The 56130-nt window shown below is 67.9% G+C and carries 52 protein-coding genes (1 of these 52 only partly in view); 12 read left to right on the top strand and 40 right to left on the bottom strand.

Annotation, left to right across the window (positions count from 1 at the left end; all coding sequences use genetic code 11):
- Positions 1–158: the start of a VTT domain-containing protein gene (locus AT699_RS00260; protein ID WP_024067335.1), read on the bottom strand. It extends 757 nt beyond the left edge of the window; the window shows 158 of its 915 coding nt (coding positions 1–158); its start codon is at positions 156–158; the stop codon falls past the left edge of the window.
- 451 nt (positions 159–609) lie between these two features.
- On the opposite strand from AT699_RS00260, the gene AT699_RS00255 reads away from it, so the two are divergent.
- From AT699_RS00255 to AT699_RS00235, 5 genes are read left to right on the top strand one after another with little or no spacing between them, the layout of a single operon-like run.
- A complete protein-coding gene (locus AT699_RS00255; protein ID WP_024067333.1) occupies positions 610–1641 on the top strand; it encodes a BMP family protein in 1032 nt (343 codons plus the stop codon).
- Positions 1638–3167: an ABC transporter ATP-binding protein gene (locus AT699_RS00250; RefSeq protein ID WP_024067332.1), complete on the top strand. Its 1530-nt coding sequence runs from the start codon at positions 1638–1640 to the stop codon at positions 3165–3167. The genes AT699_RS00255 and AT699_RS00250 overlap by 4 nt, the downstream gene beginning before the upstream one ends.
- 31 nt (positions 3168–3198) lie before the next feature.
- Complete coding sequence (locus AT699_RS00245) at positions 3199–4272, top strand: ABC transporter permease (protein ID WP_006389488.1); 1074 nt, start codon at positions 3199–3201, stop codon at positions 4270–4272.
- Positions 4273–4282: 10 nt separating this feature from the next.
- Positions 4283–5233, top strand: coding sequence for an ABC transporter permease (locus tag AT699_RS00240; RefSeq protein WP_006389489.1), 951 nt, complete (start codon positions 4283–4285; stop codon positions 5231–5233).
- A 16-nt stretch (positions 5234–5249) separates the two neighbouring features.
- On the top strand, positions 5250–6530 hold the full coding sequence (locus AT699_RS00235) for an amidohydrolase family protein (RefSeq protein ID WP_024067330.1): 1281 nt from the start codon (positions 5250–5252) through the stop codon (positions 6528–6530).
- A gap of 14 nt (positions 6531–6544) precedes the next feature.
- Here the strand turns inward: AT699_RS00235 and AT699_RS00230 are convergent, their stop codons facing one another.
- The 9 genes from AT699_RS00230 to AT699_RS00190 are packed head-to-tail and all read right to left on the bottom strand — an operon-like array spanning position 6545 to position 14800.
- Positions 6545–6931, bottom strand: a complete 387-nt coding sequence (locus tag AT699_RS00230) for a RidA family protein (protein ID WP_024067329.1) — start codon at positions 6929–6931, stop codon at positions 6545–6547.
- Entirely contained in the window at positions 6928–8091 is a 1164-nt protein-coding gene (locus AT699_RS00225) for an NAD(P)/FAD-dependent oxidoreductase (RefSeq protein WP_024067328.1), read from the bottom strand. The genes AT699_RS00230 and AT699_RS00225 overlap by 4 nt, the downstream gene beginning before the upstream one ends.
- A gap of 9 nt (positions 8092–8100) precedes the next feature.
- Positions 8101–9546 carry an FAD/NAD(P)-dependent oxidoreductase gene (locus AT699_RS00220; RefSeq protein WP_024067327.1) on the bottom strand — a complete coding sequence of 482 codons (1446 nt, stop codon included), beginning with the start codon at positions 9544–9546 and terminating at the stop codon, positions 8101–8103.
- Positions 9543–9851, bottom strand: coding sequence for a (2Fe-2S)-binding protein (locus tag AT699_RS00215; RefSeq protein ID WP_006389495.1), 309 nt, complete (start codon positions 9849–9851; stop codon positions 9543–9545). The genes AT699_RS00220 and AT699_RS00215 overlap by 4 nt, the downstream gene beginning before the upstream one ends.
- Positions 9835–10992, bottom strand: coding sequence for an NAD(P)/FAD-dependent oxidoreductase (locus tag AT699_RS00210; protein ID WP_006389496.1), 1158 nt, complete (start codon positions 10990–10992; stop codon positions 9835–9837). The genes AT699_RS00215 and AT699_RS00210 overlap by 17 nt, the downstream gene beginning before the upstream one ends.
- A complete protein-coding gene (locus tag AT699_RS00205; RefSeq protein WP_024067326.1) occupies positions 10992–11792 on the bottom strand; it encodes an ABC transporter permease in 801 nt (266 codons plus the stop codon). The genes AT699_RS00210 and AT699_RS00205 overlap by 1 nt, the downstream gene beginning before the upstream one ends.
- A 1-nt stretch (position 11793) precedes the next feature.
- The gene (locus tag AT699_RS00200) at positions 11794–12660 is read right to left on the bottom strand and encodes an ABC transporter permease (protein ID WP_006389498.1); all 867 of its coding nucleotides are present in this window, start codon (positions 12658–12660) and stop codon (positions 11794–11796) included.
- Complete coding sequence (locus AT699_RS00195) at positions 12657–13712, bottom strand: ABC transporter ATP-binding protein (protein WP_006389499.1); 1056 nt, start codon at positions 13710–13712, stop codon at positions 12657–12659. The genes AT699_RS00200 and AT699_RS00195 overlap by 4 nt, the downstream gene beginning before the upstream one ends.
- A gap of 56 nt (positions 13713–13768) precedes the next feature.
- A complete protein-coding gene (locus AT699_RS00190; RefSeq protein WP_024067325.1) occupies positions 13769–14800 on the bottom strand; it encodes an ABC transporter substrate-binding protein in 1032 nt (343 codons plus the stop codon).
- A 231-nt stretch (positions 14801–15031) separates the two neighbouring features.
- Here AT699_RS00190 and AT699_RS00185 point away from each other — a divergent pair, with 231 nt between their 5' ends.
- Positions 15032–15829, top strand: coding sequence for a GntR family transcriptional regulator (locus tag AT699_RS00185; RefSeq protein WP_024067324.1), 798 nt, complete (start codon positions 15032–15034; stop codon positions 15827–15829).
- Here the strand turns inward: AT699_RS00185 and AT699_RS00180 are convergent.
- From AT699_RS00180 to AT699_RS00170, 3 genes are read right to left on the bottom strand one after another with little or no spacing between them, the layout of a single operon-like run.
- Positions 15816–17546, bottom strand: a complete 1731-nt coding sequence (locus AT699_RS00180) for a hydantoinase B/oxoprolinase family protein (RefSeq protein ID WP_024067323.1) — start codon at positions 17544–17546, stop codon at positions 15816–15818. The genes AT699_RS00185 and AT699_RS00180 overlap by 14 nt on opposite strands.
- Positions 17539–19596 (bottom strand): hydantoinase/oxoprolinase family protein, encoded by a 2058-nt coding sequence (locus AT699_RS00175; RefSeq protein ID WP_024067322.1) that lies wholly within the window; start codon positions 19594–19596, stop codon positions 17539–17541. Before AT699_RS00175 ends, AT699_RS00180 begins: the two co-directional genes overlap by 8 nt.
- A gap of 40 nt (positions 19597–19636) precedes the next feature.
- The gene (locus AT699_RS00170; protein WP_058207200.1) at positions 19637–20617 is read right to left on the bottom strand and encodes a Bug family tripartite tricarboxylate transporter substrate binding protein; all 981 of its coding nucleotides are present in this window, start codon (positions 20615–20617) and stop codon (positions 19637–19639) included.
- A gap of 169 nt (positions 20618–20786) precedes the next feature.
- Between AT699_RS00170 and AT699_RS00165 the strand changes: the two genes are divergently transcribed.
- A complete protein-coding gene (locus AT699_RS00165; protein ID WP_024067320.1) occupies positions 20787–21683 on the top strand; it encodes a LysR family transcriptional regulator in 897 nt (298 codons plus the stop codon).
- Between the two features lie 73 nt (positions 21684–21756).
- On the opposite strand, the gene AT699_RS00160 is transcribed toward AT699_RS00165, so the two are convergent.
- From AT699_RS00160 to AT699_RS00120, 9 genes are all read right to left on the bottom strand, one after another.
- Positions 21757–22590, bottom strand: a complete 834-nt coding sequence (locus AT699_RS00160; protein ID WP_006389506.1) for an AraC family transcriptional regulator — start codon at positions 22588–22590, stop codon at positions 21757–21759.
- Between the two features lie 375 nt (positions 22591–22965).
- Positions 22966–23904 (bottom strand): 2-hydroxyacid dehydrogenase, encoded by a 939-nt coding sequence (locus tag AT699_RS00155; protein ID WP_024067319.1) that lies wholly within the window; start codon positions 23902–23904, stop codon positions 22966–22968.
- Between the two features lie 90 nt (positions 23905–23994).
- Positions 23995–25062, bottom strand: coding sequence for an ABC transporter substrate-binding protein (locus AT699_RS00150; RefSeq protein WP_024067318.1), 1068 nt, complete (start codon positions 25060–25062; stop codon positions 23995–23997).
- The gene (locus AT699_RS00145) at positions 25059–26231 is read right to left on the bottom strand and encodes an NAD(P)/FAD-dependent oxidoreductase (RefSeq protein ID WP_024067317.1); all 1173 of its coding nucleotides are present in this window, start codon (positions 26229–26231) and stop codon (positions 25059–25061) included. Before AT699_RS00145 ends, AT699_RS00150 begins: the two co-directional genes overlap by 4 nt.
- The gene (locus AT699_RS00140) at positions 26228–27607 is read right to left on the bottom strand and encodes an FAD/NAD(P)-dependent oxidoreductase (protein ID WP_024067316.1); all 1380 of its coding nucleotides are present in this window, start codon (positions 27605–27607) and stop codon (positions 26228–26230) included. Before AT699_RS00140 ends, AT699_RS00145 begins: the two co-directional genes overlap by 4 nt.
- Positions 27604–27933 (bottom strand): (2Fe-2S)-binding protein, encoded by a 330-nt coding sequence (locus AT699_RS00135; protein WP_020925754.1) that lies wholly within the window; start codon positions 27931–27933, stop codon positions 27604–27606. Before AT699_RS00135 ends, AT699_RS00140 begins: the two co-directional genes overlap by 4 nt.
- Positions 27934–27970: 37 nt before the next feature.
- Positions 27971–28765: an ABC transporter permease gene (locus tag AT699_RS00130; RefSeq protein WP_024067315.1), complete on the bottom strand. Its 795-nt coding sequence runs from the start codon at positions 28763–28765 to the stop codon at positions 27971–27973.
- 15 nt (positions 28766–28780) lie between these two features.
- Complete coding sequence (locus AT699_RS00125) at positions 28781–29668, bottom strand: ABC transporter permease (RefSeq protein WP_006389514.1); 888 nt, start codon at positions 29666–29668, stop codon at positions 28781–28783.
- A gap of 1 nt (position 29669) precedes the next feature.
- Positions 29670–30740: an ABC transporter ATP-binding protein gene (locus tag AT699_RS00120; protein ID WP_024067314.1), complete on the bottom strand. Its 1071-nt coding sequence runs from the start codon at positions 30738–30740 to the stop codon at positions 29670–29672.
- A 197-nt stretch (positions 30741–30937) separates the two neighbouring features.
- Here AT699_RS00120 and AT699_RS00115 point away from each other — a divergent pair, with 197 nt between their 5' ends.
- Positions 30938–31780 carry an IclR family transcriptional regulator gene (locus tag AT699_RS00115; RefSeq protein ID WP_020925758.1) on the top strand — a complete coding sequence of 281 codons (843 nt, stop codon included), beginning with the start codon at positions 30938–30940 and terminating at the stop codon, positions 31778–31780.
- A gap of 458 nt (positions 31781–32238) precedes the next feature.
- Here the strand turns inward: AT699_RS00115 and AT699_RS00110 are convergent, their stop codons facing one another.
- A complete protein-coding gene (locus AT699_RS00110) occupies positions 32239–33402 on the bottom strand; it encodes an alpha-hydroxy acid oxidase (RefSeq protein WP_006389517.1) in 1164 nt (387 codons plus the stop codon).
- A gap of 209 nt (positions 33403–33611) precedes the next feature.
- Positions 33612–34508, bottom strand: a complete 897-nt coding sequence (locus AT699_RS00105; RefSeq protein ID WP_024067313.1) for a phytanoyl-CoA dioxygenase family protein — start codon at positions 34506–34508, stop codon at positions 33612–33614.
- Positions 34509–34669: 161 nt separating this feature from the next.
- Here AT699_RS00105 and AT699_RS00100 point away from each other — a divergent pair, with 161 nt between their 5' ends.
- A complete protein-coding gene (locus AT699_RS00100; protein WP_006389519.1) occupies positions 34670–34954 on the top strand; it encodes an acylphosphatase in 285 nt (94 codons plus the stop codon).
- Between the two features lie 96 nt (positions 34955–35050).
- Here the strand turns inward: AT699_RS00100 and AT699_RS00095 are convergent, their stop codons facing one another.
- The 6 genes from AT699_RS00095 to AT699_RS00070 form a co-directional block, all read right to left on the bottom strand.
- Positions 35051–35956, bottom strand: coding sequence for an EamA family transporter (locus AT699_RS00095; protein WP_006389520.1), 906 nt, complete (start codon positions 35954–35956; stop codon positions 35051–35053).
- Between the two features lie 40 nt (positions 35957–35996).
- Entirely contained in the window at positions 35997–37055 is a 1059-nt protein-coding gene (locus AT699_RS00090; RefSeq protein WP_006389521.1) for a threonine aldolase family protein, read from the bottom strand.
- A 5-nt stretch (positions 37056–37060) separates the two neighbouring features.
- A complete protein-coding gene (locus AT699_RS00085) occupies positions 37061–37795 on the bottom strand; it encodes an amino acid ABC transporter ATP-binding protein (protein ID WP_006389522.1) in 735 nt (244 codons plus the stop codon).
- Between the two features lie 51 nt (positions 37796–37846).
- Positions 37847–38536, bottom strand: coding sequence for an amino acid ABC transporter permease (locus tag AT699_RS00080; RefSeq protein WP_006389523.1), 690 nt, complete (start codon positions 38534–38536; stop codon positions 37847–37849).
- Positions 38537–38544: 8 nt separating this feature from the next.
- The gene (locus AT699_RS00075) at positions 38545–39297 is read right to left on the bottom strand and encodes an amino acid ABC transporter permease (RefSeq protein WP_024067312.1); all 753 of its coding nucleotides are present in this window, start codon (positions 39295–39297) and stop codon (positions 38545–38547) included.
- A gap of 104 nt (positions 39298–39401) precedes the next feature.
- Positions 39402–40310, bottom strand: a complete 909-nt coding sequence (locus tag AT699_RS00070; RefSeq protein ID WP_006389525.1) for an amino acid ABC transporter substrate-binding protein — start codon at positions 40308–40310, stop codon at positions 39402–39404.
- Positions 40311–40481: 171 nt separating this feature from the next.
- Between AT699_RS00070 and AT699_RS00065 the strand changes: the two genes are divergently transcribed.
- Positions 40482–41414 (top strand): LysR substrate-binding domain-containing protein, encoded by a 933-nt coding sequence (locus tag AT699_RS00065; protein WP_006389526.1) that lies wholly within the window; start codon positions 40482–40484, stop codon positions 41412–41414.
- A 74-nt stretch (positions 41415–41488) separates the two neighbouring features.
- On the opposite strand, the gene AT699_RS00060 is transcribed toward AT699_RS00065, so the two are convergent.
- The 6 genes from AT699_RS00060 to AT699_RS00035 all read right to left on the bottom strand — a co-directional run bounded on the left by AT699_RS00060 (position 41489) and on the right by AT699_RS00035 (position 47400).
- On the bottom strand, positions 41489–41944 hold the full coding sequence (locus tag AT699_RS00060; protein ID WP_006389527.1) for a DoxX family protein: 456 nt from the start codon (positions 41942–41944) through the stop codon (positions 41489–41491).
- A gap of 11 nt (positions 41945–41955) precedes the next feature.
- Entirely contained in the window at positions 41956–43848 is a 1893-nt protein-coding gene (locus AT699_RS00055) for an amidohydrolase (protein ID WP_024067311.1), read from the bottom strand.
- 129 nt (positions 43849–43977) lie between these two features.
- Positions 43978–44238: a XapX domain-containing protein gene (locus AT699_RS00050; protein WP_006389529.1), complete on the bottom strand. Its 261-nt coding sequence runs from the start codon at positions 44236–44238 to the stop codon at positions 43978–43980.
- 23 nt (positions 44239–44261) lie between these two features.
- On the bottom strand, positions 44262–44966 hold the full coding sequence (locus AT699_RS00045; protein WP_024067310.1) for a pirin family protein: 705 nt from the start codon (positions 44964–44966) through the stop codon (positions 44262–44264).
- Between the two features lie 39 nt (positions 44967–45005).
- A complete protein-coding gene (locus AT699_RS00040) occupies positions 45006–46598 on the bottom strand; it encodes an MFS transporter (protein ID WP_006389531.1) in 1593 nt (530 codons plus the stop codon).
- A 115-nt stretch (positions 46599–46713) separates the two neighbouring features.
- Positions 46714–47400 (bottom strand): hydrolase, encoded by a 687-nt coding sequence (locus AT699_RS00035; protein WP_006389532.1) that lies wholly within the window; start codon positions 47398–47400, stop codon positions 46714–46716.
- A 315-nt stretch (positions 47401–47715) separates the two neighbouring features.
- Between AT699_RS00035 and AT699_RS00030 the strand changes: the two genes are divergently transcribed.
- Entirely contained in the window at positions 47716–48639 is a 924-nt protein-coding gene (locus AT699_RS00030; RefSeq protein WP_024067309.1) for a LysR family transcriptional regulator, read from the top strand.
- A 51-nt stretch (positions 48640–48690) separates the two neighbouring features.
- Here AT699_RS00030 and AT699_RS00025 read toward each other — a convergent pair whose 3' ends face one another.
- Positions 48691–49587: a LysR family transcriptional regulator gene (locus AT699_RS00025; RefSeq protein WP_024067308.1), complete on the bottom strand. Its 897-nt coding sequence runs from the start codon at positions 49585–49587 to the stop codon at positions 48691–48693.
- Positions 49588–49766: 179 nt separating this feature from the next.
- On the opposite strand from AT699_RS00025, the gene AT699_RS00020 reads away from it, so the two are divergent.
- Positions 49767–50906, top strand: a complete 1140-nt coding sequence (locus AT699_RS00020; RefSeq protein WP_232254249.1) for a multidrug effflux MFS transporter — start codon at positions 49767–49769, stop codon at positions 50904–50906.
- 108 nt (positions 50907–51014) lie between these two features.
- Here the strand turns inward: AT699_RS00020 and gyrB are convergent, their stop codons facing one another.
- The 3 genes from gyrB to dnaA all read right to left on the bottom strand — a co-directional run bounded on the left by gyrB (position 51015) and on the right by dnaA (position 56130).
- Positions 51015–53462, bottom strand: coding sequence for a DNA topoisomerase (ATP-hydrolyzing) subunit B (gyrB, locus tag AT699_RS00015; protein WP_006389534.1), 2448 nt, complete (start codon positions 53460–53462; stop codon positions 51015–51017).
- A 95-nt stretch (positions 53463–53557) separates the two neighbouring features.
- The gene (gene dnaN, locus AT699_RS00010; RefSeq protein WP_024067306.1) at positions 53558–54667 is read right to left on the bottom strand and encodes a DNA polymerase III subunit beta; all 1110 of its coding nucleotides are present in this window, start codon (positions 54665–54667) and stop codon (positions 53558–53560) included.
- Between the two features lie 2 nt (positions 54668–54669).
- The gene (gene dnaA, locus AT699_RS00005) at positions 54670–56130 is read right to left on the bottom strand and encodes a chromosomal replication initiator protein DnaA (protein WP_024067305.1); all 1461 of its coding nucleotides are present in this window, start codon (positions 56128–56130) and stop codon (positions 54670–54672) included.

The raw sequence follows: 56130 nt of genomic DNA, 5'->3' as shown, positions 1-56130 counted from the left end.
GCCAGCCACGGCACCAGCCAGCCGGCCGCGCCGGCCAGGGCGCCAGCGGCGATCAGCATGGGATAGGCGGGCACGGGCAGGCCCGCCTGCTCGACCAGCACGTTGGCGAAGACGAGCCAGCCGCCGTACTGCTCGAGCAGCAATTGAATGTCTTGCATGATGGATTCCGGCTTGCCGCGCAAGGACGCGGCGCTATGCAGGGAATTTTAGGCCCGCGGCCGCGCCGATGGCCGCATGGCGATAGGCTTCCAGGGCCTTTCGGGCCCTTTTCAGCCGCAACAGGCTGTTCCACGCCGAAAAGTGTCCACGCACCGCGACGGTGCGCACCATCCTGGTGCCACGTTTCCCCGCCGGGGTGCCTATAATTCCGCCCGGCCATCAGGATTCCCCCGACTTGTCGCGGGATTGCCCCATGGCATACAACTTGCTTCGCCAGGACTGGCCGCGAACCCGCCCATTCGGATGGGGCGCGCCGCCCCGGCGCTCCCCCCATCCGATGACCGATCCCACGCCTTCGACCCCGCCCGCCCACGCGTGCCGCACCGCGACGTCCGGACATCGCCGCCATCCCTCCCATTTCCTATCCCTCTTCGCGAAGGAGACTTGCGCATGAAATCCCTTTCCCTCCCGGCCGCCGGCGGCATCGCCCGCCGTGGCCTGCTGAAGCTGGCCGCGGCCGCCGCCGGCGCGCTGCTGCTGTCGGCCGGCGCCCAGGCCCAGGCGCCCGCCAAGACCAAGGTTGCCGCCATCTACACGGTGCCGGTGGAACAGCAATGGGTGTCGCGCATCCACAAGGCGCTGACCGCCGCGCGCGACCGGGGTGAAATCGAATACACGTTCTCGGAAAACGTCACCAACGCCGACTACGAGCGCGTCATGCGCCAGTACGCCGAGCAGGGCAACAAGCTGGTGGTGGGCGAGGCCTTCGCGGTCGAGGCCGCCGCCCGCAAGGTGGCCAAGGACTACCCGCAGACCGCCTTCCTGATGGGTTCCTCGGGCAAGCCGCAGCAGCCCAACTTCTCGGTGTTCGACAACTACATCCAGGAACCGGCCTACCTGACCGGCATGATCGCCGCCGGCATGAGCAAGACCGGCAAGATCGGCCTGGTGGGCGGCTACCCCATCCCCGAAGTGAACCGCCTGATGCAGGCCTTCATCGAGGGCGCCAAGGAAATCAACCCCAAGACCGAATTCACCGTGACCTTCATCGGTTCGTGGTTCGATCCCCCGAAGGCCAAGGAAGCCGCCTTCGCCATGATCGACAAGGGCGCGGACGTGCTGTACGCCGAGCGCTTCGGCGTGTCGGACGCCGCCAAGGAACGCGGCAAGCTGGCCATCGGCAACGTCATCGACACCCAGCCGCAGTACCCCGAGACCGTGGTGGCCTCGGCGCTGTGGAGCATGGAGCCGACCATCGACGAGGCGCTCAAGCAGGTCAAGGCCGGCACCTTCAAGGCCGCCGACTTCGGCCAGTACTCGCTGATGAAATACAAGGGTTCGTCGCTGGCGCCGCTGGGCACCTTCGAAAGCAAGATCCCCGCCGACCTGATCGCGAAGGTGCAGGCCAGGCAGAAGGCCATCCTGGACGGCAGCTTCAGCGTGCAGGTCAACGACAAAGAACCCAAGTCGTCGGCACGATGAATCAAGCGCCTCTCGCCCTGCGGCTGGCAGGGATCACCAAACGCTTCGGCAGCCTGACGGCCAATGACGATGTCTCGCTGACGCTGGCGCAAGGCGAAGTGCTGGCCCTGCTGGGCGAGAACGGCGCCGGCAAATCGACCCTGGTGTCGATCCTGTTCGGCCACTACGTGGCCGACGCCGGCAGCATCGAAGTCTTCGGCCAACCCTTGCCGCCGGGCCGGCCCGACGCCGCGCTGGCGGCGGGGGTCGGCATGGTGCACCAGCACTTCACGCTGGCCGACAACCTGACCGTGCTGGACAACATCATGGTCGGCACCGAATCGCTGTGGAAGCTGGCCTCGGGCCGCGGCCCGGCGCGCCGCCGCCTGGTCGAGCTGGGCCAGCGCTTCGGCCTGGGGGTGGATCCGGACGCGCGCGTCGGCAGCCTGTCGGTGGGCGAGAAGCAGCGCGTCGAGATCCTCAAGGCGCTGTACCGCGGCGCCAAGGTGCTGATCCTGGACGAACCCACCGCCGTCCTCACGCCGCAGGAAGTGCAGGACCTGTTCGCCACGCTGCGCGGCTTCGTCGACGAGGGCCTGGCCGTCATCTTCATTTCGCACAAACTGGACGAGGTGATGGCCGTGTCGCGCCGCGTCGCGGTGCTGCGCCAGGGCAAGCTGGTGGCCGAGCGCGAGACCGCCGCCACCACGCCGGCCGAGCTGGCCGAGCTGATGGTGGGCCGCAAGGTCGCCATGCCGCACGCCGAAGCCATGGCGGCGGCCGGCCAGGCCGCGCCGGTGGTGACGCTGTCGCAGGTCACCGTGCGCGACCCGCGCGGCGGCGCGCCGCGCCTGGACAGCCTGGACCTGGTGGTGCACAAGCATGAGATCGTGGCCATCGCCGGCGTCGCCGGCAACGGCCAGCAGGCGCTGGTGTCGGTGCTGACCGGCCTGCGCCAGCCCGCCGACGGCACCATCCGCCTGGGCCCCGAACACGCCGCCGCGCCCACCACGCCGGCCGGCTGGACCGCCGCGCACGTGGGCCGCATCCCCGAGGACCGCCACGGCGAAGGCATGATCGGCGACAGCCCGCTGTGGGAAAACGCCATTGTCGAAGATCTGAAGGACCCGCGCTTCTCGCGCTTCGGGCTGATCCGCGCCAAGGCCGGCCGCGCCTATGCGGCGGCGCTGGCCAGGCAGTTCGACGTGCGCGCCGCTTCGCTGGATGTGCGCACCCGCAGCCTGTCGGGCGGCAACATGCAGAAGCTGATCCTGGGCCGCACCCTGGCGCGCGAACCGCGCTTCATCGTCGCCGACCAGCCCACCTGGGGTCTGGACATCGGCGCGGTGGCCTACGTGCGCGAGCAGTTGCTGGCCGCGCGCCGGCGCGGCGCCGGCATCCTGCTGGTGTCGGAAGACCTGGAAGAGATCTTCGCGCTGGCCGACCGCATCGCGGTGCTGTGCGGCGGCAAGCTGGTCGCCGACAAGCCGGTCGCGCAATGGACGCCCGCCACCGTCGGGCTGGCCATGACGGGCACGCGCGCCTGACGCCGCGCCCCCTCTACTGAGCATTTCTCGAATGAAACTGATCCTGGAACGCCGCCCCGAGCCCAGCCGCGCCGCGCTGGCCCTGGCCCCGATCGCGGCCATCCTCTTTACGCTGGCGGTGTGCACGCTGCTGGTGGCCTGGGCCGGTGCGCCGGTGGGCCGCACCTACGCGCTGCTGTTCGAAGGCGCGTTCGGCTCCAAGTTCGCGCTGTCCGAAACCCTGACGCGCGCCACGCCGCTGATGCTGACCGGCCTGGCCTGCGCCGTGGCTTTTCGCGCGCGCTTCTACAACATCGGCGCCGAAGGCCAGCTGTACCTGGGCGCGCTGGCCGCCGTGGCGGTGGGCGGCCTGCACGACGGCACCGGCTTCGACCTGCCCCTGCCGGCGCTGTTCGGCGGCATGATGCTGGCGGCGGCGCTGGCCGGCGCCTTGCTGCTGCTGATCCCGGCGCTGCTCAAGACACGCCTGGGCGTGGACGAAGTGGTGACCACGCTGCTGGGCAACTTCATCGTGCTGCTGTTCGTCTCGATGATGCTGGACGGTCCCATGAAGGACCCGATGGCGATGGGCTGGCCGCAATCGGTGGCGCTCAACCCCGACCTGGAGCTGGGCAAGCTGATCGAGCGCACCCGCGCCCACACCGGGCTGCTGTGGGCCGCCGGCCTGGCGCTGGGCCTGTGGCTGCTGAACCGCTACACCGTGTTCGGCTTCCAGATGCGCGCGGTCGGCGCCAACGCGCACGCCTCGCGCTTCCTGGGCCTGCCGGTCAATCGCGTGATGCTGGGCACGGCCATGCTGTCGGGCGCGCTGGCCGGACTGGCCGGCGCCATCGAGGTGGCCGGCCGCACCGGCTACGTCACGCTCGACATGTCGCCGGGCTATGGCTACACCGGCGTGGTGGTGGCCATGCTGGCCGGCCTGCATCCGCTGGGCGTGATCCTGGCCAGCATTTTCGTGGCCGGCATGCTGGTGGGCGCGGACAGCATGAGCCGCGCCATCGCGGTGCCGAACTACATCGCCGACGTCATCGTCGCCACGTCGTTGCTCGCCATGCTGGTCGCGACGCTGTTCGCGCAGTACCGCCTGCGTCGCAACCGGGCTTGAGGAGCACGCCATGGAATGGATGGACCTGTTGAGTTCCGCGGCCTTCTGGGTCGCGGTGTTGCGGCTGGCGACGCCGCTGATCCTGGGCACGCTGGGCGTGCTGCTGTGCGAGCGCGCCGGCGTGCTGAACCTGGGCATCGAAGGCATCATGGCCGCCGGCGCCTTCACCGGCTGGCTGGTGGTGTACCTGGGCGCGCCGCTGTACGTGGGCGTGCTGGCGGCCGCGCTGGCGGGCGCCGTGTTCGGCCTGCTGCACGCGGTGCTGACGGTGCCGCTGGGCCTGTCGCAGCACGTCTCGGGGCTGGGCGTGACGCTGCTGGCCACCAGCCTGAGCTACTTCGCCTACCGCGTCACCTTCCCCAGCGTGAACACGCCGCCGACGATCACGCCGTTCGCCGAGATGAAGTTCCTGGACGGCATTCCGCTGATCGGCCCGGTGCTGGCCGGGCAGACGCCGATGACGCTGCTGGCGCTGGCCGCGGTGCCGATCCTGGCGTGGGTGCTGAACCGCACCCCGGTCGGCCTGGCGATCCGCATGGTGGGCGAGAACCCCGCCGCCGCCGAGGGCCAGGGCCTGTCGGTGACCAGGCTGCGCATGGGCGCCATCGTCGCCGGCTCGGCGCTGATGGGCGTGGCCGGCAGCTTCCTCACGCTGGCGGCCTTCAACGCCTTCTTCTTCAACATGGTCAACGGCCGCGGCTGGGTCTGCGTGGCGCTGGTGGTGTTCGCCTCGTGGCGGCCCGGCAAGGCGCTGCTGGGCGCCTTGATCTTCGCTTTCTTCGACGCGCTGCAACTGCGGCTGCAGCAGGGCGGGGCGGCGCTGCCGGGCCTGCCCGAGCTGCCCTATCAGGTCTACCTGATGCTGCCCTATATTCTGTCCATCCTGGCCCTGGTGGTGATGGCGCGCCGCGCCGCCTACCCGCAGGCCCTGATGAAGCCCTACCGCAAGGGCGAACGGTAATCCACAAGGTTTGACTATGCTCGATCTGATCCTCAAGAACTGCACGCTGCCGGACGGCCGCCAGCACATCGACATCGGCGTGGCCCAGGGCCGCATCGCGGCGCTCGAACCGGCGCTGAAGGCCGAGGCCGCGCAGACCATCGACGCCGCCGGCCAGCTGGTGACTTCGCCGTTCGTCGACGCCCACTTCCACATGGACTCGACCCTGTCGTTCGGCCTGCCGCGCGTGAACCAGTCGGGCACGTTGCTCGAAGGCATCGCGCTGTGGGGCGAACTCAAGCCGCTGCTGACGCAGGAAGCGCTGGTCGAGCGCGCGCTGGCCTATTGCGACTGGGCGGTGGCGCGCGGCCTGCTGGCGATCCGCTCGCACGTCGACGTTTGCGATCCGCGCCTGCTGGCGGTGGAAGCGCTGCTGCACGTGCGCGAGAAGGTCAAGCCGTACCTGGACCTGCAACTGGTCGCCTTCCCGCAGGACGGCGTGCTGCGCGCGCCGGGCGCGCTCGACAACCTGAAACGCGCGCTGGACATGGGCGTGGACGTGGTCGGCGGCATTCCGCACTTCGAGCGCACCATGCAGGACGGCGCCGAATCGGTGCGCATCCTGTGCGAACTGGCCGCCGAACGCGGCCTGCGCGTGGACATGCACTGCGACGAAAGCGACGACCCGCTGTCGCGCCACATCGAGACGCTGGCCTATCACACGCAGCGCCTGGGCTTGCAGGGCCGCGTCACGGGCTCGCACCTGACCTCGATGCACTCGATGGACAACTACTACGTGTCCAAGCTGATCCCGCTGATGCGCGAGGCCGGCGTGTCGGCCATCGCCAACCCGCTCATCAACATCACGCTGCAAGGCCGCCACGACACCTACCCGAAGCGCCGCGGCATGACGCGCGTGCCCGAGCTGCTGGCCGCCGGCGTGCCGGTGGCGTTCGGCCACGACTGCGTGATGGACCCCTGGTACAGCCTGGGTTCGGGCGACATGCTGGAAGTGGCGCACATGGGCCTGCACGTGGCGCAGATGACCGGCCAGGACGCCATGCGCGCCTGTTTCCAGGCCGTCACAGCCACGCCGGCGAAGATCCTGGGCCTGGACGAGACCGGGCTGGAAGTGGGCAAGCGCGCCGACCTGGTGCTGCTGCAGGCGCGCGACCCGGTCGAAGCGCTGCGCCTGCGCGCCACGCGCCTGATGGTGCTGCGCGCCGGGCAGGTGGTGGCGACGACGCCGCCGGCCACCGCCACGCTCAACCTGCCCGGCCGTCCGGGTCAGGTCAGCTTCCAGACGCCGGCCCGCTGACTCGCCCGGCGGGATCAGGCTTCCGACATCGGCCCGCCGACGTAACCCGGCCGCCTGGCGGCCGTGACGATGATCTCCACCAGCAGGTCGGGCGAGGCCAGCTTGGCCTCGCAGGTCGCGCGCGTCGGCAGCGCATTGGCCGGCGCCCACTCGGCCCACACCGCGTTCATGCCGGCGAAGTCGCGTTCGATGTCCTTGAGCCAGATCTGCACCGACAGCAGGCGCGTCTTGTCGGTGTCGGCCCGCTTCAGGTAGCCGTCGATCTTGGCCAGCACGTCGCGCGTCTGCGCGGTGATGCCGCCTTCGGCCGACGAGGTCACGCCCGCCACGTACACGGTGTCACCGTGGATCACGATGCGGCTCAGGCGTTCGTTGGAATCCTTGCGCACGATATCAGTCATGGGTGCTGCTCCTTGGGGGTGGATGCCGGCGCGCCCGTGGCGCCGGTGAAACGGTCGATGGCGAACGGCGCGATCGGCAGGTCGGTCGCGCCGGTGGTGATCAGATCGGCCATGATACGGCCGACGATCGGGCCCAGCTCGAAGCCGTGGGCCGAGAAGCCGAAGGCGTGGAAGGCGCGGTCATGGCGCCGGCTGCGGCCGATCACCGGAATCTCGTCGGGCATGGCGGCCTCGATGCCGGCCCAGCCGCGGTTCACGATGGCGTGCCGCATATGCGGAAACAGGTCGCACACCGTGCGCGCGCCCTCGGCCAGCGAACGGAAATCCAGCTCGGTCCATTCCGCGTCGCGATCGACCCAGGCGCGGCGGCCGCCACCGATCAGCACCGTGCCGTTGGCGCGCTGCTTGAACGACAGCGGCCGGCCGGTGCCCAGCACCACCGCGTCCAGGAAATGATCCATGCGCAGCGTCACCAGCATCATCGGGCTGATGGCGGCCAGCGGCACCGGCTCACCCCATTCGGCGGCGATGCGGTCGGCCCAGGCGCCGGCGCAGTTGAGCACCTGCGGCGCGGTGTAGGTGCCGGCGTCGGTCTCGATCCGCCACTGGCCATTTTCATGCGCGGTGCGCAGGACCCGCACGCCTTCCAGGAAGCGCGCGCCCAGGCTGGCGGCCTTGCGGCGGAACGCCAGCGTGGTGCGGTAGGGGTCGGCGGCCGCGTCGTCGCGCGCGATCAGGCCGCCGCGCACCGTGGGCGCCAGCGCGGGAATCATCGCCAGCAATTCGTCACGATCGATCCATTGCTCGTGCGTGTAGCCATGCTGTTGCATGGTAGCCAGGCGCGCGCGCAGCGCCGCCACGTCGGCCTCGTTCTCGGCCACGCGCACCTGCCCGTGCTGCTCGAAACCGCAGTCGTCATCGACCAGTTCGCCGATGCGGTACCAGAGCTCGCGCGAGGCCAGCGCCAGCGGCACTTCGGCCAGGTGCCGCGCCAGGGTGCGCACGCCGCCGGCGTTCACGCCCGAGGCATGGCGGCCGACGTAGTTCTTCTCGATCACCAGCGCCGGCACGCCGGCGCGCGCCAGGTGCAACGCCGCCGAACTGCCGTGCAGGCCGCCGCCGATGATGATGACGGCGGCCGAGCGCGAAGCGTCCGTCATGGCGGGCTCCTATTTCTTCAGCCGCACCACCGCCTGGCGCGACTCGTCGGTCTGCGGCAGCGACGCCAGCTCGCCCAGCGTCAGCGGTTTGGTCGGAAAGCGCAGGCGGTAGTAGCCCACTTCCGGCACCGGCACGCCGCGTTCCTCGGCGATGATCTCCGACACCGTCAGGCCGCAGAAGCGTCCCTGGCACGGCCCCATGCCGCAGCGCAGGAAGGCCTTCATCTGGTTCGGACCGCTGCAACCGAGCTTGACGGTGTCGCGCACCTGCGCCGCCGTCACTTCCTCGCAACGGCAGACGATGGTGTCGCCGGTGGGGCGGCGGAAGGTCTCGGGCGCCTTGTACAGGGCATCGAAGAACTCGCGTCCGCGCACCGACCGCGCCAGCGCGGCACGCGGCGCGGCGGCCTCGTTGTCGCGCCGCCCCGCGTCGATGCGGCCCAGCAGATGCGCGGCCTGCAACGCCGCCAGCCGGCCGCGCTGTTCAGCCGCCAGCGCGCCGGCGATGCCGGCGCCATCGCCCGCCATGCCTACGCCGTCCACCGAGGTCAGGCCCCACTCGTCCACGTCTGGCTCCCAACAGTCCAGCGCCGTGTTCCAGCGATGCTCGGCGCCGATGGCGCGCGACAGGTTGACGTTGGGCACCACACCCTGGTGCAGCATCAGCTGCTGTGCAGGCAGCGTCTTGGTTTCTCCCGCCGCGGTGGTGTAGCGCACGCTTTCCAGCTTGTCCTGCCCCAGCGCTTCCAGCGCCGTCACGCCCTTGATGATGGGAATCGCCGCCTTGACGGCGCGCAACAGCGACAGCCCTTTGCCCAGATACGGCGAGCGCAGGAAATCCCACACCTTGGGCAGGGCCTGGCGCAGGCGCCCGGCCGGCGTGGTTTCGAGCAGCGCGTCGACCCTGACGCCGGCGTTCAGGTACTGCCAGGCCACCAGGTACAGCAGCGGGCCGCAGCCGGCCAGCACGGTACGGTCGGCCGGCACCACGCCGGCGGACTTCAGCAAGATCTGCGCCGCGCCGGCGGTGATGACGCCGGGCAGCGTCCAGCCCGGAATCGGGAACGGCCGTTCCTGCGCGCCGGTGGCCAGCAGCAGGCGCCGCGCATGCAGGATGCGCGCTTCGCCCGCCACCGAATACGCCACCTCGAAACCGCGCTGCGGCTCGGGCGCGGTGCGCTCGGCCACCGCCCACACGGTCGCGCCCGGCACATAACGCGCGCCCGACTGCCGGAACGGCTCGACCAGGGAGGCGCCGTGCCAGTAATCCGGTCCCAGCACCGCGCGGTCAGTGACCGGCGTGGTGGTGATGGCGCGGTAGATCTGTCCGCCCGGCGCGGGTTGCTCATCCAGCAGCACCGTGTCCACCCCCAGCCGGGCGGCGGTGGTGGCGGCGGCCAACCCGGCGGGGCCCGCGCCCACCACCAGCAAATCGCATTGCGTCGTCTCGATCATGCCTGCACCTTGCGCGCGCCAAGCTGGCGCTCGATCTTCATGCCGTCACGCACGGCCGTCATGCAGCCCTGCTGGTTGGCCTGGCCGTCGATCGTGACCAGGCAGTCGTAGCACACGCCCATCATGCAATAAGGGCCGCGTGGCACTTCGCCCACCGCGGTGTCGCGACAGGCCTGCATACCGCCGGCAAAGAGCGCCGCGGCCACGCTGTCGCCGGCGCGGCACTGCAGTTCGGCGCCGTTCACCGTCACCCGCACCGGCGCGCCCTGCGCCTGGCGCTGCGCCTCGTCAAGCCTCTTGAACATGGAACCTCCGGGTCGAGAAGGGCGCCATGTCGTCGGCCAGCTGGCCGGCGGCGATCATGGGCGCCAGTTTGAGCGCGTGCGCGGCCGCCAGGGTGACGCCGCTGTGACAGGTGGCGACGAAGGCGCCGGGGCACGTCTCGGATTGTTGATAGATGGGGAAACCGTCCTTGGACATCACGCGCAGCGCGGCCCAGCTGCGCACCACGCGCACCTCGCGCAAGGCGGGCAGCGTGCGCACGGCGCGGTCGGCCAGCGTGCCCAGGATCGGCAAGCCCACCTGGTTGTCCACATAGCCGGCCTCTTCCTGCGAATCGCCGATCAGCCAGGTGCCTTCGTCGGTCTGGCGCAGCGTCGATAGCGGCGTTTCCAGCAGGCGGCGGGTGCGCTCCAGCACCACGATCTGGCCGCGCTGCGGCCGCACCGGCACCGCCAGGCCGACCTGTTCGCCCAGCGCCTTGTTCGACAGGCCGCTGGCCAGCACCAGCTTGCGCGCCCGCACCGTGCCGGTGGGCGTGGTCACCTCGAACACGCCGTCGCGCTGGCGGACCTGCTGCGCCGGGCAGCGCGGCAGGTAATCCACAGCCCGCTGTGCAAAACTCATGTGCAGCGCCCGCAGCAGCTTGAGCGGATTGGCGATGCCGTCGACCGGCGTCCAGGTGGCGCCGCGCACCTCCGGGCCGATGCCGGGCACCATGTCGGCAAGCTCGTGGCGGTCCAGCATTTTCCAGTCGTACTGCGCCATGCCGGGCTGCGCCAGCAGCGTGCGCATGAAGGTGGCGCGCGCTTCCATCTCTTCGTCGCTCAACAGCGCGTGCAGGCCGCCGCGCTGTTCCAGGTGCACGTCCACGCCGGTCTGCTCCCGCAGCTCGGCCGCCAACTGCGGCCAGGCGCCGGCCGAGGTCATGGTCCACACGCCGTAGCGCGGCAGGCCCATGCCCTTGCTCTGCACCCAGACCAGGCCGAAGTTGCCGCGCGAGGCGCGGTAGGCCACGTCGCCTTCGTCCAATACCGCGACGTGGTCCAGTTCGCGCCGCAGCCCGTAGGCCACGGCCGAGCCGACCAGGCCGCCGCCGATCACCACGGCGTCGTAGACGCCGCGATGCGCCGGCGCGCGCGGCGCCTGTTGTATTTCTTCCGTCATTAGCGTCCCTTTCCGACAAACAGCTTTTCCAGGCCGACCAGGCGGTCCAGGATGAAGATGGCGATGATGGTCACATAGATCAGCACGGCCGACACCGCCGTCACCAGCGGGTCGATGGTGTCCTCGATGTGCAGGAAGATGCGCACCGGCAGCGTGGTGGTGGAGGGAGAGGCGATGAATATCGACATGGTCAGCTCGTCGAAGCTGGTGATGAAGGCGATCACCCAGCCGCTGACCACGCCCGGCAGCAACAGCGGCAGCACCACGCGCCGGAACGCCGTCCAGTGGGAAGCCCCCAGCGACTGCGCCGCGCGTTCCAGCGCCGGGTCGATGCCGGTGGCCGAGGCCAGCACCAGCCGCAGCGCATAGGGCATCACCAGGATCACGTGCGCCACCACCAGTCCCACGTAGGTGCCGGCCAGGTCCACCGTGGTGAAGAATTTCAGGAAGGCCAGGCCCAGCACCACGTGCGGAATCATCAGCGGCGACAGGAAGAACGCCACCAGCGCCTCGCGGCCGCGGAAGCGGTTGCGCGCCAGCGCGAGCGCGCTCGGCACCGCCAGCGCGATCGCCAGCGTGGCCGACAGCGTGCCCAGCCCCAGGCTGAACCAGAACGCCTCGATGAAGCGCGGGTTGTCCAGGATGGCGCGGAACCAGCGCAGCGACAGCCCCCCGCTGGGCAGCGAGATGAAGCCCTCCGAGGTGAACGCCACCGCGCACACCATCACGATCGGCGCCAGGATGAACAGGATGAAGATGGTGTGGAACAGCAGGCCGATGGGGCCGTTGCGAAAGTTCATGTCAGGCCCCCGACGGATTGAAGACCGCGCCATAGCGACGCTCGATCAGCCGGTTGGCCGACAGCAGCACCACCACGGTCGCCACCAGCAGCACCACCGCCAGCGCCGCGCCCAGCGGCCAGTTGAGCGTGTTGAGGAACTCGTCGTAGGCGGCGGTGGCCACGTTCTTCAGGCGCCGGCCGCCGATGATGGCCGGCGTGGCGAAGGAACTGGCGGCCATCGCGAACACCATGATCGAACCCGACAGGATGCCCGGCATGACCTGCGGCACGATCACGCGACGGATCACGGTGAACTGGCTGGCGCCCAGCGACAGCGCGGCGGCCTCGGTCGACGGATTGATCCGCTGCAACGACGCCCACACCGCGATCACCATGAACGGCACCAGCACGTGCGTCAGCGCGATGCCCACGCCCAGGTTGCTGTACATCAGGTCGATCGGCGTGGACACCAGGCCGATGCCCATCAGCGCCTTGTTGATGAGACCGGTGGACCCGAACAGCAGCGCCCAGCCCAGCGTGCGCACCACCACCGAGATCAGCAGCGGCCCCAGCACCACCATCAGGAACAGGCCCTTCCACGGATTGGCCATGCGCGACAGCACGTAGGCCTCGGCCGTGCCGAGCACCAGGCATGCCAGCGTCACCAGCGCCGCCACGCCGAAGGTGCGGGCATAGATCTCGTAGTAATAGCCGTCGCTGAAAATCTCGATGTAGTTCTTCCAGGTGAAGGTGGCCTGCATGCCGCCGTAGAACTGGAAGTCGAAGAAGCTGATCAGCAGCACCAGCGCCATCGGCACCACCAGGAAGGTGGCGTACACCGCCAGCGCCGGCGCGCTCAGCAGCCAGGGGTTGGCGCGCGCGCTCATTTTGCCGGCTCCTGGCCGGCCACCGCGCACATGTCCTGCGCGCGCCAGCGCAGGTGCACGGTCTCGCCCTCGGCGGGCACCGGCACGCCATCGTTCTGGCGGATCACCATGACTTCGCCCACCGAGGTCTCGACCTGGCACAGCCAGTGGTTGCCCTGGAACACGCGCGTCTTCATGCGGCCGGGCAGGGCACAGGCGCCGGCCTCGGCGAACAGGATTTTTTCCGGCCGCACGATCACCGCGCCCTGCGGCACGGGCTGCCCGTCCATGGCGATGTGGGCCTCGCCGATGCGCGCCCGCACCTCGCCGTCATAAGACTGCGGCGAGGGCGTGAATACATTGGCCTTGCCCAGGAAGCCGCCGACGAAGCGGTTCGACGGCCCTTCATACGCGGCGAACGGCTCGGCCACCTGCTCGACCCGGCCCTGGTTCATCACCACGATGCGGTCGGACAGCGCCAGCGCTTCGGACTGGTCGTGCGTCACCAGGATGGTGGTGGTGCCGACGGTGCGCTGGATGCTGCGTAGTTCCAGCTGCATTTCCTCGCGCAGCTTGGCGTCCAGGTTCGACAGCGGCTCGTCCAGCAGCAGCACGCTGGGGCGGATCACCAGCGCCCGCGCCAGCGCCACGCGCTGCTGCTGGCCGCCCGACATGCGCGCCGGGTGGCGATCGGCCAGATGCGACAGGCCCACCAGCTTGAGCGCCTCGGCCACCCGCGCCTGCCGCTCGTCCTTGCCGACCCGCTGCATCTCCAGGCCGAACGACACGTTCTCGGCCGCCGTCATGTGCGGGAACAGCGCGTAGTTCTGGAACACCATGCCCAGCCCGCGCTTGTTCGCGGGCGTCCTGCTGACGTCCTTGCCGTCCAGCACGATGCTGCCGCCGCTGGGCTCGACGAACCCGGCGATCATCTGCAGCGTGGTGGTCTTGCCGCAACCCGACGGCCCCAGCAGCGATATGAATTCGCCGCGTTCGACCGACAGGCTCAGGTCCTCGACCGCCGTCAGGTCGCCGTAGCGCTTGGACAGGCGGTTCAATACGAGATAACTCATGGATGCTCCCGCTGGCGGCGCGCCCGCGCCGCCGTTGCGTGCTGGTGTACGAAACCTCAGCGCTCGATTTCACGCGTCCAGCGCTTGTTCCAGTCGTCCCGGTTCTGGTTGACGGTGTCCCAGTCGATCACGATCAGGTCGGTGGCGCGCTTGCCGATCGGCAGCGGCACGCGCGGATCGTCGGCCACCTTGGCCTGCTTGTTGACGGGGCCGTAGCCGTAGGCGCTGGCCAGCTGCTCCTGCACCTTGGGACTGACCAGGTAATTGACAAAGGCCTGCGCCAGCGGATTGGCATTGGGCTTGGCCACCGGGCACACCGACGACAGCAGCGCGTAGGCGCCTTCCTGCGGATAGACGAAGCCCACCGGGAAGCCGGTGTCGGCGAAGGCCTTGACGCGGCCGCTGCCCCACACGGCGATGGTGGCCTGGCCGCTGGAGAACAGCTCGGTCATCTTGCCCGGCGACGGTTCGTACACCAGCACGTTGGGGCCGACCTCGTCCTTGAAGGTCTTGAAGCCGGCGTCGATCTTTTTCTCGCCGCCGCCGCCCTCGCGGGCGTATTCCACCAGCGTGTGCAGGCCGTAGGTGTTGTTCAGCGGCGGCACCACCAGCTGCTTTTTGTACTTGGGATCCTTCAGGTCCTTCCACGAGGTGGGCGCGGCCCACTTGCGCTCGTCGAAGACCTTCTTGTTGTACATGATGCCGGTGGCGACGATGCCGATGGCAACCGCCTTGTCGTCCTTGTAGCGCGCGGTGCCGTAGATATCGTCGGCCGGCAGGCCCTGGATCGGCGCGCAGAAGCCCAGCGCGATGGCTTGATACATCGGGCCGTCGTCGATGATGGCCACGTCGATCTGCTGGTTGCTTTTCTGCGCCTGCAGGCGCGCCACCGTATTGGTGGAGTTGCCGGCCACGTAATCCAGCTCGACGCCATGCTGCTTGGCGAAGGGCGGGAAGATGTCCTTGCGCATGATGTCTTCGAACGAGCCGCCGTAGCCGGCCACCACCAATTTCTGCTGCGCCTGCGCCGTGGCGCATACGCCGACGGCCACCGTGGCCGCCGCCAGGACTGCGAGTACCTTGCCCATGAAAACCCCCGTTTATTGGAAGAGAACTGCAAGAACTGCCGGTGCTGCCTGAATCCGGGGATGGACTCGCCGCAGAAAAAAATGCGGACCCGCTTGCCCCGCGACCTCATGTCCGCCGTACAATTTGTCCGTACATGAATGTCCGGACAAATAATGGATCCGCGGGGCAGGCCCTGTCAATGGGTTATTGTCCGTACAAACCCCGATAGAACGAGAAAAGGAGCCACCCCCATGACCCGATCCTCCGAACGCGCGTCCGACCCGGCCGCCGCGCGCGAGGCCCGCGGCCAGGCCACGGGGCCGGACGACGAGGCTGGCGGCCCGCGCTACAAGAGCATCTACCAGCAGTTGGCGCGCGACATCGGCAGCGGCCGCTATCCGGTCATGACGCTGCTGCCGACCGAACACGAACTGTGCGAACAATTCGGCGCCAGCCGCCACACCATCCGCGAGGCCATCCGCATGCTGACGGTGGCCGGCATGGTGTCGCGCCGCCCCGGCGTCGGCACGCGCGTCGAGACCGCCCACGCCAGCACCCGCTTCACCCAACGCATCTCGCAGTTCCCGGACCTGCTGCAATACGCGCGCAACGCCGCGCTGCTGGTGCAGGACGTGCGCACCGTCAAGCTCACCAAGCGGCTGGCCGAGAGCCTGGGCGCCGAGCCCGGCCAGCCGTGGCTGCACATCAACTCCATCAAGACGCTGGGCGACCAGGACACGCCGGTGGCGTGCACGCTGATCTACGCCGATCCGGCGCATTCCGACCTGCGCGCCGACATCCAGCCGCGCATTTCGCTGCTGCGGCTGATCGAGGACCACTTCGGCAACCGCATCCACGAGGTCAACCAGGAGTTCTCGGCCACGCCCATCGCGGCGGGGATCGCCAGACAGCTCCAGGTCGAACCGCAGACGGCGGGCTTCGTCATCACCCGCCGCTACTACGGCAGCGGCGGGGTGCTGCTGCTGGCCACGATCACCACTTTTCCGCATGACAAGATGAAGTACTCGATGTCGCTCAACGTGGCGTAGCGGGGGCTTCGTAGCCATAGGCCGCGCGCGCCGCTGCCGGGCTGATCTTGCCGTCGGCCAGGTCGCGCTCGATGCGGTTGCGGGCCCGCTCGGCCACGGGGCCATAGCCGCCCGCGCCCGGGGTCTCGATGCGCACGCTCTCGCCCGGCGCCAGCGTGATGTTGGCGGTCTTGGAGAACAGTTCCTCTTGGGCGGGCGTGCCGAAATTGCGCACCAGCCGAGCTCGACGGCCATCGGCGCCACCCGCCACTCCCGCGGCCACGCCCACGGTATGGCTGTCGGAACGCGCCGAGAACACGATGCCGGGCCCGACCGCGCGGATCTGCTTGGCGATGCCCATGCCGCCGCGGGTGCGGCCGGCGCCGCCGGAATCCTGGATCATGGCGTACTCGTCCATCAGCAGTGGATACTCGTTTTCCAGCGCCTCCACCGGCAGGTTGGACGTATTGGTCATGTGCACGTGCACCGCGTCCATGCCGTCGGCATCGAAGCGCGCGCCGGCGCCGCCGCCCAGCGTTTCCAGGTACACGAAGTGGCCGGCGCGCTCGCGCCAGCGGCCCGAGAACACGATGGCCGGGCAGCAGTCGTTGCTGGACGCCATGGTCTTTTCCGCCGGCAGCAGGCCGCGGAACGCGCCGAAGATCGCGCCCGCCACTTTCTGCGCGGTGATCGAGCGCGCGCCCACCGCCGCCGGATGCTCGGGGTTGGTGATGGTGCCCACCGGCGCCGACACGCTGATCGGATCGAACAGGCCGGCGTTGGGCGCCAGGTCCGGATCCAGCAGCGCCTTGACCGCGTAATACACGCAGGCTCGCAGCGCGTTGAACGGCAGGTTCATGGCGCCGCGCGCCTGCTTGCCGGAGCCCTCGAAATCGAAATGCAGGCGGTCGCGGCTGACCGTCAGCGTCACCTGGATCGGCACCGGATCGCCGCCCATGCCGTCGTCGTCCAGGTCGCTGCGGAAGGTGTAGCTACCCTGCGCCAGCTCGCCGATGCGGTTGAGCAGGCGGCGGCGGGTGTAGGTGATGACGTCCTCGACCGAGCGCAGCACCGCCTCCAGCCCCATCTGCCGGATCAGGCCCTGCACGGCGGCCGCGCCGCGGCGGTTGGTGGCCATCTGCACGCGCAGGTCCAGCACCCGTTCCTCGGGGTCGCGGGTGTTGGCGCAGATCAGGCGCAGCAGATCTTCGTCCACCTCGCCGGCGCGCGCGATGCGGCTGGCGGGAATGCGGATGCCTTCCTCGAAGATCGACTTCAGGCCGCCGGCGATCGAGCCGGGCACCGCGCCGCCCACGTCCGAATGGTGGGCGATGTTGGCGGCGAAAAAGCGCAGCGTGCCTTCCCAGAACACTGGCGTGACGATGTTGATGTCGGGCAGGTGGCTGCCATCGGCCAGGTAGGGGTCGTTGCAGATGAACACGTCGCCGTCACGGATCTGGTCGGCCCCAAAGGTGCGCAGGATCGCGCCCATGGCGCCGTCCAGCGAGCCCAGGTGCAGCGGAATCTGCGTGCCCTGCGCCACCAGCCGGCCGGCGGCGTCGAACAGCGCCACCGAGCAGTCCTTGCGTTCCTTGATGTTGGTCGAGAACGAGGCCCGCACCAGCGTGTTGTTCATGTCTTCGGTGATCGATAGCAGGCGGTTGCAGAACACCTCCATGCCGACCGGATCGGCCAGGGCAACGCCGCTGTCTTGATTGGCTTGATGGGCTTCACGCATGGGAGCCTCCTTGCAAACGGATGATCAGGTTGCCGTAGGCGTCGACCTCGACGTCCTGGCCGGCGCCGACCACGGTGGTCGAGCTCATTTCCTCCAGCAGCGCCGGGCCGCTGAAGCGCACTCCGGTGGGCACGCGGTCGCGGTCATAGACCGGCGTATCCAGCCAGCCGTGGCGCTCGCCGAAGTAAGCGCGGCGTTCGCCGATGCGTGCGCCGTCCAGCGTGCCATCGACCTGGCGCGGCGCCAGCGGCGCCTTCACCACCTGGCCCACCGCCTGCATGCGGCAGTTGATGATCTGCACCTTGCGGTCGTCGACGGTGTAGCCGTATTCGCGCTCGTGCGCCTCGGCGAAGCGGCGCGCGAACTCGGCGTAGCCGCCGGCGCCGGTATCGTCCAGCGCCACCTGCACTTCGAAGTTCTGGCCCTCGTAGCGCGCGTCGATGGCGCTGCGGTACAGGCGCAGCGCCGGTTCCACGCGTTCTTCTTCCAGCCAGCGCTCGGCCTGATCGCGCAGCCCGTCGAAGATCGTCGATACGCCGTCCCAGCTTTCCGCGCTGGCCAGCGCGATCTCGCTGCGCACGAAGTCGAACGAGATGTCGCTGAGCAGGATGCCGCGCGCGCACATGGTGCCCGGCTCCTGCGGCACGATCACCGTGGGGATGCCGCATTCCTCGGCCACCTCGACCGCGTGCAGCGGCCCCGCGCCGCCATAGGCATACAGGGCGAATTGCGACAGGTCGTAGCCGCGCTCGGTCGACACGGCGCGGATGGCGCGGCTCATATTGGCCGCTGCGATGCGCAGGATGCCTTCGGCCGCGGCCTCGCGCGTCAGCCCCAGCGGCCGCGCCACGCGTTCGTCGATCACTTGGCGCGCGGCCTCGGCATGCACCGGCATGCGGCCGTTCAGCAGCGCCACCGGATTCAGGCGCTGCAGCGCGATCTCGGCATCGGTGATGGTCGGCTCGGTGCCGCCCCGGCCATAGCCCACCGGTCCCGGCACCGCGCCGGCGCTATGCGGCCCAACCTTCAACGCGCCCGCGTCGTCGAGCCAGGCAATGCTGCCGCCGCCCGCGCCGATCACGTGGATGTCCACCATCGGCGTCTTCACCGGATAGCCCGCCACCTGGCGATGCGAGGTGAACAGCGGCCGGCCATCGCAGATCAGCGACACGTCGGTGCTGGTGCCGCCGACGTCGAACGTCACCAGGTTCAGGCTGCCGATGGCGCGGCCCACCGCGGCCGCGCCCACCACGCCAGCGGCCGGCCCTGACAGGCAGGTGCGCACCGGATACTGGCGCACCGTGGCGATCGACATCAGGCCGCCATTGGAATGGATGGTGTGCGGCTCGTGGCCGATATCCAGCTCGCGCACGCGCTGCAGGAAGCGTTCCAGGTAGCGCGCCATCTTCGGCCCCACAGCGGCGTTCAGCACCGTGGTCGACAGGCGCTCGTATTCGCGAAATTCCGGCAGCACGTCAGACGACAGGCTGATATACGCATCGGGCATTTCCTCGGCCACGATGCGCGCGGCCTGTTGCTCGTGCGCCGGGTTGCGGTAGGCATGCAGAAAGCAGATGGTCACCGCGTCGATGCCGGCGGCGGCAAAGCGCCGCGCCGCCGCCCGCACCGCGTCCCCATCCAGCGGTGTCAGCACCTCGCCTTGCGCGTTGACGCGCTCGGCCACTTCGGCGCGGAACTCGCGCGGCACCGCCACCGGCGGCTTGCCGACGCTGTAGTCGTACAGGTGCGGCCGCGTCTGCCGGCCGATCTCCAGCACGTCGCGAAACCCCTGCGTGGTGATCAGGCCGACGCGCGCGCCCTTGCGCTCGATGATGAGGTTGGTCGCCACCGTGGTGCCATGGCCCACGTGCGACACCTGCGACGGCGCCACGCCGTGACTGGCCAGCATCTGCCCGATGCCGGTGGCGATGGCTTCCGATGGGTCCGACGGCGTCGACGGCACCTTGTGAAAATGCACGATGCCTTGATCTTCGTCGATCATCGTGAAGTCGGTAAACGTGCCTCCGACGTCTATCCCTATGCGATACATGCTTGTGCTTCCCTGAAAGAAAAGAAGGGCGCGGCCGCGCTCAGTCCAGCTTGATGCCGGCCTGCTTGACCACGCCGCACCATTTGTCGATTTCGCTCTTGATCATGGTGCCGAAGGCCGGCCCGGCCACGTCCGAGACCTGCGCGCCCTGTTGTTCCAGATAGGCCTTCATGGCGGGCGCGTGCAGCGTCTGCGCCAGCGCATCGGTCAACTTGACGCGCAGCGGCTCGGGCAGCTTGGCCGGGGCCAGCATGCCGAACCACACCATCGCCTCGTAACCGGGGTAGCCGGACTCGGCCACCGTCGGCACGTCGGGCAGCATCGGCGAGCGTTGCGGCGAGGTCACCGCCAGCGCCTTGATCTTGCCGTCCTTGATGTATGGATAGGACGTCATCACCACGTCCATCATCATGTTGATCTGGCCACCCACCAGGTCGATCAACGCCGGGCCCGAACCGCGGTAGGGCACGTGCACCATCGACACGCCGGCCGTGCTCTTGAACAGTTCGGCGGCCAGGTGGTTGGAGGTGCCCTGGCCGTTGGAGGCGAACGAGTATTTCTCGGGCTCTTTCTTGAGCAGCGCCACGAACTCCCGCAGGTTGTTGGCCGGCACCGACTGGTTCACCGACATGACGTTGGGAATGGTGGCGACGACGGTCAGCGGCGTGAAATCCTTGAGCGCGTCGTACGGCAGCTTCGAATACACGCAGGGCGCGCTGCCGTGCGTGCTGACCGAGCCCATCAGGATGGTGTAGCCGTCGGCCGGCTGGCGCGCCACGTATTCGGTGCCGACGGTGCCGCCGGCGCCGGGCCGGTTCTCGACGATGACGTTGGCCGACAGGCGCTGGCCCATGCCTTCGGCGATCTTGCGCGCGATCAGGTCTGTCGAGCCGCCCGCCGCGAACGGCACCACGATGCGGATCACCTTGTCGGGCCACTCGGCGCGGGCCGGTAGCGCGGCGGCGGCCAGCGCGGCCGCCCCCAATGCAAGACAGCAACTGCGAATGAACGCTGCGTTCATGACTTCCCCTTGTTGATAGAACTTCCTTGCGGCCCGATCATGGATGCCGAGCCTGAGAGGCATTGCCCCGGGTTCACTGCAACAACGGGAACATCCTAGGCCTGGGCGGCGCGCGCCAGCAGTCCTTGCGGTTTATATTGATATAGATGCCATTTATAGGTAGGCGGCGGTGAAGCATCCGGACCTGAATCTGCTTGTGCATTTCGACGCATTGATGACCTGCCGCAATGTGTCGCGCGCGGCCGAACAACTCGGCATCAGCCAACCCGCCATGAGCGCCGCGATGAACCGTCTGCGGCAACTGTTCGGCGATCCGCTGCTGGTGCGCGAAGGCGGCGCGTGGCAGCCGACGCAGCGCGCGCACGAACTGCACCAGGGCTTTCTGCCGCTGTTGGAAGGTTGGCGCCGCGCCACCCGTACGCGCGAGGTGTTCGACCCGGCGCACTCGGCCCGCAGCCTGTCGTTCTATGCCACCGACTATGTGCAATACACGCTGCTGCCCAAGCTGATTCCGCGCCTGGCGGTGGATGCACCGCACTTCCAGCTGTTGATCGTGCCGGCGCGGCCGCAGCACGGCCTGAGCATGCTGGACACCAATCATGTGGAACTGATCGCCGGCTACTTTCCGGACCCGGCGCCGGACCTGCGCACGCGCTTCCTGTACCAGGAACCGGCGGTGTGCATCGTGCGCGAAGGCCATCCCTGTCTGCGCAAGCGCTGGAACCTGGACGCCTACCTGAGCTACGGGCACCTGGACCTGGCGGCCCACACGCGCTACTTCAGCAAGGCCATCGACCGCATCCTGATGGGACAGAACCGCAGCCGCCGCATCGTGGCGACGCTGTCGAGCTACATGGTGTGCCCGTTCATCGTCGAGGCCTCGGACCTGATCGCGACGATGCCGGTGAGCATCGCCAAGGCCATGTCGGGCAGCGCGCGCATCGTCACGCTCAAGGCGCCGCTGAGCCTGCCGGCGATCACGGTGTCGCTGTACTGGCACGAGCGCTACCAGGACGATCCGGCGCATGCGTGGCTGCGGCAATATCTGGCGAGCGTGCTGGGCTAACGGCGGCGCGAAGCCGCGCCCGTGCCGCGCGCGACGGCCGCGTCAACGCGGGCCATCGCGCGGCTTGCGGCGCTTACTTCAACGGCATGCAGATACGCGTCTGCAATTGCGCGGGCGGCGTGCTGCGCGGGTCGTTCAGGTACTGCTCGAACATGGGGAAGTCCGCCGGCACCATGCCGCTGGCGGGCAGCCATTCCGAGAACATCCAGTTGTAGGGCTTGTCCATCTCGTTGTACGGGCCGGTGTAGGTCAGCACCGCGCAGCGGATGGCGGGGATCTCGAAGCGTTCCAGTTCGTCGCCCAGCTCGGCGTCGGGCGCGACCGATACGCCTGCCATCGAGCGCAACTGGGCCGGCGGCACCTGCTCGGGGTCGTCGAAGTAGACGCCGAAGCCGATGGCCTCGGGACGCGCCAGGCCGCGGCTGGCCGCGAGCATGAAGGCGCGGGTGAAGACCGGGCCGATTTCCTGGTAGCTGCCATGGTGCGGCAGGGCGGCCAGCACGGCGCCGGGGAAGGTTTCGATGGTGATGGGGTACATGCCTAGCTCCTTGGGGTCGAAGGGTCGGGAGCGGGTCGCGCGGTAGCGCCCCGGCGGGATGCCGAAGGTCGCGCCGAACGCGCGGTTGAAGGCGGCGTCCGACTCATAGCCGGCGCGCTGCGCCACGTCACGCAAGGAATCCCCGGTGCTGCCCAGCGAGACGGCCGCGCGATGCATGCGGATGCGTTGCACGGTGGCGTTCACGGTTTCGCCCATCACGGCGCGGTAGACGCGGTGGAAGTGATAGGGCGAGAGGCAAGCCAGGTCGGCCAACTGGTAGAGGTCGGGGTCGGCGTCGGGGTGGCTTGCCAGCCAGCGCAGGACGGGGTCCAGGCGGTGGGCGTAGGTGGCGCGAGTTTGGGGTTTCAATTGCGTGGCTCCTTGGGGAGCAATGTAGGCGGCCTTGGTTTGCAGATTTTGCGGTTTTTTTGTTGGGTGGATGGAGTTTTTTTGCTGGTGGAGGGCGGCGTTCTTTAGACGCCAGGAGCGCCGTGCCGAGGGGTGGGCGGGGCTACGACTGCGGTCCGGAGCGTTCGCTCCGGACTGCCCCATCCTCATCCTCGTCGCCTGCGGCTCCTTCGGATTCCGTCGGGCGCGTCTACACGCCCCGCCCACCCCTCGGCACGGCGCTCCTGGCTCTTGTTGATTTCACTTTACCGGCGCTGGGGGAGGAAAGCGGGTTTTCCACAGGCCTTGGTTTTCTTGCGCAACGCCCCGGCTGTGGATAAGTGCTTGGCGGTGTTTTCAGTAGCCGCGAACGGGGTCGTAGATGTTGGGCAGGGCCTCGCCGCGTTCGTTGGCGGTGATGAGCCAGGCGGTGTGGCGGGCGCGTTCCTGGCGGTCGGGGATGGCGGCGCAGTGGGGGGTGATGATGATGTTGGGGTGGGTCCAGAGGGGGGACTCGGGCGGCAGGGGTTCGGGGTCGAAGACGTCCAGCAAGGCCTGGTGCAGGTGACCGCTGTCCAGGGCGTCGAGAAGGTCCTGCGTGACCATGTGGCTGCCGCGGCCGGCGTTGATGAGGCTGGCGCCGCGCGGCAGGTGGGCGAAGGTGTCGCGGTTGAGGATGCCGCGGGTGGCTTCGGTGGCGGGGAGCAGGCAGACCAGCAGGTCGGTGCGGGACAGGAATTCGGGGAACTGGTCGGGGCCGGCGTAGGACGGCAGGCCGTCGGGCAAGGTGGTGGCGCCGCGCGACCAGCCGCTGACGGGGAAACCGACCTTGGCCAGCAGGCGGGCGGCGGCGATGCCGAGGTGGCCCAGGCCCATGATGCCGACGCGCATGTCGGCGGCCACGCGCAGCGAGTCGTACAGTTCCCAGTGGCGGCAGGCCTGCTGGTCGATGGCGCGCTTGAGGTCGCGCGTCAGCATCAGGGCGCTGGTCAGCACGAACTCGGCCATCTCGGTTTCGGTGCGCGGCGTGACCATGCGGGCGATGCGCAGGTGGCGCGGCCAGGCGGGGTCGGAGACGATGTGGTCGACGCCGGCGCCGGCGCTGATGATGAGCTTGAGGTTGGGGAAGGTTGCCAGGCGGCCGGGGTCGGGGGCCCAGACCAGGGCGTAGTCGATCGAGGCGGGGTCGACGTCGTCGAACCAGCTGACGATCTCCAGATCGGGCGCGTGGCGCTTGAACTGCTCGCGCCATTCTTCCATGGCCGATTCGCCGCCGGACCTGATGATGAGCCGCATGCCTGGCCTCCTGCGTTGCGGGCGCGCGCGCCCTGGGTGTGATCGGCGCCGTGCCGCCCGCGATGCGCGGACGGCGCGGCGCGCCTGACGTCAGCGTTCGACCGTGCGGTTCCAGCGCGCGTTGAAGGCGGGACGGGTGGCGTTGATCTGGTCCCAGTCCAGGATCTTGGCGTTGGCCATGTAGCCCTGGAAGCGCTTGAGCGCTTCTTCGGTGCCGGCCGGCGGTTGAACGTTCTTATTGGACGGGAAATGGCCGCCCATTTCCAGTGCCTTGGCCTGCGCCTGCGGCGACAGCAGGTACAGCGCCAGCTTCTGCGCCAGTTCCGGCTCGCTGTTCTTGGCGATGACGCATTCGGCCACCATCAGGATCACCGAGCCTTCCTTGGGCTGGGCGTATTCCACCGGGATGTCGCGCTTTTTCAGGCGGGCGATGGCGGTGGGCGTGAGCGGGAAGATGGCGGCTTCGTTGGACTGGATCATCTCGGCCAGCTTGGCCGAATTGGGGATGTATTCCAGCACGTTGGGGCCGATGGTGGACGGCCACTGCTTGAAGCCGGGCTCGGTGTTCTGGTCGTTGCCGCCCTGGATGCGGTTGAACATCAGGAAGCCGTGCAGGCCGAAGGTGCTACCCGAGGCCGACTGGAACACCACCTTGCCCTTGAACTTGGGATCGGCCAGGTCCACCCACGAGGTCGGCGGCGCCCAGCCCTTGTCCTTGAACAGGCGGGTGTTGTAGCCCAGGCCGGTCATGCCGATGTCGATGCCGGCGGCCATGCGGTCCTTCATGACGGCGGTGGGGTACAGGTCCTTGAGCACCGGGTCGTCATTGAGCGGCTCGCACAGGCCCATGGAAATGGCGCGCGCCATGATGCCATCGTCCAGGAACATGACGTGCATCTGCGGCTTGTCCTTGAACGCCTGGGCCTTGGCCAGCACGTCGGTGGAGGTGCCGGGCACCACCACGATCTTGACGTTGTTGGCCTTCTCGAAATCCGGGAACACGTACTGCGTGAAGGCGCGTTCCATGTCGCCGCCGTTCATGCCGACGTACAGCGTCTTCTGCTGCGCCATGGCGCCCGCCGACAGCGCGGCCAGCGCCAGGCCCAGCAGCCACTTCCCCTTGGACGGGCGGCGAACGCCCTGTTTGTTGTGCTTCATGGTGACTCCAGCGTTTGCTCACGAACAGGCCCCAACCGAGCCACGGCGCCGTGAGCGGTCCCCGTGTATCGTCCGATGCCGAAGGCGTCGATGGGAATGGAAGACCGGCCGTTAACGACCAGTTCGGAAAGCACTTCGCCCACGGCGGGGCCGATCTGGAAGCCCGCGCCCGACAGGCCGAAAGCATGGAACAGACCCGGCACGGTGGCGCTGGGGCCCAGCACGGGATTGTGGTCGGGCATGTTGCCCTCGACCCCGGTCCAGAAGCGGATGACCTGCGCGCCGCGCAATGGCGGCAGCAGGCGCGCGGCGTTGGCCATCAGCGGGCCCAGCGCCTCGCGGCCGGGACGGGCGTAATCGGGGCCGGCGGACACGGCGCGGCCGCCGCCGATGACGCAATTGCCGCGCGCCACCTGCCGCGCATAGATGCCGCCACCCTGCATGCCCAGGCTGACGTCCATGAACAGCGGCAGCGGCTCGGTCACCATCATCAGCGGATGGATGGAAGTCTCGGGCACGCTCTCGCCGAAGTCCTGCGCGAAGCGTCCGGCCCACGCTCCGGCGCAATTGAGCAGGAAGCGCGAACGCACCTCCAGCGCGTCGCCGGCGCGCAGGATGAAGCGGTCGCCGTCATGGACCGCTTCGGTGACGCGGGTCGATTCGCGCACGTCTGCGCCCAGCGCGCGGGCCGCGCGGCCAAAGGCGGGCGAGACCAGGCGCGGGTTGGCGTGGCCGTCCTCGGGACAGAACGAGCCGCCCACCACGTGCGCGCCCAGCCAGCCGAAGCGCCGCGCCAGCGCGGCGCGGTCCAGCATTTCCAGGTTCATGCCGAAGCCGCGGGTCTGCGCGCGATAGGCGTGCAAGGCGTCCAGGTCCGCATCCGAGCACGCCAACTTCAAGTGGCCCGAGCGCACGTATTCGCCGTCGATGCCGATCAGTTGCGGCAGTTGGCCCCACAATTCGTGCGCGCGGCGCGCCAGCGGCATCTGCTCCAGGCCACGGCCCTGGCGGCGCACGCCGCCGTAGTTGACGCCGCTGGCGCGGGCGCCGCACAGCGCGGCCTCCAGCAGCACCACCGGCACGCCCAGCCGGCGCAGGAACAGCGCGGCGCTGCCGCCGACGATGCCACCGCCGAGGATGGCGACTTCGGTGTCGATGCGTTCGCTCATGGCGCGTCCTTCTCCGTGCGATCGAGATAGACGATATCCACGGGAATCGGCTTGACCGGCGGCTGGCCGCGCAGGCGGCCGACGCCGTCCAGTCCGGCGCCGCAGGCGTGCGCCAGCACTTCGGCCGCGCCGGCGCCGCACATGCGGCCCTGGCAGCGTCCCATGCCGACGCGCGTCAGCGCCTTCAGGCGGTTCAGCTCGCGCGCGCCGGTGCCATGGATCACGGCGCGCAGTGTGCCGGCGGTGACTTCCTCGCAGCGGCATACCACGGTGTCGTCAGCGATGGCGGCGGCCCAATCCTCGGGAAACGGGAAGGCGCGCTCCAGCGCATCGCGCACGCGGCCATTGGCGGCCAGGCGCGCTTCGAGTTCGCGCGCCCGCTGCGCCGGCTGCGCATGGCCCGCATCCTCCAGCAAGGCGAGCGCGGCGCGCTCGCCGGCCAGCTCGGCCGCGTCGGCGCCGCCGATGCCGGCGCCATCGCCAGCCACGTACACGCCGGCCACGCTGCTGCGTCCGGCCGCGTCCAGGCGCGGCGTCCAGGCACGGTCACGCGCGTTGAAAATGAACTGGCAGCCCGCCAGGCTGGCCAGTTGCGTTTCGGAGCGCAGCGACAGGCCGTAGCCCAACGCGTCGCAATCCACCCGCCGCTGGCGCGATCCCTGGCGGTAGACCAGCCCGGTGACGCGCGTCTCGCCCTCGGCCCGCACCGGCCGCACGCCGCTGGCCATCGGCACGCCATGCGCGCGCAGCCAGGCCATGTAGTACAGCCCCTTGGCCAGCAGGCCCGGCGCGCGCAGCATGGCGGGCAAGGCCGCCAGGCGGTCGGCGAAGCGCGAGGTATCCAGCACCGCGACAACACGGGCGCCGGCCTTGGCGTACTGATAGGCGACCAGATAGAGCAGGGGGCCGGTGCCCAGGAACGCGACGCGCTCGCCGATGGCGCAGCCCTGGTGCTTCAACGCCACCTGCGAACCGCCCAGGGTGTACACGCCCGGCGTCAGCCAGCCCGGGAACGGCAGCACGCGGTCGGTGGCGCCGGTGGCCAGGATCAAATGGGTGTAGGGCACGGGCGCGCTCTTGCCGTCGCGCAGCACATCGAGCGTCTTGCCTTCGGCGTTCCACACCAGGCTGCCGGGCCGGTAGTCCAGTTGCGGCGCCAGCTCGTCCATCTTGCGGTGCAGCGCATCGGCCTTGCGGTGCTCGAAGCCGTACAACGCCGCCTTGGATCGCGCGAAGCCCGGCGGCGGCTGGCGGTAGATCTGGCCGCCGGCGCGCGGCGCCTCGTCCAGCACCACCGGCCGCAGGCCCTGCGCCACCAGCGTCTGCGCGGCGCGGATGCCGGCCGGACCGGCCCCCACGATCACGGGCAGGATCATGATGCGTCGCCCTCCGCCGCCAGCGTGCCCGGCACGTATTCCGCGCGCAGCGGCGCGCTGCGCAGGCGCATGCCGGCTTCGATGTAGGTGGAACAGGCGCGCAGCCGCGTGCCGTCCTCGCGCTGCATCCAGCAGTCCTGGCAGGCGCCCATCATGCAGAAACCGGCGCGCGGCCCGCCGCCGAATTCCGACACGCGCAGGCGTTCGGCCTGCGTCAGCACCGCCGTCAGCACGGTATCGCCGGCCAGCGCGGTGCAGGGTTTGCCGTCCAGCGTGAAGGCGACGGCGGGCCGGGCCGTTTCGGCCAGGCGTTTCAGTATTGCCATGATGGCGGGGTCTCCTGTTGCGTACCCGGCTTGATCGTCATTTCTGTCCCACCAGCACGCGGTCCAGGCCGTAGACGCGGTCCAGCAGCAGCATGGTCACCGCGGTCAGGCCGATCACCAGCGCCGACACGGCCGCCATCATCGGATCGATCGACTCGGTGGCATACATGTACATGCGCACCGGCAGGGTGATGGTCGACGGCGCGGTGATGAACACCGACATGGTCAGCTCGTCGAAACTGTTGATGAAGGCCAGCAGCCAGCCGCCCGACACGCCCGGAATGATGAGCGGCAGCGTCACCTGGAAGAACACGGTGGCGCGGCTCGCGCCCAGCGACAGCGCGGCGTGCTCGACCGAGCGGTCAAAGCCCACCAGCGCGCCGATCACCAGCCGCATCACGTAGGGCGTGATCACCACCACGTGGCTGAACACCAGCCAGCCGAAGCTGCCGGTGGTGCCCAGCAGCGCGAAAAAGCGCAGCAGCGCCACGCCCAGCACCAGGTGCGGGATCATCAGCGGCGACAGGAACAGGCCGTTGAGCGCATCGCGTCCCGGAAAGCGGTAGCGCGTAATGGCGATGGCCGCCGGCAGCGCCAGGCACACGGCGATGCTGGCCGACAGGAACGCCAGCCACAGGCTGTTCTGGAACGCCTGCATGAAGTTGGGATGCTCGAACACCGCGTGGAACCAGCGCAGCGAAAACTGCGTGGTCGGCACCGTCAGCGTCGACTCGGGAGTGAACGCCACCAGGCACACGATGGCCAGCGGCGCCAGCACGAACAGCACCACCAGGGCATTGAAGAGCAGGGCGAAGGGACCGTTCTTCTGCATGATCGCTGTCCTCGCTCAACCCAGGCTGCGCCGGTAGGAACGTTCCACCACGCGGTTGTACGCCATCATGATGACGACGTTGACCACCAGCAGCACGATGGCGATGGCCGCGCCCAGCGGCCAGTTCAGTTCGGTCAGGAATTCGTCGTAGACCACCGTGGCCACCATCTTCAGGCGGCGTCCGCCCAGCAGCGCGGGAATCGCGAACGAACTGGCCGACAGCCCGAACACGATCAGGCTGCCCGACAGGATGCCCGGCATGGCCTGCGGCAGCACGATGCGCAGCAGCGTCTGCAAGCGCGACGCATTGAGCGACAGCGCCGCATGCTCCACGGTCGGGTCCAGCTTCTGCAGCGAGGTCCACACCGGGATCACCATGAACGGCAGCATCACGTGCACCAGGCCGATGATGACCGCGGTGGGCGTGTACAGCAGCGGCCCCAGGCCCAGCGCCGCGGCCGCGCGGCCGATGGCCCCGCCCGGCCCCAGCAGCATGCTCCAGCCGAAGGCGCGCACCACCAGCGAGATCAAGAGCGGCGACAGCACCACCAGCAGGAAGATCGAACGCCACGGCTTGCCCATGCGCGACAGGATGTAGGCCTCGGGCGCGCCGATCAGCACGCAGATCAGCGTGGTCACGCCCGCGATCCAGAATGTGCGCCAGAAGATCTCCAGGAAATAGCTGTCGGTCACCACCGCCAGGTAGTGTTCGAAGGTGTGCCCGGGCAGGATGCCCGCGCTGTAGTCGAACGGGCGGAACGACAGCACCAGCGTCAACGCCAGCGGCGTCAGCACCAGCGTCAGGAACACGATCGCCAGCGGAATCGAACCGAGGATGGCCAGCAGCCCGTCGGTGCGCGGCTTGGGCGCGCTGGCGGCGCCGGGTTGGGTCAGCGTCGCCATGTCAGGCCTCTTCGGCAACGGCCGCGACGGGCAGCACGCGCAGCACGCCCTCGGCCCAGTCCAGGCCGATCTGTTCGCCATCGTCGTGCGGCCGGCGGCCGTCGTTGGGCGTGAGCACCGTCAGCGCCCCCACCGGCGAATCCAGCCCGTACATCCACTGGCTGCCCAGGAAGTAGCGGGTGCTGACCACACAGGACAGCTTGCCCTGGCCCGCCGGCACCGGCACCAGCTTCTCCGGCCGCAGCGACAACTGCACACTGTCGCCGTGGCGCAGGCCCGCGCCGTCGACCAGCACGCGCAGCGCACCGGTCTCCACCTCGGCCTGCGTGCCGCAGCGCGTCACGCGGCCCGGCAGCAGGTTGGTCTTGCCGACGAAGCGCGAGATGAATTCGCTCTGCGGATGCTCGTACATGCGGTAGGGCGCATCCACCTGCGTGGCGCGGCCGTCCTGCATCACCACCACGCGGTCGCTGATCGACAGCGCTTCGGCCTGGTCGTGCGTCACCATCACGGTGGTGGTGCCGATCTGCTTCTGGATGCTGCGCAGCTCGAACTGCATGTCCTCGCGCAGCTTGGCGTCCAGGTTCGACAGCGGTTCGTCCAGCAGCAGCACCGGCGGCCGGATCACCAGCGCGCGCGCCAGCGCCACCCGCTGGCGCTGCCCGCCCGACAGTTCACGCGGAAAGCGGTCGGCGTGCTTGTCCAGCTTCACCAGCGCCAGCGCCTCGCGCACCCGCGCCTGGCGCTCGGCGCGCTCGACCTTGCGCATCTTCAGGCCAAATGCGACGTTGTCCGCCACCGTCAGGTGCGGGAACAGCGCATAGCTCTGGAACACGATGCCCAGCCCGCGCGTGTTCGGCTTGGCATGGGTGATGTCGCGGCCATCGAGCGTGATGCTGCCGCGCGTCACATCGGCAAAGCCCGCGATCATCTGCAGCGTGGTGGTCTTGCCGCAGCCCGAGGGTCCCAGCAAGGACACGAATTCCCCTTTCTCGACCGCCAGGCTCAGGTCCGAGACCACCCGCAGGTCGCCGTAATTCTTGGAGACGTTGTCCAGCCGCAGAAATGACATATTCCAACCCCCTGCCCGGTAAGGCGCGGTGCGCGGGACCCGCCCGCGTTGCAATCGATGCAGGGCAGTCTAGGAGGGGCCGAAAAGACCGGTCAATTAGGGTTTTCCGAATAATCGAATTTTCTACTTATTATTTCCGTATAGCTGAATTTCCTGATAAAAATACAGACGTATATTTTGATTATCGGAATTGAACAATGAAGAAATCAGAAGCCGCCGACGACGCCGGCGCCCAGGGCGTCCTGCAACGCGCCTTCGCCGTGCTGCGTGTCCTGTCCGACGCCAAGGGCGAAAAATTGCGCCTGACCGACATCGCCGCCCGCACCGGCCAGGCCCAGGCCACCGTCCATCGCGTATTGCAAGGCCTGGTGCAGGAAGGCATGGTCGAACAGCCCGCGCAGAGCAAGGGCTACCAGCTCAGCGTCGCCTTCTTCTCGCTCGCCGCCAACGCCGGCAACCACCAATCGACCCTGCGCGCGATCTACCGCCCCGCCATGCTGCGCCTGAGCGGCATGCTCAACGACACCATCTTCCTGCTGGTGCGCAGCGGCTTCGACGCCGTCTGCCTGGACCGCATCGACGGCGCCTTCCCGGTCCGCTCGCACACCGGCGACATCGGCGGCCGCGTCCCGCTCGGCCTGGGCCAGGGCGGCCTGCTGCTGCTGGCCAACCTGCCCGAAGCCGAACGCGAGGAAGTCCTGCGCTTCAACATCCCGCGCCTGCACCACCTCGGTTTCGTCGACGAAATCACCATGCGCGCCGGCATCAAGGAATGCCAGGAACTCCAATACGCCCGCAGCAAGGGCCAGGGCATCTTCCCCAACATCGCCGGCCTGGCCGTTCCCGTGCACGACCCCAACGGCGTCACCGTCGCCGCCCTCAGCATCGCCGCCCCCGTCGAACGCATCAGCGACGAACGCCTGCCCCTCATCGTCGAAATCCTGCGCCGCGAAGCCGCCGGCATCAGCGCCCAACTCAACCCCTTCGACCCGGCGCTAAGGCGCCCCAGCCAATTCCTCGGCACCGGCAACCGCGACTGAAACGACCAGCCACACCGCCCCTCTTCCCACCCAAGGCCGGGCCGGGCCAACCCAGCCCCGCGTCAACGTCGCGCAGCGCACATCGCGCCACCACAAGACATCGCGTAAGTCATGGCCGGCTGCCCGCGCAGCCGACCATGACGGGCAACACACACTCTTCATGCCCCCTCCGCTCCAACAACGCCTCAACTCTCGACATATGCAGGCCGGCGCGGCGAGGGGCGGGCGGGGCGCGCCGTGTAGATGCGCCCGAGGGAATCCGTAGGCAGCCGCCGCAGGCGGCAACGAGGATGACGATGGGGCAGTCCGGAGCGAAGGCTCCGGACCGCAATCGTAGGCGCGCCCCGCCCGCCCCTCGCCGCGCCGGCCGACCTACGAAGAAAGATTCGCGAGCAGAAAACAAAAAGCCGGCAAGCCGCAACAGCGACCCACCGGCTTCCAGCCGATCAGAGAAACGCTCAAACGGGATAAGTCCCCGGCAGCAGAATGCTCCGATCCCCGACTTCGATATTGCGCCGCCCGCAAAGCGCCATCGTCGTATCCATTTCCTTGTACAGGATCTCCAGCACGCGCTTGACGCCCGCCTGCCCATATGCGCCCAGGCCGTAAAGGAACGCCCGCCCGATCATCGCGCCGCGCGCGCCCAGCGCCACCGCCTTGAGGATGTCCTGCCCCGAGCGCACGCCCCCATCCATCCACACTTCGATCTTCGACCCCACCGCATCCGCGATCGACGGCAGCGCCGCGATCGAGGACATCGCGCCATCGAGCTGGCGCCCGCCGTGGTTGCTGACGATCAGCGCATCCGCGCCGCTGTTGGCCGCCAGCTGCGCATCCTCGACATCCAGGATGCCCTTGATGATCAGCTTGCCGCCCCAACGCTGCTTGATCCATTCCACATCGTCCCAGCTCAACCGCGGATCGAACTGCTCGGCCGTCCACGACGACAGCGACGACAGGTCGCTCACGCCCTTGGCGTGGCCGACGATGTTGCCGAAAGTGCGGCGCTTGGTGCCCAGCATGCCCAGGCACCAGCGCGGCTTGGTCGCCAGGTTGATCAGGTTGCGGATCGTCGGCTTGGGCGGCGTCGACAGCCCGTTCTTGATGTCCTTGTGGCGCTGCCCCAGGATCTGCAGGTCCAGCGTCAGCACCAGTGCCGAGCAGCCAGCGGCCTTGGCGCGGTCGATCAGGTCGCCGACGAATTCGCGGTCGCGCATCACGTAGAGCTGGAACCAGAACGGCTTGCCGGTGGCCGCGGCCACGTCTTCCAGCGAGCAGATGCTCATGGTCGACAGCGTGAACGGCACGCCGAAATCGGCCGCCGCCTTGGCCGCCAGGATCTCGCCATCGGCGTGCTGCATGCCGGTCAGGCCCGTCGGCGAAATCGCCAGCGGCATCACCGCCTCCTGGCCCACCAGCGTGGTGCGCAGCGAGCGGCCTTCCATGTTCACCGCCACGCGCTGGCGCAGCTTGATCTTCTGGAAATCGCTTTCGTTGGCGCGGTACGTGCCTTCCGTCCAGGCGCCCGAATCGGCGTAGTCGTAGAACATGCGCGGCACGCGCTTGCGCGCAATCGCGCGCAGGTCTTCGATGCAGGTGATCGTGGAGAGGTCAGCGGTCATGGTTGTTTTTCTGGGGAAAGTGGAACGCGATTGCGCGGCGACCGGCCCCGCGCGAACCCGCTGCGCCGACCAGGGCGCCCGCCGTCCACGCCGGGTGCCAGGGCCCCGCGGCGCCGCCCAGTATACGCGCCGGGGCCGGCAAGCGCCCCTTGCCGGCCCCGTGTCCCCCATTCGTCGCGACCGCTTTCACGGCCACTGTGTGCCGACCGCTACCTCGGCCAGACCTTGCTGACCGCCCGTATCGTGGCCCACGCCACCCAGCGCGGGCTGGTCAGGCGCGCCCCCGGCAGGCGCCGCATCACGTCCACCGCCAGGCCGCCGCGGCGATGCCATTCCTTCTTGCGGGTCTGGCTGTCGGTCCAGCGGCCTTCGAGCCACGGAAATTCGCGCCGCCCCGGCTTGTAGACCGGCGGCGTGTTGTAGATCAGGATGTACGCCAGGCGCGGCTGCGGCGAGGTGTTTGCGCCGGTGAAATGCAGCGTGCGCGCATCGTGCACGGTGCAGCCGCCGGGTTGCAGCGGCTCGGCCACCGCCTGGTCGCGCGGAAAGTCAGCGCAGCATTCCAGCGGATGCAGCGTCTTGTCGCCGCCGGGCGACCGATGCTCCAGCACCTCGCCCTTGTTCGATCCCGGAATGAACTGCATGCAGCCGTTCTCCAGCGTCGCCGGTTGCAGCGCCAGCCAGATGCTCAACTCGTTGTAGACGAAATCCGGCGAACGGAATGCCTCGTCCTGGTGCCACGGCGTCTCGGGCCCGACCAGCGCCGGCTTGAGCAACGCGTGCTCGCCATACAGCGCGGCGTCCTCGCCCAGCAACTGGCGCGCCAGCTCCAGCGTGCGCTCGTGATAGGCGGTCTTCAGCAGGCCCGGGGCATAATGGCGCGGATCGTGCAGACTGGGAAACTTGGCCGGCTTGGACGGGTCGTCGCGGCTGATGAAGTCGTATTGCGCCCCCTCGTTGTAGCCGGTCTTGTTCGCGAACAATTCCAGCAGCGTGCGCCGGATATAGCCCACCTCGTCCTGTGGGCACATATCTTGCAGAGCCAGGTAGCCCTGTTCCCTGTAGCGCGCTGTTTCTGCTTCCGACAACAAACTGGTCTCTTCCATAATGGCTTCTCCAAGCTTTGCTTGCGGGCGTTCCCGTTGGCACGTTTTGACATGTGCTCTAACGTATCGCTTCGATGCCCGGGGGGCCTATCGATCATCCGCTGTAGCCGGAAGCGTCTAATGCACCGGCGCGCCGCGGCGCATCATCCGAAGGAATTCCAATGCAAGACACCCATATAGAAACCGTCCATGTCACCGTCAGCGGCACCGTGCAAGGCGTGGGCTATCGCCACGCGGCCGTCAGGCGCGCGCACCTGCTGGGCGCGCGCGGCTGGGTGCAGAACATGCTGGATGGCACGGTCGAAGCCCTGGTGCAGGGCACGCCCGACCAGGTGGACCACATGCTGGAATGGTTGCGGCGCGGCCCGCCAGGGGCCGAGGTCACCGAAATGGTCACGCGCCGCGAATACACCGACAAGCGCTACGCGCATTTCGAACAGCTGTAGCGCGCCGCGACGGACGCGCCGCTCATCCAAATGACGGAGCGAGAAAGAATGAGGGCCGCCGCGTGAGCGGCGCGGCAGGGGACCCGCGCAACGCCGTCAGCGGTTGCGCAGCCAGCGCCCGCCGACCTGGTTGATGACCAGGCCCGCCAGCACGCAGCCCGCGCCCGCCCATTGCAGCGGCCGCAGGTGCTCGTCGAAGGCCGCGGACGCGGCCCACAGGCCCACCACCGGCACCAGCAGCGAGAATGGCGCGATCTTGGCGGCCGGATGGCGCGTCAACAGCTGCGTCCACAGCGTATACGCCAGCAAGGTGGCCAGCACCGCCAGGTACAGCACCGACAGCGCCTCGCCCCAGCCGATGCCCAGGATCATGGCCGCCACCGCGTCCCAGCCGTCGGCCATCACCGCCAGCGCCAGGAAGGGCAGCACCGGCGCGGCGCTGCTCCAGGCGATGAAGGCGAATGGATCGTAGCCGGGCGCCTTGCGGCTGGCCAGCCGCACGATGATATTGGACACCGCCCACATGAACGCGGCGCCCAGCGTCAGCACGAAACCCACCATGGTCATCTGCCCCGGCCCTTCGCCCCGGCCGGCGGCAATCACCGCCAGGCCCAGCGCGGCCACCGCCAGCCCGGCCCAGTGATGCGGCCGGGCGCGCTCGCGCAGCATCGGCGCGGCCAGCAACAAGGTGAAGAACGCCTGGGTCTGGATCACCAGCGAGGCCATGCCCGCCGGCATGCCGAACTTGAGGGCCGTGAACAGCAGGCCGAACTGGCCCAGGCCCTGCACCAGCCCGTAGGCCGCGATCCAGCGCCACGGCAGGCGCGGCGGCCGTACGAAGAGGATGAGGGGGAACGCCGCCAGGGCGAATCGCAAGGCCCCCAGCATCATGGGCGAGAGGCCTTTGAGGCCGATCTTCATGACGACGAAGTTCAGGCCCCAGATCACCACTACCGCCAGCGCGCAGAGATAATCTTTCTTGGAGAGGTGGGTAGCGGACATCCCTGCATTATCGCATCGCCCGCCCCCGAAAACCGCCGATTCAGCGGCTTGCCAGCACCTTTTTGAAGGCCTCGATGGCGCGGTCGATATCCTCGTCGTCGATATGGCGGTGAGTCACGCAGCGCAACCGCGTGCGGCCCCACGGACGCGTCAGCAACCCCGCGCTTTCCAGCGCCGTGACCCAATGGGCATTGGTCATGCCGGTATCGGCGGTCTCGACCTGCACGATGTTGGTCTGCGGCACCGTCGCCGACAAGGACGGGTCCAGGCGGTTCAGGCCGTCGCTCAGGCGACGGGCGCGCGCGTGGTCTTCGACCAGCCGGTCGCCCATGGTCTGCACGCCTTCCAGCCCGGCCGCGGCCATGATGCCGGCCTGCCGCTGGGTGCCGCCCAACATGCGGCGCAGCATGCGGGCGCGCGCCATCACCGGGCGCGTGCCAGTCAGCACCGCGCCCACCGGCGCGCTCAGCCCTTTGGACAGGCACAGCGACACCGTGTCGGCGTGGCGCGTGATCTCGGCCGGCGCCACGCCCAGCGCGACGGCGGCGTTGAACAGACGCGCGCCGTCCAGGTGTACCGGCACGCCGCAGGCCTGCGCCATGCCATGGACCGCCTGCATGTGGTCCAGCGGCAGCACCGCGCCACCGGCGTTATTGTGCGAGGTTTCCATCGCCACCAGCGCGGTCTTGAGCTTGTGGCCGCCGGATTGCATCGCGTCTTCCAGGCGGTTCAGGTCCATGGCGCCATCGGTGCCCGGCACGCCCTGGTAGAACAGGCCGGTGAAGGTGGCGGCGCCGCGCTCGGACGTGTACATGTGCGCGGCGGACTCCAGCACCACCTGCTCGTTGCGCTGGGTCTGCGCCAGCACGGCCAGCAGGTTGGCCATGGTGCAGCTGGGCACGAACAGTCCGGCTTCCTTGCCCAGGCGCGCCGCCACGTGGGCCTCCAGCGCGCGCACGCTGGGGTCGCCGTCGAGCCCGTCGTCACCGATCGGGGCGGTGCGCATGCGCTCGTACATGGCGGCGGTGGGGTGGGTCACCGTGTCGCTGCGCAGGTCGACGAGTGCGCTGGAAGAGTCGACGGAAATCCGCTGGGTCATAACGATCAGTGCTGCAGAATTTTGGAAAGAAACTGGCGCGTGCGCGGCGCGCGCGCCTCGACATCGTCGAAGAAGGCCGCCTTCGGGCAGTCTTCGACGATCTTGCCGCCGTCCATGAAGATCACACGGTCGGCGACGCGGCGGGCGAACCCCATTTCATGGGTCACCACCATCATGGTCATGCCTTCGCCGGCCAGGTCGGTCATCACGTCCAGCACTTCGTTGACCATCTCCGGGTCCAGCGCCGAGGTCGGCTCGTCGAACAGCATCACCACCGGGTCCATCGACAGGGCGCGGGCGATCGCCACGCGCTGCTGCTGGCCGCCGGACAGCTCGCCCGGATGCTTGTCCTTGTGCGCCGACAGGCCGACCCGCTCCAGCAGCGCCAGCGCGCGGGCGCGGGCCTCGTCCTTGCCGCGCTTGAGCACCTTGACCTGGCCCAGGCACAGGTTCTCGGTCACCGACAGGTGCGGGAACAGCTCGAAGTGCTGGAACACCATGCCGGCCACCGAACGCAGCTTGGGCAGGTTGGTGCGCGGATCGCCCACCTGGATGCCGTTGACCACGATCTCGCCCTTCTGGAAGGGTTCGAGCGCGTTCACGGTCTTGATCAGCGTCGACTTGCCCGAGCCGGAGGGGCCGCACACCACCACCACCTCGCCGCGGCCAACGGTGGTGCTGCAATCATCCAGTACCTGGAAATCGCCATACCATTTGCTGACCTGCTTGATCTCGATCATCGGGGGTTTCGAAGAGAGTTGCATCGTTGGACCTGTGGATAACCTGGGCGCCTAGCGCAGCACCCGCACGCGCTTTTCCAGCCGTTTGACCAGACGGGATGCCGTGAAACAGATCACGAAATACACCACCGCCACGAAGAGATAGAGTTCCACCAGCCGGCCATCGCGCTGGCCGATCTTGGCGGCCGCGCCCAGGAAGTCGGTCAGCGACAGCACATACACCAGCGAGGTGTCCTGGAACAGGATGATGACCCGCGTCAGCAGCGCCGGCACCATGTTGCGAATTGCCTGCGGCAGGATCACGTAGCGCATGCCCTGCCAGTGGTTCAGGCCCAGCGCCATGCTGGCCGATACCTGGCCGCGCGCGATCGACTGGATGCCGGCGCGCATGATCTCGCAGAAGTACGCGGCCTCGAACAGCGTGAACGTGACCACCGCCGAGTTGAACGCGCCCACCCGCAGCGGCGTGGGCGAACCCACGATCCAGGCGGCGATGTAGGGCACCAGGAAATAGAACCAGAAGATCACCAGCAGCAGCGGCACCGAACGCATCACGTTCACGTAGATGCCCGCCGGCACCGACAGGATCCTGAAGCGCGACAGCCGCATCATGGCCAGCACCGTGCCCAGCGCCAGCCCCATCACCGCCGCCAGCAGCGTCAGGGTCAGCGTGAACGTCATGCCGGTCTGGAACAAGTACGGCAGCGCGCTGCCGATGACGTCGAAATCGAATTTGCCCATGTCGATTCCTAGCGCCCGTTCCTGGCCGCCGCGCCGATCAGGCCGGGGACCGCCACATGGCGTTCAAGCAGGCGCATGCCCAGCACCACGATGCCGTTCAGGATCAGGTAGATCACGGTCGCGGCCGTGAAGGCCTCGAAGATATGGAAGCTGAACTCGGCCATCGAGCGGGTCTGGCCGGTCAGTTCCAGCAGGCCGATGGTCAGCGCCACCGACGAATACTTGATCGTGCCCATGAATTCCGAGGTCAGGGGCGGCAGCACGATGCGATAGGCCTCGGGCAGGATGATGTAGCGGTACACCTGCGTCTCGGTCAGGCCCAGCGCCGTGCCCGCCTGGAACTGGCCGCGCGGCAGCGACTGGATGCCCGCGCGCAGCTGCTCGGCCACCCGCGCCGAGCCATAGAAGCCCAGGCACAGCACCGCCGGCAGGAATTGGCCCCAGGGCTGCGGCATCTGCTTCATCGCCAGGCCCCAGGCGTGCGGCAACAGCTCGGGCAGCACGAAATACCACAGGAACATCTGCACCAGCAGCGGCACATTGCGGAAAATCTCGACATAGGTCGCGCCGATGGCATTGGCCAGGCGCGACGAGGCGGTGCGCATCACGCCCAGGCACGACCCCAGCAACAGCGAAAACACCCATGCCGTCAGGGCCAGCGCCAGGGTCCAGCCCACGCCGATCAGGATCGTCTCCAGGAAGGTATGCACGCCGTCGGGCGACATCTCCAGGAAGATGCTCCAGCTCCAGTTGTAGTTCATGCTTCAGGACCTGTGGACAACGAAAGAAAAAGGCGCCGGCGGGCGGCGCCCTGGATCGCGCGGCCCCGCGGCGGCCCCGTCATGGAGCGCCGCGGCATGCCGGCTTACTCGTAGGCCTTGGGATCGCCGGAGTCGGTTGGATGCGCCAGCGCGCGCTTGAGCGCGTCGCTCATCGGGTACTTCAGGTTGATCTGCTTGGGCGGGATCGGAGAATTGAAGTACTTGTCGTAGATCGCGGCGACGCGGCCACTCTTCATCATGTCGAGCACGGCGTCGTCCACCACCTTCTTGAAGGCCGGGTCGTCCTTGGGCTGCATGATGCCGTAGGGCGCCAGCTCCAGGCCCTTGGTGCCGATCACGAACACGTCCGGGTTCTTGGACGAGGCCACCACGCCATAGGCGATGCCGTCGTCATTGGCCGAACCGGCGGCGCGGCCCGATTCCACCATCAGCAGCGTTTCCGCCGTATCCTTGGTGGGCGCCATGCTGATGCCCAGGTTGCCCTCGGCGTTCAGGCGCGAAATCAGCTTGAAGGTCTGGCCGCCGGCCTGCGCGGCGATGGTCTTGCCACGGAACGACGCCAGGTTGTTGGGATCGACGCCACCGTCCTTGCGCGCCACCAGCACCACCTGCGCCACGAACGTGGTGGGCGCGAACGACACCAGCTTGTGGCGTTCCAGGTTGTTGGTGGTGTTGCCGCACTCCAGGTCGATGGTGCCGTTGGCCAGCAGCGGGATGCGCGTGGCCGACGTGGTCGGGTTGTAGCGCACGTCCAGCTTGGGCAGCTTGAGGGCGGTCTTGATGTGCTGGGCGATTTCCTGGCAGATCTCGACGGTGTAGCCGATCGGCTTCTGGTTGCCGTCCAGGTAGGCGAACGGCACCGAGGTCTCGGGATGGCCGATGGTGATCACGCCGGTATCGCGGATCTTGTCCAGGCGGCTGGGGCCTTCGGCGTGGGCGGCGGCGCTGCCGAACAGGGCGGCGGCGACCGAAATCGCGGCAAGTGCTTTCATCGTATTCCCTTGGCGCCGATCGTGCGGCGCGTGTTTATGTTCACGAACAGCGGTGCCGGATTGCAGGCGGCCCGCCGCGTCCCGCGATGAGCCCCGCGGCTGGCAAAAAGTATCAACTAGCGTTATGGTTTTATCCAGTTCCAATCGGGTATTCCTCTATACGGATTTGATATGGCCATTACACGAATGGGCTTGCGACACATCGAGGCTTTCCGGGCCGTCATGATGACCGGATCCATGACGGCGGCGGCGCGCCGAGTGCATACCTCGCAGCCGCACGTTAGCCGCTTAATCGCGCAATTGGAAGCAATCACCCAGTTTCCCCTGTTCGATCGCAATGGCAGCCGCCTGACCCCCACGCAGGATGGGTCGCGCTTCTTTCAAGAGGTTGAAAAAACCTTCATCGGCCTGGCCGGCCTGGAATCGGCGGCGGCCAGCATCCGCTCGTTCAGTGCCAGCCGCCTGAGCGTGGCGGCCATGCCGCGCCTGGCCGGCGGCCTGCTGGCGCGCATCGTGGCCGCGTTCAAGACCGAATACCCGGACGTCATGGTCTCGATCCATTCCGGCAACGCCAGCGCCGTGCACAACTGGATCAGCTCGGGCTTCTGCGACACCGGCCTGGCCATGCTGTCGGGCGACAGCCCGGGCATCCAGGTCGAGCCGGTGCTGACCATGAACTGCGTGGCGGTGCTGCCCAAGGGCCACCGGCTGACCAAGCTGAAAAAGCTCAAGCCCGCCGACTTTGCCGGCGAACCCTTCATCGCCTTCCCCAGCGCCACGCCGCTGCGCGAAAAGATCGACGCGGTCTTCAAGGCCGCCAAGGTCGAGCGCCAGACGGTGGCCGAGGCCGGCCTGGGTTCATCCGTCTGTGCGCTGGTCGGCGCCGGCCTGGGCGTGGCGCTGATCAATCCGCTGGCCGCGCGCGAGGAATACGAGGCCAACGGCGTCGAGGTCCGCCCCTTCAGCCCGGCGGTGCCGGTCACGGTGGCGCTGCTGTACCCGCCGTACCATACCCGCACCCGGCTGGTGAGCGTGTTCTCGCGCTATGCGCACCAGTTGATGCAGGAGGAAATGGCGGACCTGAAGGCGCGGCCGGGGCGATGAGGGCAGCGGCCCCGTCGCCCGGAAACGACAAGGCCCCGGAATCGGGGCCTTTTTTTGCCTGCGGCGGCCCGCCGTCAGGCGGTCGCGCCGTCCGGGCGCGGCTCGCGCAAATCCAGCCACGCCACCAGCAGCAATCCCCCCGCCAGCCCCAGATGCTCATAGAACGCATTGGCGGCCATGAAGCGCTCCTGCCCGGGCGCCATTTCCCAATAACGCAGCGCAATGCCCGTGGCCACCAGCGTGAAGGCGGCCAGCGCCAGCGCCCCCAGCCAGCGCAACCGCCCCACCAGGATCATGGCGGATGCCAGCAGTTCCAATACGATCACCAACACCGCGAACACCGGCCCCGGCGCCAGCCCAAAATGCGCCATCTCCGCCAGCGCGCCGGGAAAGTCGGTCAGCTTGACCAGCCCGCCCTGTAGATAGGCGGCGCACAGGCCCAGGTAGGCCAGGAACCGCACGGCGGGGGAACCGAACAACGGCCGGGCCAGGCCGGCCAGCCGCTGTTCCCATTGGAAGGTCGCGTTCATGGCCGGCCTCCTCAGACTGCCCAGCAGGAACAACCCAGGGCGCCGAAAAAGCCCTGCAGGTCGGAACTGGGCGCGTTCGAGGCCCAGGCCTTGGCGTGGTCATGCCCATGCAGCCCGCAGCTGCTGGCGCAAGCGCAGGCCGCCATGTTGCGGTAGCCCAGCGAATTGCGGCCGGCGCCGTCGGGATCGCCCCAGGCATAGCCGCCGAACAGGCGCGTGGGCGACCAGTCCGGCATGGCGGGCGGCAGCGGGTTGTCATCGAGCGGCCCGAATTCGCCCGCGCCGTAGACCACGCGGCCGCCGACCACGGTCAGCTCCGACGTCAGGAACGAGATCTCATCCTCGCTGCAACGGAAATAGTCCTTGCTCGGCACGATGAAATCGGCCAACTGGCCCAGCTGGATGCGGCCACGCTTGCCTTCCTCGTTGGCGAACCAGGCCACGTTCTCGGTCCACATGCGCAGCGCGGTCTCGCGGTCCAGGCAGTTGCGCGCCGGATAGAGGCGGGTGCCGCCCACGGTCTTGCCGGTCACCATCCACGACAGTGACACCCACGGGTTGTAGGAGGCGACCCGGGTGGCGTCGGTGCCGGCCGAGACCTTCACGCCGCGATCCAGCATCTTGGCGATGGGGGGCGTGGCCTCGGCCGCGGCCGCGCCGTAGCGCTCGATGAAGTACTCGCCCTGGTAGGCCATGCGGTGCTGCACGGCGATGCCGCCGCCCAGCGCGGCGATGCGGTCGATCGACTTGTCCGAGATCGTCTCCGCATGGTCGAAGAACCAGTTCAGGCCGGTCAGCGGCGTGTCCTGGTTGACCTTCTCGAACACATCCAGCGCGCGCGAAATGGTCTCGTCATAGGTGGCATGCAGCCGCCACGGCCACTTGTTCTGCACCAGCACGCGCACCACTTCCTCCAGCTCGCCTTCCATCTCCGGCGGCATGTCCGGGCGTTCGACGCGGAAGTCCTCGAAGTCGGCGGCCGAGAACACCAGCATTTCGCCGGCGCCGTTGTGGCGGAAGTAGTCGGTGCCCTGCTTGTACTTCACGCTCGAGGTCCACTTGAGGAAGTCTTCCTTCTCCTGCTTGGGTTTCTGCGTGAACAGGTTGTAGGCCAGCCGCACCGTCATCTGGCCTTCGTCGGCCAGCTTCTGGATCACGGCATAGTCGTCAGGGTAGTTCTGGAAACCGCCCCCCGCGTCGATCACGCCGGTCACGCCCAGGCGGTTCAGCTCGCGCATGAAATGGCGCGTGGAATTGACCTGGTAGTCGAACGGCAGTTTGGGGCCCTTGGCCAGCGTGGCGTACAGGATGGTCGCATTCGGCTTGGCCAGCAGCAGCCCGGTCGGGTTGCCCTGCGCGTCGCGGATGATCTCGCCGCCCGGCGGGTTGGGCGTGGTCTTGGTGTACCCCACCGCGCGCAGCGCGGCGCCGTTGAGCAGGGCACGGTCGTACAGGTGCAGCAGGAACACCGGCGTGTCGGGCGCGATGGCGTTGATCTCCTCGATCGTCGGCAGGCGCTTCTCGGCGAACTGGTGCTCGGTGAACCCGCCCACCACCCGCACCCATTGCGGCGCCGGCGTGATGGCGACCTGGCGCTTGAGCATCGCCATGGCGTCGGCCAGCGAGCGCACGCCGTCCCAGCGCAGTTCCATGTTGTAGTTCAGGCCGCCGCGCACCACGTGCGTGTGGTTGTCGAACAGGCCGGGCAGGGCGCCGCGCTGCTTGAGATCGACGCGCCGGGTGGCCGGCCCGGCCAGCGCCATGACCTCGGCGTCGGTGCCGACCGCGACGAAGCGGCCGTCTTTGATCGCCACGGCGCTGGCCAGCGGCTTGGCGCGGTCCAGGGTCGTGATGCGGCCATTGTGGAAAATGATGTCGGGCGTGGTGTTTGAGGCGTTTGACATGGGGGGTTCTCCTTTGGAACGGGCAGGGGCGCATCCGCCCAAGAGGCTGCTCAGTGCAAGCGTGGAGGCAGCACCGATAAGGTCGCGGCGAGTCGGCATGCGATTATCTCCTTTGGTGACGGGAAGGAATCAGCTTTGGTCTTTGTCCTGCGCCTGGCGGCCGGGCAGCTGGCCGAACACGTGGCTGACCGCCTTCTCCTTGTCGCAGGCGGCGGCGAAGGCGGTGCCGTTCAGCAGTTGCTTGCCCACCGGCACGATCTGTTCGCCGACCAGGATGCCGAGCAGGCCGATCAGCGCCACCAGCGGCGGCGCGGGCGAACGCACCTGCAGCAGGCTGTACACCACGCCGACCAGCAGGCCGGCGCCCAGGGAAAGTAGATAGATCTTCATGTGCGTCCTCGTGTGTGATGGGGTCATGCATGGGTATCGGCCAACAACACCTCGGCATCGTCCAGCGCGGTGATGCGCAGGTCGGTTTCGTCCAGGATGGCGGCGCCGTCGCCACTGCCGATCTCGACCTCGTTGACGGTCAGGCGTCCCTTGGACGACACCAGATAGCCACGGCGCCGCCCGCGCGCAAAGCGGTAGGTGGCGGCTTCGCCGGCCTTGAGCGCCACCGCCAGCACGCGCGCGTCGCTGCGGATCGGCAGGGCGTCGTCGTCGCCCTCGATGCCACTGGCCAGCGTGATGAACCGGCCGTTGCAGGCCTCGCGCGCGAACGACTTGCGGCCCCAGCTGGGCGGCACGCCGCGGCGGTCCGGCTCCAGCCAGATCTGGAACACCCGTGCGGGCCCGCCTTCCATATTGAATTCCGCGTGCGTCAAGCCCTTGCCCGCGCTCATGACCTGCACGTCGCCGGCGCGCGTGCGGCCGCGGTTGCCCAGGTCATCCTCGTGCGTCAGCGCGCCTTCGCGCACGCAGGTAATGATTTCCACATCGGTATGCAGCAGCGGCGGAAAGCCCGCGCCCGGCGCGATGGTCTCGTCGTTCCAGGCCCGCAACGCGCCCCAGCGCATGCGCTCGGGATCCTGGTAATTGGCGAACGAGAAATGATGCTTCACGTCGAGCCAGCCGCGGCGGGCATGGCCCAGGGTGGTAAGGGGACGGCGCTCGATCATGGGCAGACTCCAGGTCGGGTTATCGAATCGTCAGTGCGGTCAGCGCTTCAACGCCAGGAAGTGATGCACTTCGGGCTTGTCCGGGCCGATATGGAAGCGCAGCGCCTCGGCCTGCAGGTCGGCGTCGGCATGCGAGACGCGGTGATGCTGGCGCAGATGCTCGGCCCACGACTCCACGAAGAACCACTCCATCACGCGCTCCGGATCGCCGGTATGCTCAACCACGCCCCAGGCGTAGGCGCCGTCGCGCAGCCGCTCCTGCGACAGGCGCTGCATCGCTTCCAGGAAGGCGGGACGATCCTCCTGCCGAACGCGATACTCGACCTGAATCAACACCGGACCGCGGTCATTGGCCACCGGCGCGGACACCAGCGGCTCGGGCCAGTGGTTCGACGCCTGCAGGTCGGCCTCGCCCACCGGCAGCCGCGCCCGGTGGAACAGCAGCGCCACGGCCACCAGGCCGACCGCGCTGACCACCAGCGCATACGGCACGCCGATCTCCCGCGCCACCAGGCCCCAGCCCAGGCTGCCGGCCGCCATCGCGCCGTTGAACACCATCAGGTACACCGCCAGGCCGCGGCCGCGCACCCAGTTCGGCAGGATCGCCTGGGCCACGCCGTTGAACGTCGTCAACGCGGTGATCCAGCCCATGCCCAGCAGCACCAGCATCAGCACCGCCAGCCACTTGGGCGGCGCGAACACCAGCACGCCCATCACCACCGCGCTGACCACCGAGGCCAGCAGCACCAGGCCGTCCGCATTGAGCTTGGCGCCCAGTTTCGGCATGACCAGGGCGCCAACGATGGCCCCTGCGCCCACCGCGCCGAGCAGCACGCCGTAGAAGCCGGAAGAGCCGCCCAGCATCTGCCGCGCCACCAGCGGCAGCAATGCCCAGACCGCGCTGGCGAACAGGAAGAACACGGCGGCGCGCAGCAGCACGCGATGCAGTTCCTTGCTGGCCCGCGTGTAGCGCAGGCCGGCACGGAACGCGCCGAAGAAGTTCTCCGACAGGGCGCTATCGACCTTGGCCGGCCGCTTCCACCACAGCAGGGCCGCGATCACGAACACATAGCTCAAGACGTCCATGCCGTAGGTCACCGCCGCGCCGAAGCTGGCCAGGATCAGGCCGCCCGCCGCCGGGCCGATGGCGCGCGCGATATTGATGCCCAGGGAATTGAGCGCCACCGCGCCCTTGAGGTCCTCGCGCGGCACCAGCTCGGGCACGATCGATTGCCAGGTCGGCCCCATCAGCGCCGCGCCGATGCCGCCGACGAACGTCAGCGCGATCAGGTAGTCCACCGTCAAAGCGCCAAAGTGCGACAACAGCAGCAACGTGCCGCTGACCGACGCCAACAGCAACTGCACGAAAATCAGGAAACGCCGGCGGTCCAGGATGTCCGACAGCACGCCGGCAGGAATCGCCAGCAGGAAGATGGGCAGCGTCGCCGCTGTCTGGATCAGCGCCACCGCCGCCGGACTGGCCGACAGGTCGGTCACCAGCCACGAGCTGGCGACATCGCGCATGAAGCTGCCGACGTTGCCCAGCACGGTGGCCGCCCACAGCACGGCAAAGACGGGTTGGCGCAGCGGCGCGAAGCCGCTGCCCGGAGAACGGGTGTTGTTGTTCGGCATGGAACGCTCCTGGATCGCTCGGGGTCGCCAGGGGCGTTCAGCATGCCGCCTGCCGTGATCGGAAAATGACGGCCGGGCCGGCCGTGGCAGCGCCACCGCCGGCCCGGCACGCGGCTTACTTGGCCGGGTTGGGGCCGATGCGTTCGCCGTGCGTCACGCGCTCGGCCAGCTTGTGCACGTGGGTGACGGCGTAGTCGATGCCCATGCCGTACGCGCCAGAGTGTTCCTTGGCGATGCCGGTCACGGCGTCATAGGTTTCCTGGCGAGCCCAATCGCGCTGCCATTCCAGCATTACTTGCTGCCAGGTCACCGGCACCACGCCGGCCTGGATCATGCGGTCCATCGCGTACTTGTGCGCGTCGGCCGAGGTGCCGCCCGAGGCGTCGGCCACCATGTAGATCTCGTAGTCGCCTTCCAGCATGGCGCACAGGGCGAAGGTGGTGTTGCAGACTTCGGTCCACAGGCCCGCCACCACGATCTTCTTGCGGCCGTTGGCGGCCAGCGCGTCGCGCACGTTCTGGTCGTCCCACGAGTTCATCGAGGTGCGCTCCAGGATCTTGTTCTCGGGGAACACGGCCAACAGTTCGGGGTAGGTGTTGCCCGAGAAGCCATCGGTTTCGACGGTGGTGATGGTGGTCGGGATGTTGAAAGTGCGCGCGGCCTTGGCCAGGCCCACCACGTTGTTCTTGAGCGTCTGGCGGTCGATCGACTGCACGCCAAACGCCATCTGCGGCTGCTGGTCGATGAAGATGATCTGGCTGTTCTGCGGGGTCAGGACTTCGAGGTATTTGTTGGCGGACATGGTGGCTCTCTCTTTCAAGGAATCGTTCAGGGAAATGCGGCTAGGTGAATTCGGGCACTGCGCAAACCGTTCCGGCCTGCCCCGCTGCCGTCGTGTCCGAATGCCGCTTGAGGGGTTTCGTTCACGTCGTCTGTCGGTATGGGCATATTAGGGATCCGCCCTTCGCCTGAGAATCCGCAACGGGGAATTGCATCCTTTCCATTTTTTGCATGATCCCCATGACCCGGTTGTTTCCGGCCCGGCCTTCCCCGGGCGTTCTTGTTCGTCACATAGCCAGCCGCTATCATCGACGCCACTTTCTTTGCGAGAATCATCATGAACAAACTGCCGGATCTGGAAGGCTGGGCGATCTTCGCCAAGGTCGCCGACACGGGCTCGTTCGCCAAGGCGGCGGCCGAACTGTCCCTGTCCCAGGCCACGGTGTCCAAGACCATCACGCGTCTGGAAACCAAGATGAAGACCATGCTGTTCCACCGCACCTCGCGCAGCATGTCCCTGACCGAATCCGGCTACGCGGCGCTCGAGCGCGCCGCCCGCATCCTGGAAGAAGGCGAGGCGGTCGAGGCCGAGGTCACGGAAAAGTCCACCAGCCTGCGCGGCAAGATCCGCCTGGCCGCGCCCATGTCGTTCGGCGTCACGCACCTGGCGCCCATGCTGCCGCCCTTCATGCAGGCCCATCCCGACGTCGACCTGGAGATCGAATTCAACGACAAGCAATCGGACCTGGTGTCCGAACGCTTCGACCTGGCGCTGCGCATCTCCAATCTGGTGGACTCGACGCTGCTGGCGCGGCGCCTGTGTTCGGTGCGCATCCTGCTGGTGGGCGCGCCCGGCTACTTCAAGCGCGCCGGCCGGCCCAAGCACCCGCGCGACCTGGCCCAGCACACCGCGCTGCAATACATGTATGCGCGCAACGGGTCGAGCTGGCGCTTTCGCCACGACAAGCACGGCGAGTTCTCGCAGTCGTTGCCGGTGCAGTTGAACGTCAACAACGCCGAAGCCCTGTCACCCGCGCTGCAGGCCGGCCTGGGCCTGGCGCTGCAACCGGAGTTCCTGGCCTGGGAAGACCTGCAATCGGGCGCGCTGGAAACCGCCATGGACGACTGGCAGGTCGACCCGATCGCGCTGCACATCGTCACGCCGCCGGGGCGCCGGCGGCCGGCGCGGGTGCAGGCGCTGATCGAGTACCTGGCGGAACGGTTGACGGCGGAACCTTGGGCCAACGACGTGCAGGGATAGGCAACGCGCCGCGGCATTGGCGCGAGCAGGCCCGCAGGGGCATGGCAGCGACTACGTAGCCTTGCCCCTGCCCGGCGCGCAATCGGCGAAAGCTGACGTGATTGCCTCCACCACGACACGGACTCTGGCCGTGCGCGCCAGATCTTGGTGCAGCACCAGCCACGCCTCGTAAGGCTTGGCCCGATGGCGTTCCGGCCATAGCCGCACCAGCGCGGAATCACGCCGAGCCACGTACTCAGGTAACTCACCTATGGCCAAGCCGGCGCGCACGAAAGTCGCGAGCATCAGGCTCGAATCCAATTCGGCGACCACGCGCCCCTGCGCTCTTGATTCCCCCGCCAACGTGTCGTCCTGCCGGGCGGTCACCCCCTGCTGGTACAGCGCAATATCGTGATTCGCGAGGCCTTGCCCGGGCTGCGGTTCACCATGTTTCGCCAGATAGCCTCGGGTCGCGTACAAGCCAACTTCCCAGCAGCCGAGTTGGCGAACGATCAAATCCGGCTGCTCCGGCCGCAGGGTACGCACGGCGATGTCCGCCTCCCGCCGCGCCAGATCGAGCAACCGCGTCGTCGTGCTCAGGATCACCCGCAGTTCGGGATGGCTGGCACGCAGGTTTTCGATGGCAGGAACCACAAAGTCCATCGCCAGCGCATCGGTAGTGGTCAAACGCACCTCACCGGCCACGCGCGCATCGGCGCCTTCGCCGCGGCGCTCGAAGGAGACCGCCATGCGTTCCATGTCCTCGGCCATGTGCAGCACGTCCTGGCCGATGTCCGTCAGCGCCAAGCCCCCCGTGGTGCGCAAGAACAGTCGACTGCCCAGCGCCCGCTCCAACCCCGTCAGGCGGCGGCTCACCGTGGTCTGGTCTATGGCCAGCTCCTGCGCCGCCCCGCGCAAGGTGCCGGCGCGCTGAATCGCCAGAAATATCCGCACGTCGTCCCAATTCATCCCGGCCTCGTCGCATGTGTATGCAAATACGCAGCCATGGGCTGCTTTTTTGTGCATTTTCACATGGAAGGCATCTCCGTAGCATGGGAACTCGCCTCTTCTGAACCTTGACGCGCAGCCAGCTCGCCTAGCTGCCGGGAACCACTATGCCTCGCTTATCGTTCATTCTGACCGTCGCCATGCTGAACGCCTTCGGGCTGATCGCGTCGGACGTCTATCTGCCCGCCATGCCAAGCATGGCCAGGGAATTCGGCGTCGCCGACTGGCAGATGCCGCAGACCATCTCGTTCTACCTGCTGGCTCTGGCAATTGCCCAATTGACCTACGGGCCGCTGTCGGATCGCAATGGCCGCAGGCCCGTGCTGCTAGCCGGCATCGGCCTCTACATCGTCGGGTCGGTGGGCTGTGCCCTTTCCGACAGCTACAACGGGTTCCTGGCTTGGCGCATGCTGGAAGCGGTCGGCGCGGCTGCGGGCCTTGTCGTTGGCCGCGCGCTGATCGCTGACACCTGCGACAAGCGCGCCTGCGCCAAGGTCTATGCGGTCATCTACCCTCTGGTGTCGCTGTCGCCTGCGCTGGCGCCGGCCCTAGGCGGGCACCTGGCCGCGGCTTTCGGCTGGCGGGCTGATTTCCTTTTCGTCGTCGCGTTCGGTGTCGTCGCGTTGCTGATGGTGATGACGCTGCTACCGGAAACGCTCCCCGTCGCCGCCCGCACCCGGACCTCTCCCTTTGCGGGCTTCAGCCATGTTCTGCGCGACCGCACTTTTCGCCGCTATACCTTGGTGGTCTGCGCGATCTATTGCGCCTGGTTCGTCTACTTGACCCAATCGCCGTTTCTTTTCGCGCGCCAAGGCTTGAGCGAGGAGCAAAGCGGTTGGCTGTACCTGCCGCTGACGGCCGGCATCATCAGTGCCAACCTGCTGGCCAGGCGGCTGCTCGATCGCTGGCCCTACGATCGCATCCTCGCCGCCGGCATTATGTGCTTCGTGCTTGGCGGAATGGCATTCCTGGCCGTGATGGCATTGGGACTCCATGGCGCGGCCGCGGTAGTGATGCCGATGTGCCTGGTCAGTCTCGCCAATGGCTCGTCACTGTCACTGGCCGTGTCCGGCGCCATCGCCAGCGAGCATGGGCATGCGGCGACCGCGTCCGGACTGGTGGGATTCTGCCAGATCGGCAGCGCCGCACTGGTCGCTATGGGTGTCAGCGCAGCCTTCGGCACCGGCTTTGGCGTGCTCGGCGGCACGGTGCTGGCGCTCGGCCTGATCGCGCTGTCCACCTGCCTGCCACGGCCTGGGCGCCAAACGGAAGTGGCCTGACAGGCTCCCTCGCACGGCCCGATGCGGAAACGCCCGGCAATGCCGGGCGTTTCCATTCATGCTTGCGAGCAGCGAGAATACTTGCAAGGTCAATGAGAACCTGCGCGATCAGACGTCGATGTTCCCCGCCGACAGCGCATGCGCCTCGATGAAGTTGCGGCGCGGCTCTACGTCGTCGCCCATCAGCGTGGTGAAGACCTCGTCGGCCGCGATGGCGTCCTCGATCTGCACGCGCAGCAGGCGGCGCACCTTCGGGTCCATGGTGGTTTCCCACAGCTGGTCCGGGTTCATTTCGCCCAGGCCCTTGTAGCGCTGCTTGGAGATGCCGCGGTCGGCTTCGCTACGCAGCCACTGCATGGCTTCGCGGAAGTCGGACACGGTCTGTTCCTTGCGCTTGTCGCCTTCGCCACGCGCCACCAGCGACTGCGGGCCGACCTTGCCGGAGAAGCTCTTGGCGGCCTTGGACAGGATGGCGTAATCCGAACCGCCAATGAAGTCGGCATCGATGATGCTGACGCGCACGTTGCCGTGGTGCATGCGCTGGATCGACAGGCGATGGCGTTCGGTGGCGGCGTCGAACTCGGGCACCACTTCCACGCCGTTGCCGCTGATCGGATCGCGCATGGCATCGGCCAGGCGCTTGGCCGAATCGGCGGCGGCCTCGGCCGTGTCCAGGTTGATCTCGACGCCCTCGGCCATGGCCGACAGCGCGGCCACGTCGAACACGCGCGACAGGCGCGCGATGACGCCGTCGGCGGCCACGTACTGGCGCGCCAGTTCGTTGAGCTCATCGCCGCGGATGATGTTGCCACCAGCGATGATCTCGGCATCCTTCAGGGCCAGCTGCAGCATGAACTGCGCTTCTTCCTGGTCATCCTTCAGGTAGCGCTCTTCGCGGCCGACCTTGACCTTGTACAGCGGCGGCTGGGCGATGTACACATAACCGCGCTGCACCAGCTCGGGCATCTGGCGGTACAGCAGCGTCAGCAGCAGCGTGCGGATGTGCGCGCCGTCCACGTCCGCGTCGGTCATGATGATCAGGCGGTGGTAGCGCAGCTTGTCGACGTTGAAATCCGGGCCGATGCTGGTGCCCAGCGCGGTGATCAGCGTGGCGATCTGCTCGCTGGCGATAAGGCGGTCAAAGCGCGCCTTCTCGACGTTCAGCACCTTGCCGCGCAGCGGCAGGATGGCCTGGAACTTGCGGTCGCGGCCCTGCTTGGCCGAGCCGCCTGCGGAGTCACCCTCGACGATGTACAGCTCGCACAGCGCCGGGTCCTTCTCCTGGCAGTCGGCCAGCTTGCCGGGCAGGCCGGCGCCTTCCAGCACGCTCTTGCGGCGCGTCATTTCACGCGCCTTGCGGGCGGCTTCGCGCGCGCGGGCGGCTTCGACGATCTTGCCGCACAGCGCCTTGGCGTCGTTCGGATGCTCCAGCAGCCAGGTTTCCAGCGTGCGGGCCACGGCCTCTTCGACCGCGGGACGCACTTCGCTCGAGACCAGCTTGTCCTTGGTCTGGCTGCTGAACTTGGGCTCGGGCACCTTCACCGACAGCACGCAGGCCAGGCCTTCGCGCATGTCGTCGCCGGAGGTCTCGACCTTGGCCTTCTTGGCCAGTTCGTTGTCGGTGATGTACTTGTTGATGATGCGGGTCATCGCCGCGCGCAGGCCGGTCAGGTGCGAGCCGCCGTCGCGCTGCGGGATGTTGTTGGTGAAGCACAGCACGCTTTCGCTGTAGCTGTCGTTCCACTGCATCGCCACTTCCACGCCCACCGGCACGCCGCCGGCGGTGGACTCGGTGGTGACCGAGAACACGTTCGGGTGCAGCACCGTCTTGGCGCGGTTGATGTATTCGACAAAGCCCTTCACGCCGCCGGAGAAGGCGAAGTTCTCTTCCTTGCCCTGGCGCTGGTCGATCAGGCGGATCTTGACGCCGTTGTTCAGGAACGAGAGCTCGCGCAGGCGCTTGGAGAGGATCTCGTAGTGGTATTCGACGTTGGTGAAGATGATCGGGTCGGCCAGGAAGCGCACTTCGGTGCCGCGCTTGTCGGTCGTGCCGGTCACGGCCAGGGGCGCGACGCGCTCGCCCTGGCGGAATTCCATCTGGTGCACTTCGCCGTTGCGGCGGATGGTCAGGCGCAGCCACTCGGACAGCGCGTTCACGCACGACACGCCAACGCCGTGCAGGCCGCCGGACACCTTGTACGAGTTCTGGTCGAACTTGCCGCCGGCGTGCAGTTCGGTCATGACGATTTCCGCCGCGCTGCGGTGGAATTCGTCGTCCTTGTGGATATCCGTGGGAATGCCGCGGCCGTTGTCGGTGACCGAGATCGAGTTGTCGGTGTGGATCGTGACGACGATGTCGTCGCAGTAGCCGGCCAGCGCTTCGTCAATGGCGTTGTCGACGACTTCGAACACCATGTGGTGCAGACCGGTGCCGTCCGATGTGTCGCCGATGTACATGCCGGGGCGCTTGCGCACGGCCTCCAGCCCCTTGAGCATCTTGATCGAGTCGGCGCCGTAGCCGCCGTTCTCGGGAGTGGTGTTCTGCTGATCTGACATGTCTGTATCGATAACGCTTTAAAGAACGGCCTGGCGGCCGGACCGCCGGCGGGCCATCGGGCCCGCGGGCGGCACAAACCCACAGCTGCGCGGACTCAGATCCGCATGGGCATGACGACGTACTTGAACTGGTCGTCTTCGGGCAGGGTGATGAGCGCCGACGCGTTGGCATCGGGCATGACCGACCACTGGATGTTGTCCACCTTGACGTTGGACAGCACGTCGAGCAGGTAGCCGACGTTGAAGCCCACGTCCAGCGGCTCGTGGCCGTAGTCGATGTCGATTTCTTCCTGCGCTTCTTCCTGCTCGGCGTTGGAAGAAGAAATCTTCATCTGGTTCTGCGCCAGTTGCAGGCGCACGCCCTTGAACTTGTCGGTGGTCAGGATGGCGGCGCGCTGCAGGCTGCCCTGCAAGGCTTCGCGGCCCACCAGGAAGTGGCGCGTGTAGTTGGTCGGGATGACGCGGGTGAAGTCGGGGAACTTGCCTTCGACCAGCTTGGACACCAGCTCGACGTCGCCGAAGCGGAAACGGATCTGGCCCGGCGCCACGTCGATCGAGACGGGTTCGTCGGAGTCTTCCAGAAGGCGCTGCATTTCCAGCACGGTCTTGCGCGGCACGATCACTTCGTGGCGCTCGCTGATGCCGTCGGCTTCGGTGGAGCAGTGCGCCAGGCGGTGGCCGTCGGTGGCGACCGCGCGCACGCGGCCCGGTTCGAACACCAGCAGCATGCCGTTCAGGTAGTAGCGGATGTCCTGTTGCGCCATGGCGAAGTGCACCATGTTGAACAGGTGGCGCAGCGTGCGTTGCGGCATGGTCAGCGACACGTCCCACTGCTCGGGCTGGGCCACGGTGGGGAATTCGCTGGCGGCCAGCGTCTGCAGCGCGAAGCGGCTCTTGGCCGACTGCACCGACAGCTTGTTGCTGGCCAGCGCCAGGCGCACGTCGCCGGTGTCCGGCAGGGCTTTCAGGATGTCCAGCAGCTTGCGCGCCGCGACCGTGGTGGACTCGTTGTCGTGACCCACGCCGAAATCGGCGTGCGTGGTGATCTGCACTTCGAGGTCGGTCGCAATGAAGGCGACCTTGTTGCCTTCCTTGCGCATCAGGATGTTCGCCAGGATGGGCAGGGTATGGCGTCTTTCGACGATGCCCGCCACGGTCGACAGCGGTTTCAGCAATGCATCGCGTGTGGTTTGTACGAGTTGCATGGTCATCCTTTTAGAGTTTGTTCCAACACGTGCAGGGTATGGTTGAGCTCCGCTTGCTTGGCGCGGGCGTCGGAAATCTTGCGCACGGCGTGCAGCACGGTGGTGTGGTCACGGCCACCGAACAGATCGCCGATTTCCGGCAGGCTTTTCTGGGTCAGCTCCTTGGCCAGGTACATGGCGACCTGGCGCGGCAAAGCGATATTGGCCGGCCGGCGTTTCGAATACATGTCGGCGACCTTGATCTTGTAGAAATCCGCCACCGTCTTCTGGATGTTCTCGACGGTGATCTGGCCGTTGGACACGGACAGCAGATCCTTCAAGGCTTCCTTGCAGACGTCCACGGTGAGCACGTCGCGGCCGTGGAAGCGGGCGTAGGCCAGCACCTTGCGCAACGCGCCTTCGAGTTCGCGCACGTTGCTGCGCAGGTGCTTGGCGATGAAGAACGCCACTTCCTCGGGCATCGGCACGCCTTCGGACTCGGCCTTGCGCAGCAGGATCGCCACGCGCATCTCGAGTTCGGGCGGCTCGATCGCGACCGTCAGGCCGGAATCGAAGCGCGAGATCAGGCGGCTGTCGATGCCCGACAGTTCCTTCGGATAGGTATCGCTGGTGATGATGATCTGCTTGCGCTGCGCCACCATCGCTTCGAACGCATAGAAGAATTCTTCCTGCGTGCGGTTCTTGCCGGAGAAGAACTGGATATCGTCGATCAGCAGCAGGTCGAGCGAATGGTAGTAGCGCTTGAAGTCATCGAACGCCTTGCGCTGGTACGCCTTGACCACGTCGGACACGTACTGGTCGGCATGCACGTAGCGCACGCGCACCCCGGTGCCCGCCGCCACCATGGCGTTGCCGATGGCGTGGATCAGGTGGGTCTTGCCCAGGCCCACGCCGCCGTACAGGAACAGCGGGTTGTACGACGTGCCCGGGTTCTCGGCCACCTGCAGCGCGGCGGCGCGCGCCAACTGGTTGGCCTTACCCGTCACGAAGTTCTCGAACGTCAGGTCGGTGTTCAGGCGCGAGCGCTCGTACACGATGTTGGCGGCGTCCGCGTTCACGGCCGCGGCCGCCGCGGTGGTCGCGACGGGAGCGGGCGCGGCGGGCTGCGCCGGCATGCCGGGTGGCGGCGCGCCGCCCAGGGGCGCGGCGGCCGAAGGCGCGGTCTGCACGGGCGGCTGCGCGCGCACCGGCGCCACCGGCATGCGCGGGGTGGTGCCTTGCGTGGGCAATTCGAACAAAACCTGTACCGGACGCTCGAACCACTCCGCGGCCAACGCTTCGATCTGGTGGGAGAAGTTCTTGCGCACCCAGTCCAGCTTGAACCGGTTGGGGGCGGCAACGCGCAGCACCGCCTGCGTCTCGTCATACGCAAGCGGGACCAGCGGTCGTATCCACGCGCTGATTTGTTGGGGGGGGAGTTCCTGCTCAAGACGACTGACGCAGGTCTGCCAGAATTCTTTCAT

Source organism: Achromobacter xylosoxidans, from assembly GCF_001457475.1.
Classification (GTDB): Bacteria; Pseudomonadota; Gammaproteobacteria; order Burkholderiales; family Burkholderiaceae_B; genus Achromobacter; species Achromobacter xylosoxidans.
Note: the sequence above shows the minus strand (reverse complement) of the source record. Positions and strands in the feature narration are given on the sequence as shown.

Excerpts from the sequence above, each read along its gene's own strand:
- AT699_RS00255 (WP_024067333.1), top strand. The coding sequence starts at position 610 with ATGAAATCCCTTTCCCTCCCGGCCGCCGGCGGCATCGCCCGCCGTGGC.
- AT699_RS00250 (WP_024067332.1), top strand. The coding sequence starts at position 1,638 with ATGAATCAAGCGCCTCTCGCCCTGCGGCTGGCAGGGATCACCAAACGC.
- AT699_RS00245 (WP_006389488.1), top strand. The coding sequence starts at position 3,199 with ATGAAACTGATCCTGGAACGCCGCCCCGAGCCCAGCCGCGCCGCGCTG.
- AT699_RS00240 (WP_006389489.1), top strand. The coding sequence starts at position 4,283 with ATGGAATGGATGGACCTGTTGAGTTCCGCGGCCTTCTGGGTCGCGGTG.
- AT699_RS00235 (WP_024067330.1), top strand. The coding sequence starts at position 5,250 with ATGCTCGATCTGATCCTCAAGAACTGCACGCTGCCGGACGGCCGCCAG.
- AT699_RS00230 (WP_024067329.1), bottom strand. The coding sequence starts at position 6,931 with ATGACTGATATCGTGCGCAAGGATTCCAACGAACGCCTGAGCCGCATC.
- AT699_RS00225 (WP_024067328.1), bottom strand. The coding sequence starts at position 8,091 with ATGACGGACGCTTCGCGCTCGGCCGCCGTCATCATCATCGGCGGCGGC.
- AT699_RS00220 (WP_024067327.1), bottom strand. The coding sequence starts at position 9,546 with ATGATCGAGACGACGCAATGCGATTTGCTGGTGGTGGGCGCGGGCCCC.
- AT699_RS00215 (WP_006389495.1), bottom strand. The coding sequence starts at position 9,851 with ATGTTCAAGAGGCTTGACGAGGCGCAGCGCCAGGCGCAGGGCGCGCCG.
- AT699_RS00210 (WP_006389496.1), bottom strand. The coding sequence starts at position 10,992 with ATGACGGAAGAAATACAACAGGCGCCGCGCGCGCCGGCGCATCGCGGC.
- AT699_RS00205 (WP_024067326.1), bottom strand. The coding sequence starts at position 11,792 with ATGAACTTTCGCAACGGCCCCATCGGCCTGCTGTTCCACACCATCTTC.
- AT699_RS00200 (WP_006389498.1), bottom strand. The coding sequence starts at position 12,660 with ATGAGCGCGCGCGCCAACCCCTGGCTGCTGAGCGCGCCGGCGCTGGCG.
- AT699_RS00195 (WP_006389499.1), bottom strand. The coding sequence starts at position 13,712 with ATGAGTTATCTCGTATTGAACCGCCTGTCCAAGCGCTACGGCGACCTG.
- AT699_RS00190 (WP_024067325.1), bottom strand. The coding sequence starts at position 14,800 with ATGGGCAAGGTACTCGCAGTCCTGGCGGCGGCCACGGTGGCCGTCGGC.
- AT699_RS00185 (WP_024067324.1), top strand. The coding sequence starts at position 15,032 with ATGACCCGATCCTCCGAACGCGCGTCCGACCCGGCCGCCGCGCGCGAG.
- AT699_RS00180 (WP_024067323.1), bottom strand. The coding sequence starts at position 17,546 with ATGCGTGAAGCCCATCAAGCCAATCAAGACAGCGGCGTTGCCCTGGCC.
- AT699_RS00175 (WP_024067322.1), bottom strand. The coding sequence starts at position 19,596 with ATGTATCGCATAGGGATAGACGTCGGAGGCACGTTTACCGACTTCACG.
- AT699_RS00170 (WP_058207200.1), bottom strand. The coding sequence starts at position 20,617 with ATGAACGCAGCGTTCATTCGCAGTTGCTGTCTTGCATTGGGGGCGGCC.
- AT699_RS00155 (WP_024067319.1), bottom strand. The coding sequence starts at position 23,904 with ATGCGGCTCATCATCAGGTCCGGCGGCGAATCGGCCATGGAAGAATGG.
- AT699_RS00150 (WP_024067318.1), bottom strand. The coding sequence starts at position 25,062 with ATGAAGCACAACAAACAGGGCGTTCGCCGCCCGTCCAAGGGGAAGTGG.
- AT699_RS00145 (WP_024067317.1), bottom strand. The coding sequence starts at position 26,231 with ATGAGCGAACGCATCGACACCGAAGTCGCCATCCTCGGCGGTGGCATC.
- AT699_RS00140 (WP_024067316.1), bottom strand. The coding sequence starts at position 27,607 with ATGATCCTGCCCGTGATCGTGGGGGCCGGTCCGGCCGGCATCCGCGCC.
- AT699_RS00135 (WP_020925754.1), bottom strand. The coding sequence starts at position 27,933 with ATGGCAATACTGAAACGCCTGGCCGAAACGGCCCGGCCCGCCGTCGCC.
- AT699_RS00130 (WP_024067315.1), bottom strand. The coding sequence starts at position 28,765 with ATGCAGAAGAACGGTCCCTTCGCCCTGCTCTTCAATGCCCTGGTGGTG.
- AT699_RS00125 (WP_006389514.1), bottom strand. The coding sequence starts at position 29,668 with ATGGCGACGCTGACCCAACCCGGCGCCGCCAGCGCGCCCAAGCCGCGC.
- AT699_RS00120 (WP_024067314.1), bottom strand. The coding sequence starts at position 30,740 with ATGTCATTTCTGCGGCTGGACAACGTCTCCAAGAATTACGGCGACCTG.
- AT699_RS00115 (WP_020925758.1), top strand. The coding sequence starts at position 30,938 with ATGAAGAAATCAGAAGCCGCCGACGACGCCGGCGCCCAGGGCGTCCTG.
- AT699_RS00110 (WP_006389517.1), bottom strand. The coding sequence starts at position 33,402 with ATGACCGCTGACCTCTCCACGATCACCTGCATCGAAGACCTGCGCGCG.
- AT699_RS00105 (WP_024067313.1), bottom strand. The coding sequence starts at position 34,508 with ATGGAAGAGACCAGTTTGTTGTCGGAAGCAGAAACAGCGCGCTACAGG.
- AT699_RS00100 (WP_006389519.1), top strand. The coding sequence starts at position 34,670 with ATGCAAGACACCCATATAGAAACCGTCCATGTCACCGTCAGCGGCACC.
- AT699_RS00095 (WP_006389520.1), bottom strand. The coding sequence starts at position 35,956 with ATGTCCGCTACCCACCTCTCCAAGAAAGATTATCTCTGCGCGCTGGCG.
- AT699_RS00090 (WP_006389521.1), bottom strand. The coding sequence starts at position 37,055 with ATGACCCAGCGGATTTCCGTCGACTCTTCCAGCGCACTCGTCGACCTG.
- AT699_RS00085 (WP_006389522.1), bottom strand. The coding sequence starts at position 37,795 with ATGATCGAGATCAAGCAGGTCAGCAAATGGTATGGCGATTTCCAGGTA.
- AT699_RS00080 (WP_006389523.1), bottom strand. The coding sequence starts at position 38,536 with ATGGGCAAATTCGATTTCGACGTCATCGGCAGCGCGCTGCCGTACTTG.
- AT699_RS00075 (WP_024067312.1), bottom strand. The coding sequence starts at position 39,297 with ATGAACTACAACTGGAGCTGGAGCATCTTCCTGGAGATGTCGCCCGAC.
- AT699_RS00070 (WP_006389525.1), bottom strand. The coding sequence starts at position 40,310 with ATGAAAGCACTTGCCGCGATTTCGGTCGCCGCCGCCCTGTTCGGCAGC.
- AT699_RS00065 (WP_006389526.1), top strand. The coding sequence starts at position 40,482 with ATGGCCATTACACGAATGGGCTTGCGACACATCGAGGCTTTCCGGGCC.
- AT699_RS00060 (WP_006389527.1), bottom strand. The coding sequence starts at position 41,944 with ATGAACGCGACCTTCCAATGGGAACAGCGGCTGGCCGGCCTGGCCCGG.
- AT699_RS00055 (WP_024067311.1), bottom strand. The coding sequence starts at position 43,848 with ATGTCAAACGCCTCAAACACCACGCCCGACATCATTTTCCACAATGGC.
- AT699_RS00050 (WP_006389529.1), bottom strand. The coding sequence starts at position 44,238 with ATGAAGATCTATCTACTTTCCCTGGGCGCCGGCCTGCTGGTCGGCGTG.
- AT699_RS00045 (WP_024067310.1), bottom strand. The coding sequence starts at position 44,966 with ATGATCGAGCGCCGTCCCCTTACCACCCTGGGCCATGCCCGCCGCGGC.
- AT699_RS00040 (WP_006389531.1), bottom strand. The coding sequence starts at position 46,598 with ATGCCGAACAACAACACCCGTTCTCCGGGCAGCGGCTTCGCGCCGCTG.
- AT699_RS00035 (WP_006389532.1), bottom strand. The coding sequence starts at position 47,400 with ATGTCCGCCAACAAATACCTCGAAGTCCTGACCCCGCAGAACAGCCAG.
- AT699_RS00030 (WP_024067309.1), top strand. The coding sequence starts at position 47,716 with ATGAACAAACTGCCGGATCTGGAAGGCTGGGCGATCTTCGCCAAGGTC.
- AT699_RS00025 (WP_024067308.1), bottom strand. The coding sequence starts at position 49,587 with ATGAATTGGGACGACGTGCGGATATTTCTGGCGATTCAGCGCGCCGGC.
- AT699_RS00020 (WP_232254249.1), top strand. The coding sequence starts at position 49,767 with ATGCTGAACGCCTTCGGGCTGATCGCGTCGGACGTCTATCTGCCCGCC.
- gyrB (WP_006389534.1), bottom strand. The coding sequence starts at position 53,462 with ATGTCAGATCAGCAGAACACCACTCCCGAGAACGGCGGCTACGGCGCC.
- dnaN (WP_024067306.1), bottom strand. The coding sequence starts at position 54,667 with ATGCAACTCGTACAAACCACACGCGATGCATTGCTGAAACCGCTGTCG.
- dnaA (WP_024067305.1), bottom strand. The coding sequence starts at position 56,130 with ATGAAAGAATTCTGGCAGACCTGCGTCAGTCGTCTTGAGCAGGAACTC.